This is a genomic window from Bryobacter aggregatus MPL3 (assembly GCF_000702445.1).
GTDB classification, from domain to species: Bacteria; Acidobacteriota; Terriglobia; order Bryobacterales; family Bryobacteraceae; genus Bryobacter; species Bryobacter aggregatus.
In genome coordinates this window covers 807,402-864,783 of the sequence record NZ_JNIF01000004.1, presented here as the reverse complement: position 1 = coordinate 864,783, position 57,382 = coordinate 807,402, and the positions used below count along the sequence as shown (strand labels likewise).

Below are 57,382 nucleotides of genomic sequence, written 5' to 3'. Positions count from 1 at the left end.
CAGCGAGGCGTAGTAACGTTGCTCGGCTTCCGCCGGGGGAATGTTGCCAATCGGCCCCATCAACCGGCGGTTGTTGAACCAGTCGACCCATCCAAGAGTAGCGAACTCCACTTCCTCGAAAGTTCGCCAGGACCGGCAATGAATTAACTCCGCCTTGTAGAGTCCGCTGATAGTCTCGGCCAAGGCGTTGTCGTAGGAATCTCCCACACTTCCCACCGATGGCTCGATACCAGCAACCGCCAGCCGTTCGGTGTACTTGATGGAGACGTATTGACTGCCACGGTCGGAGTGATGCACCAGCCCGGCACCCCCCATTGGCCGGCGATCGTACAAAGCTTGCTCTAAAGCATCCAGGACGAAGGCCGTGTGCGGCGTCCGGCTCGCCCTCCATCCCACGATCCTCCTGGCGAATGCGTCTATGACGAAGGCCACAGATACGAAGCCCGACCATGTGGAGACATAGGTGAAATCGGACAACCACAACCGGTTGGGCGCCGGTGCATGGAACTGGCGATTCAGGTGGTCCAGCGGACACGGCACTGACGTATCACCGATGGTGGTGCGCACCGTCCGCCCGCGAATTACGCCTTTTAGGCCCATTTTCCGCATCAACCGCTCCACCGTGCAGCGGGCGACGGCAATCTCTTCTCTAAGAAGTTGCCGCCATAGTTTGCGAACCCCATAGACCCCGAAGTTGGAATCGAAGACGAGCTTCAACTCCTCATCCCGCTACAACCGCTCCGGCTCACGGCGTTTGGCAGCGTGGTCATGATACGTCGATTGGGCGATCGGCAGCACCTTGCAGATCGGCTCGATCCCATGCTCTTCCCGATGATCGTCGATGAACGCAATCATGGTTTCGGTCGGCGGTCGAGCTCCGCCTGCGCGAAATGCGCCGAGGCCTTCCGCAGAATCTCGTTGGCCTGACGGAGTTCCCGGATCTCCCGCTCCATGGCTTTCATCTTCTCCGCCATGTCGGTGGGGACTCCGGCTCAGGTTCCTTGATCGATCTCCCGCCGTTTCACCCACTCATGCAGAGTGGCCGCGTTGCAGCCGATCTTAGCCGCGACCGAACTGCACGCTACCCACCTCGATGGGTATTCCCCTGCGTGTTCCAATACCATTCGCACGGCGCGCTCCCGTACCTCTGGCGAATACTTATTTATCTCTCGCTTCATGGCTCCACCTTCTCATTCGTTGGAGCCTCCGGTAAACCCGGGGCGGTTCAGCACCCGTTGCGGCAAGGGCACGAAGATCATCGCTTTCGCCGCCTTGTGACCCGCTGGAATATCGCGTCGAAAACTTCCTCGGCTTCGTTCGCCTCGGCTGCTTACAACTCTTACTCAGACATCCACGAGACGCTTCTAGGTCTGAGAACAGACCTCGTAACAACAGCGGCGCCAAGCACCTCCTCCGCGGAGCACGATCGAGTTCCGACCGGGGCCAACCGCCACCCAAGCCACCAACTGACAACGATCCTTATTGGCAACAGAAAGATCCGAGCGCGTATGCTAGCTTCACTGCTTCCAGCGCGACAGGTAAGAGTCCATCGCGAGGGAATCCAGTTCCTTTTGCAGTTCGCTTTCCCAGATTTTCTTCTGCTTCAGTTTCACTTTGTTGAGTACTTCGGCACCCTGATTCGCCCTGTTGTAAATCTCCCGCTGCTGGCGAAGCTCAACTTCTTTTTCCGCAATCCGGGTCCGCAAACGGATTCTCTCTGCCTCGACAAAACGCCGGTAGCGCCCTAGTTCCGCGCGGGACGGCGAATCGGGACTAGCACGAGCCACCTCCATCGCAAAGTCCACGTTGAGCCGCTCGAGATTCGCTCGGCGGGAGGCAACTTCGTTTTCGATCCTTTGGAGCCGCGCATGTTCCAGATCCGCCATCGCCCGGCGATAGGAGAGGATCCGTTCCAAACGAAAGGCAAAGCGCTTCATTTGCAGACCGGAGTATTCGTACTGATCCCAAGAATCGTCGACAGACTCTGGAGTTGATTCAGCGTATGGGACAGGGGGGAGGTTTCATCCGCATCCTGACGGAGAAAGCCATCAATCTGCGCCCGGTTTCGCAGAAACGAGTCGAGAAGAGGATTGGAGCCCTGGACATAAGCGCCAAGCTGAATCAAATCGGAGGCGCGCTCAAAGGCAGCCAGAGCCTCCCGGATATTCCTTGCCGCCTCCTTGTGATCCTTGCCTGCCAGTTTCGATTGGAGTCGGCTGACGCTCTCCAGAACGTTGATAGCAGGATAATGCCCCATCGCGCCCAACTGCCGCGAAAGGATAATGTGGCCATCGAGAATCGCCCGCACCGTGTCGCAAACCGGCTCATTGAAGTCGTCACCTTCCACGAGAACGGTGAAGAAACCAGTAATCGACCCTTGTGGGAAACGGCCGGCCCGCTCAAAGATCTTCGGAAGCAGTTGGAAGGCGCTCGGCGGATAGCCTTTCTGACCTGGAGGTTCCCCGGCAGCCAGCCCAATTTCCCGTTGCGCCATCGCCAGACGAGTGACCGAATCGATCACAAGCAGCACGTCCTTCCCTTGGTCGCGAAAGTACTCCGCAACGGCCAGAGCAACGAAACAGGCACGGAGCCGTAAGGGCGCCGGTTGGTCACTGGTCGCTGCAATCATGACGCTGCGTTCGCGGCCTTCTGGACCTAACTCATGCTCGAGAAAGCTCTTCACCTCGCGATTGCGCTCCCCGATCAGGGCGATCACGGCAACATCGGCTTGGTGGTGTTTGCACATTGAACCCAAAAGAGTACTCTTCCCAACGCCGGAGCCGCCAAACAGACCAATGCGCTGGCCCTTGCCGCAGGTGAGCAGGCTGTCGATCACACGAATGCCAGTAACCAGTGGCTCCGAGATGTTTTCACGCTGGAGCGGGCCTGGAGGAGGTGCATAGAGATCGTAAAGAGCCTGGGAGTCGATGGATGGGCCGCCATCCATCGGCTGCCCGAAGCCATCCAGAACACGGCCCAGCAATGACGGCCCGACGCGCACCTTAGCGGCTTCCGTACGGGCTAGAATCGTTGCCCCCTGGGCCAGCCCGCCCGTGTCCTCGAGTGGCATGGATAAGACCTTCCCATTGCGGAAACCGATCACCTGCGCCCGAATCCGCCGGGAACCAGGCAGCAGTACTTCACAGAAATCTCCGATTGCAGCCGCAGGTCCCTCACTTTCCAGGAGCATGCCCGCGACATCGGTCACGCGGCCCCGTCGCTGCACCAGATCCGCCTGTAAAAGGTACTTTTCAAATCGATGGATATCAAGAGCCTTCATGTCCTTCTCCCCATCAGATCGACGAAGCCACGCTCGACTTCGTCCAGTTGCGCCTGAATCGAGGCATCCAGAATGCCCGTGGTGCTTTCCAGTAAAAGGGCTCCACGGTCAAGGCCCGCATCCGAGACGATCTCGACACGGGGTGGCAAACCCAAGCGTTCGAGGAAAGGTTGGAGCGCGGCATGGTCTTTGGGATTCAAAAGAACGCGATTCAGCTCTCGCACCTCTAAACGTTGCATCGCGGCATGAATCAGACCAAGGAGCGCTTCGCAATCTACCTGGATTTCCCGATGAAGAATCCGGCGGGCAATCGCCACCGCCAGGCGGACTAATTGCTCTTCACTCTCCAGCCGATAGCGCTGCTTGACCGTAGCCAGATCTTCAATGGACTGCGCCATCCGCTTGAGCCAGGGTTCGATTTCGTGCTGGATCCGAGCCTGCGCCCGCGCCTCGCACTCCGTTCTGGTGCGATGGACAGCTTCTTCGAGTTCGTACCGGTGCGCATTTTGCAGCTCCACGATCTGCTGCTGCGTCGCATCGACCGCACTTGCTTCGACCATCAACGGCGCAGCCGTGATGAGCGGCTCCCGATCGAACTCTTCAATGGCCCAAGGTGCCAAGCCTATCCGCGCGGCTTCGCTCTCCTCAAGAATGCGCGACATGCTGCCGGCTGGAGCCGGGGTGCGATCCTCCGTACGGATTTCGGCAGGGCGGCTAGTTGACATACTGTTCGCCCACCGTCCCCTTCAGATTCACAACTCCTTCGTTCTCCAGTTGCCGCAGCGTAGTAATGATCTGCTGTTGCGCGCCCTCGACCTCGCGGATCTTGACCGGGCCAAGCGCATCCATGTCTTCGCGGAGCATCTCCGCACCTCGCTGTGACATCGCAGTGAGAAAATGATCCCGCAACTTGTCGCTAGTCCCCTTGAGCGCAACCGTCAGCAGTTTCCGGTCAATACGGGACAGCAGTTCCTTGATCCCAAGCTCGTCCACCATGAGCATATCCTCAAAGACAAACATCAATTGGCGGATCGTCTGGGTCAGTTGCGGATTCAGATCTTCCAGCGACTCCAGAATTTCCTTGCTTGTGCCAGAATCGAGGCGGTTGAACATTTCAGCAACCGCCTGAACCCCACCCGTCGATTCCCGGCTAAAATCTCCAATCTCTTTGAGCTTCAAGCCGATAATGCTGGCGATCTTGCCGATGATTTCTGGAGAAATCTGCTCCAGGCTCGCCATGCGATGCGCAACATCAGCACGAATCGGCCCCGGCAACGCGTAGAGAAGACCCGCGGCCTGGGAAGGGTTCAGATGCGAGAGAATCAGGGCAATCGTCTGGGGATGCTCATTGTGAATGAACTTTGCCAGCTGTGTCGGATCGGCCTTCTGCAGCGCATCAAAACTGAGACTCTCTCCGCCCAGTTGCTTCAGAAGGCGATCGAGGATCTTCTTTGCCTCTTCCGGCCCAAAAGCCTGAACCAGCACCTTCTTTGCATAATCGACACCACCTTTCAAGACATATTGGTGGGCGATTGACATCTGGTAGAACTCCTCGAGAATTGCCTCCGCCACTTCTGCGGTCACCGCCGTGGCACGAGCCAGTTCTTGTCCGATGCGGTGCACCTCCGCATCGTCCATCTGCTTGAGGACCTCCGAGGTGAGATCTTCGCCCAGAATGATGAGCAGGATCGCCGCCTTCTTCGCACCAGGAAGATTGACGCGAACCGTCGGATCGTCGGGGAGCACATCAGGAATCTTCGCCGGAGTGAGCGTTTCAGCCATCAGCTTCTAGCCTCCATGGAGCCAACTGCGCAGGATGAGCGCGATCATCATCGGGTCTTTCTTTGCCTCCTCGGTGATGTGCTGCTGGAGTATCTTGCCTTTTTGCGTCGTAACATGAGGCATCTTCAGCTTTTCCAGTTCTTTCTGTTCGAGACGCTTTTGCAAATCCTGCTGCTCGATCAGCCGCTCCTCAAAGCTGCGGTCATCGCTGGATACATCCTCATTCTCCAGTTCTGCCGTACTCGCCGCGCGACTCCGGATCGCGGCACTTCCGGTGGCAGTAACTTTCTTCTTTCTTTTGCGGAGGAACCAGAACACAGCCATGCCGAGAACCAGCAGCAGTACAACCGAGGCCACCAGCACCGCAAGCAGGACATTGGGATCTTTGAGCGGAGCCGGTAAGAAAGGTAGTATCGGGACCGGAATTTCTAACATCGGTTTGGGAGGAACAGGCGGGAGCGGTGCCAGTGGCGCCGCGACTTTTAACGTCGCATCAAAGGGCAGACTCTCCACGATGACGAGATCACCGCGCTCGGGAACAAGCCCGACTGCTGCCGATACCACCTCGCGGATCGCCTTGATCTTTTCAGGACTGGGCGGATCAAGCACTCGCTTCGCAGTCGAGCCAACGCCCTCCCATCGCAGATCCTGATCCAGCAACACCGACAAGGAGACACGCTTGATCGCCCCCTGAGGTGTCCGGGTGCGGCGGATGGAGCGGCTAGCCTGATAGTTCGTACTTTCAGTCTTTCGCTTGGTGCCTGTCTGTGCGGAAGCTGGGCGGGAAGTGGGACGCGGAAGATTGGAGGCTGTGCCGGGCACACCGCTTGCCAATGGAATCCCGCTCTCATCTTCGGATTTTTGTTCCGAGGTGACGACTGCTTTTTCCGGATCGTAGGATTCCTCACTCGCCTCCCCACTCGTCATGTCGCAATCGATGGTGACGCCGGCACGATACTTCTCTTCTCCCAGCAGAGGCGTCAGGGTCGCATTGAGTTTGGCGAGCAGGTCCTTTTCGAGCTTTTGACGGTACTCGAGCAGGATATCCGGATAGTCCTCCTCCGCTGCGCCGGCCTTGCGAGGACGGCTGAGCAGGATGCCGTTCTGGTCTATTAGCGAAACGTGTTCGGGCTGCAAGCCTTCGACCGCGCTGGACAAGAGAAACACAACCGACTGCACCGACGCTTGCGGCAAACGCGCCCCAGTCTTGAGTTTCAAAACGACACTGGCCTTGGCGGGCTGGCGGTTGTCTTGAAAGATGGATTGCTTCGCAAAGGTGAGATGAACGCGGGCATGGTCCACTTCGCGCAGACTGGATACGGTACGCTCGAGCTCTCCTTCCAGCGCACGCTGGTAATTCACTTGTTCGGCAAACTCAGTGAGCGCAAAGTTCGTCTTGTCGAAAATCTCGAATCCGATGCGGCCGCTTCTCGGCAATCCCTGAGCCGCCAACTCGAGGCGAAGTTCCGAAAGCCGGGCGCTCCGGACATAGACGCTCGCCCCGTCCTCTCCGATCTTGTACTCCACATTCTTCTCGCGCAGCCGGTTGGTGAGTTGCCCTGCATCCTCGGGGGCCAATTGGGTGAACAGCGGTTTGAAGTCCTTCTCCCGCTGGTAGGTGGTGAAGCCATACAGACCGGCGATTACCGCTAGAAAGGCAACCCCGATCGTGATCTTCTGACGAAGACTCAGGCTGTCGAATCGCTCGCGAATCTGGTTCAATCGGCGTCTTTCTTCATGGAACTAAGCATCGAAAGGCCGGTGCCTCAGATCTGCATCCTCATGACTTCCTGGTAGGCCTGCATCACCTTATTGCGAGCCTCCATGGCGATCTCAAAGGTGAGACCCGCCTTCTGCACGCTCATCGCAACCTGATGGACGTCGACATCTTCCCCGTTCATCCAGGCCGCCACCTGATTGCTCGACTCGGCCTGGGCGGACTTTACGTTTCCGATCAAACCACTGAATAGATTCTTGAAATCGTTGGTCCCGGGAGATAAGGGGTTCATCCCATCCGGCATCGCGATCGGATCGAGCGGCTTTACCAGTTCAATTGCTTTTGAGATTGAAAAGTCCATACGCACTTAGCCTCGGAGTAAATCGATGGATTTCGAGATCATATCTTTCACCGCATTCATGGCCGTTACATTCGCGCCGAAAGAGCGGCTGGCATTAGTCATGTCGACCATCTCTTCAATCGGATTGAAGTTCGGAAACGCAACATAGCCCTTCTGGTCGGCATCCGGATGACCGGGCATATAACGCAGAATCGGGTCCTTGTCGTCGATCTGAACCTCACTGATTGCAACGCCCGTATTGGGCGCATCAAGAGAGGACTGGAACGCAGAGCTGAAAGGGCTGCTGACCCCTGCCGACTGGAAGACTGCATCCTGACGGCGATAGGGACCACCCTCTTCGGTGCGAGTGGTTTCCGAATTGGCGATGTTCTGAGCGAGCAGTTCCGTTCTGAAACGTTGGGCCGACATGCCCGATGCACTCACACTTAAGCTTTGAAAGAGACTCATTAGCCGCGGGCATCCTTAATGGCCAGCCGGATGTCGCGGGCATCGCCCTTGACTAACTGGCTGACAAGATTGAAGCGCATGCTGTTCTCACTCAAGAGCCGCATCTCCCGGTCGACGTCCACATTATTGCCGTCGTTCTTTGTTTTCAGGCCTTCCGGCTCAATGACATGAGGCGCCGCACCATCGAGCAGTGATTGGAACTCAAAGTGAAAGTCGATGTCCTTGGTCTTGTAGCCGGGGGTATCGGCATTCGCGATATTGGCGGCCACCAGCTTCTGGCGGTCCGCCAGAAGGTCCAGATATTGCGCCATCCGTCCGGTGAGTGGATCGAACATACGCAAGGAATGATGCAAATGAGATACCAAATGGAAAAGAGGGAGGATTTCCGCCTGAAACCTCCCCCAAAGCGCCAATAAAATGGCAGGTTGCCCAGGAATTGCCAGCAGCAGTCTTGTTCCCTTTCGGGACGGATGCAATCCTGCTTTTATTCCCCATGTCTCAATTCGAACCCTATCTGCAGCGTTGGGAGCTAGTTCCCGATGGTCTGCCCATTCACACCTCGAGCAGTTCACTGCTGCCGGTGATCTATCGGGAGCTCCCAGCCATGCTGAAGCTTGCGGTGGTGGAGGAAGAAAAGCGCGCCGGGATCCTGATGGACTGGTGGGGTGGCGACGGGGCCGCGCTTGTATTGGAACAACACCAGGGGGTGCTATTACTCGAGCGCGCGATGGGAGAATCTTCTCTAAGCACGATGGCACGGGAAGGGCGTGACGACGAAGCGAGCCGGATTGCCTGCCTTGTTGCCGCAAAACTCCATACGCCGCGAGCGCAGCCCCCCGCGCACTTGGTGCCACTCGAGATCTGGTTTCAGGATCTGGGGCCCGCAGCGCTGCAGCATGGCGGTGTTCTGCAGTACTCCGCCGCGGCAGCCCGTGAGCTCCTGGCCAGCCCACAGGATATTGTTGGATTGCACGGCGATCTTCATCACGGAAACATCCTTGATTTCGGACCACGGGGCTGGCTCGCCATCGACCCCAAAGGCCTGATCGGCGAGCGCACTTTCGATTTTGCAAATCTGTTTTGCAATCCCGATCCGGAGACGGCGCTTCTACCGGGACGCCTGGTCCGGCAATTGGAGATCGTCACCACCTCGGCGGGCTTGGATCGAAAGAGACTCCTGCAGTGGATTCTCGCCTGGTCCGGATTGTCCGCAGTCTGGATGATGCAAGACGGGCTCAAGCCGGACTTGGAGATCTCGATTGCAGAGCTTGCCGTTTCGGAACTGGCTCGCGAGAGCTCGTCACTCTAAGCGTAGGTGTCGGGATACTTTTCGCGCATCTCTTGGGCGAGCTCGAGCGCCGTACCAATTTGCACCAGCTTGCCCTGCCCGATCCCCGGACACCACTCCGCAGTTTGCTTCCATTGCTGCCGGTTCTCGACCAGTTCGGGCCAGAAAGGAAAGAGACGGCATTGAACCGGCTTCACCGCGTGGATGCTGCATCCCTTTTCATCCAGGAAAGGACATTGCTTGCCGCCTCTCGGTTTGCGAATGCGGCGCATGTGCCGCGTGCGATAGAGAAAGCGGGCTTCAAAATCCGCCTGTGGCATCTTCAGATAACGCGCGGCGTTCGAGACATCTTCTTCCGTGAGATAGACATAGCCGCTAACCTCGCAACACTTGCGGCAGCCAGTCTGGCACTGGAATCGAATCTCGAAGCTCGACGCTTTAGGCACTTGTCACCAGCGTAACAATCTCAACCCCTTCTCCAGCAGTGGGGGCGCTAAAATGAGGACTCCGCATGTCCACCAACGCCAGCTCGCTTTCCCCCTGGGTAGAATCCAATCGCCAGCGATTGCTCGATGAACTCTTCGAGCTGATTCGCATCCCCAGCGTCTCCACCTTGCCGGAACACAAGGCCGATGTCCTGCGAGCCGCGGAGTTCACAGCCAGCAAACTGAAGGCCGCAGGTCTCGAGAATGTCGAGATCATTCCGACCGAAGGACACCCGCTTGTCTATGCCGACTGGCTCCATGCCGATGGCAAGCCAACGGTGCTTTGCTACGGCCACTACGATGTCCAGCCGCCCGACCCTCTCGATCTTTGGATCTCTCCTCCCTTTGAGCCAGAGTTGCGGAACGGCAACATCTACGCACGCGGCGCGGTGGACGACAAGGGCCAGTTCTATATGCACGTGAAGGCCATCGAAGGACTGATGGCGTTGCATGGAAAGCTGCCGGTGAATGTGAAGTTCCTGATCGAAGGCGAGGAGGAAATTGGCGGGAAATCCATCTCGAAATATGTGCCGGCAAACCGCGAAAAGCTGCAGGCCGATGTCGCATTGGTATCCGATACGGCGCTCTATGCCGAAGGCCTGCCGACGCTTTGTATTGGCTTGCGCGGGCTTGTCTATTTGGAGATCACCGCGCAAGGCGCGATGCGCGATCTGCACTCTGGCCTCTATGGCGGCGCTGCGCCGAATGCGGTGTTCGGATTGATCGAACTGCTTGCCAAGACCAAGAACAGCGAGGGCCAGATTCAGATTCCGGGAATCTATGACGATGTTGCCGAACCGGATGCGGCCGAGTTGCAGTCCTGGGAGAGCCTGCCGTTTTCAGAAGCGGCGATGCTGCGCGATGAGGTTGGTTCCACTCGCTTGACCGGTGAGCCTGGGCGCAGCGTACTCGAGCGGGTGTGGTCACGGCCCACCCTCGAGGTGCATGGCATCGCGGGCGGTTTCACCGGCGCCGGAGCGAAGACCGTGATCCCCGCCACAGCAACGGCTAAGGTATCGCTGCGGCTGGTGCCGAACCAGAATCCGGAGAAGGTGGTTGAGGCGGTGCGGAGTTTTGTCGCAACGCATGCGCCGGCCGGGATTGTCTGCAGCGTGAACGTGTTGTCCGATGGCCCCGGGCTGCTGGTGAATCCGAATCATCCTGCCATTGCTGTCGCCGCCCAGGCCTTTGAAGACATGATGGGCAAGCCGACGGTGTTTACGCGCAGCGGCGGTTCCATTCCCATCGTCGGTGAGTTTCACGAGTATCTTGGCATCCCGACGATCCTCATGGGCCTGGGCCTGCCCGACGATGGCCTCCATTCGCCGAATGAAAAGTTCAAACTGGAGAATTACTATTTGGGTATCGAGACAGTGGCGCACTTTCTTGAGAAGTATGGAGCGTAGCAGCTGCCCGAACCAGTAATTCAAGACCCGCCGAAGAATACGGCTGAGAGCGCGGCCAGCGTTTCGCATGGCGTTGTGCGCTCCGCATCGATCATGAGCTTTGCGGTGGCGATGTCACGCGTCTCGGGGCTGGTGCGCGAGATGGTGATGAGCCGTTTGTTTGGCGCCTCGATGCCCTACGATGCGTTTCGCATCGGTTTTCAGATTCCGAACCTCACCCGGGATCTGTTTGCCGAAGGAGCGCTGTCAGCGGCTTTTGTGCCAGCCTTCACAGACGCGCTGCACAATAAGGGACGCGAAGAAGCTTCGCGATTGGCGAATCTGGTGTCCACCACCCTGATTCTCGTGGTGGGCCTGATCTGCGCGATGGGCGCAGTCTTTAGTCCAACGCTCGTCCATCTGGCCGCCCCCGGTTTTGGCCAGACCCCGGGCAAGCTGGAACTCGCCGCTTCGCTCACCCGCATCATGTTCCCGTTTCTGTTGCTGGTGGCCTTGGCTGCACAGGCCATGGGCATCCTGAATGCGCTGAAGCAGTTCGCCGTGCCTGCGCTTTCTTCGACCTTTTTCAATATCGGAAGCGTGCTGACGGGGATCTTGCTCGGCGTTGTCCTCGGTCCGAAGCTTGGTATTTCGGCAATCGAAGGAATGGCCTGGGGAGTGCTGGTGGGCGGGGCGATGCAGCTCGGCTTCCAAATCCCTGCTCTCATCAAAGCGGGGTTCACATTCAAGCCAACGATCGATTTTAGTGATCCCGGATTACGGCAGATTCTCGCCATGATGGGCCCGGCAATTCTGGGGAATGCAGCAACGCAGATCAACGTATTGGTCAACTCAAACCTCGCCTCGGAGATCATCGATCCGGCGCGTGGCGCCAATGGACCGGTCGGCTGGCTGAACTACGCCTTCCGCTTTATGCAGTTGCCGCTCGGGCTATTTGGAGTGGCCATTGCCAGTGCCACGCTGCCCGCGATTTCAAGAAGCGCCGCGGCAGCCAATTGGGAGGAGTTCCGCCGCACGCTGTCGCGCTCCTTGGGCTTGGTGTTTCTTCTCACCATCCCCAGTTCCGTGGGGCTGGTTCTTGTCGGCAAGGCCATGATCGGAGCCGTTTACCAGGGCGGAAAGTTTGAGTATTACGACACCCAACAGACAGCCGTCGCGCTGTCCTGCTTCGCCATTGGCCTGGCAGGATATTCCGCGCTGAAGGTGTTGAGCCCAGCCTTCTACGCGCTGAAAGACTCCCGCACGCCAATGCTCGTCTCGCTGGGAAGTGTCGTTGTGAACTATGCACTGGCAAGGACGATGGTGGACGTATTTCACTTTGGCCATGCGGGGCTCGCCCTCTCCACCTCCGGCATCGCCCTGTTCAGTTCCATTACGCTGTTTCTGCTGATGCGGCAGCGGATCGGCGGCTTGTATGGACGCCTGCTTTGGACCAGCCTTTCGAAGGCTGCGGTATCGAGTCTGGCAATGGCTGCCGCCGTGGCAGGAATCCTGTATTTTGCAGGAAGTTGGGCCTTTGTTCTGCAGTTGGCGGTGGCAATTCCGGTGGGTGCCATTGTCTTCTATTTTGCCGCTCGCGCGTTGAGAGTGGAGGAGTTAGCCATGGCAACCGATGCGATGGCCGGGCCCCTGAAGCGCCGGATACCCTTCTTGCGTGGTACCTTGTAAACACTTCATGGCTCAGGATCTACAACTTGCTTTACAGATGCAGCGGATGGACCGCCAACTCGCACAACTGGAGGCCGAGATTCGCGGATTGCCCAAGCGAATCGCGGCTTTAGAAGCGAAACTGGACGCACACCAGAAGCGGCTGGTCGCCGACCAGGCAGCGCTTACCTGGAACCAGTTAGAGATCAAAAGACTCAGTGATGCAACGGTCGATGCAAAGGCGAAAATCGAACGTCTGAAGAAGCAAACTATGCAGTCGACGACCCAGGAACAGTTGACCGCCTTCCAACACGAAGTTGCCTTCGCCGAAGGCGAGATCGTGAAGAACGAAGCAGAGTCCTTCCGGTTGATCGAAGCAAGTGAAGCGCTCGCCGCGACCGTGCGCACCGCAGAGGCCGAATTGGCGGTGGAGCGCGAGAACGTCGAAAAAGAAAAAGTCGATGCCACCGCACGCAGCGAGGCAGATCGCAAAAAGGGCGTAAAACTCTATCGCGAGCGCATCCAGTTGGGTAAAGAAGTGCCACCTGCCCTGTTGAAAGACTATGAACGTCTGCGCAAGAAGCACAAGGATGGCATCGTAGTCGCCGAATGTACCGAAGGGCTTTGCACCTCCTGCCAGATGAACATTCGCCCTGCCTTACTCCAGCAAATCCGGCAGTATCCCGAAACCATCTTCCACTGTGAAAGCTGCCTGCGGATGCTCTTTTATAACCCACCGATCTCCGTAGATGGCATTCCCTCCAGCACACAACTCCCGACTTAATGTTCCGTTCGCTCCGCAGCCAACTTGCTGACAATCCCTCGCAATTGTATGGCGGCATCGGCATTACGGATCTCGATGGCGACGGTCACTTGGAGTGCTTTGTCGCCTCCTGGGGGGGTAAGAACCTGGTATTGAAATGGGGCGGCGACGCCTATTTCGATATTGCCGATGAAGTGCTGTCAGACTATGGCTCCGAGGGTATGGGAGTCGCGGCGGGTGACTTTGACGGCGATGGCCGTGAGGAGATCTTTGTCTCGACATCGGAAGCGAGCGAGGATTGCCTCTTCGCCTGGCGCCGCGGGCGGTGGCAGAACCTCCTTCACACCTTCGACCAACGGCCCATTGCCAGCCAATCCGTCCTGACCCTGGATCGCTTTGGCATGGGGCGATTTGGGTTTCTGGTGGCACAGGAAGGTGGCCCTTTTCGCCTCATCGAGATGATGGGGGGCGAACGCATCGCCGACAACGCCGCCACACTGGGCTTAGCCCGCATTGCCGGGGGACGGAGTCTGATCGCCGGACCTATCCTCGGTTCCGGACTGGATCTCTACGCCGGCAATGAAGGCATCGTGAATATGCTCTTCCGGGCTCGTACCGATGGGCGCTATGAGGAGATCGCCCTCCCATTGGGACTTGGCGACTCTAGCGGCTTTGCCCGAGGATTGGGTTTACTCGATGCCAATGGGGATGGCCGGCTGGAACTCTTCTGCGCCAACCGGCAAGGCCCCCATCGATTGTTCTTCCAAGGTTCCAGCGGCAGCTTTGCCGACGGTGGATTGGGCTGGGAATCCAATGCACGTGCGGTGGTGATCGCCGATTTCGATAACGATGGCTACGAGGAGATCTTCATCCACAATCAGGAGCAAGCAAACTTGCTGCTCGCTTGGCGCGAGGGAAGTTGGCGAGCGGTGGATTGTGGCGAAGCCGTGGAGCCACAGGGCTTTGGCGTTGCCGCCATCGCAGCCGATCTCGATGGCGACGGACGGCTCGAACTCTTGCTTGGCCATGGAGAGAGTGCGCCCCAACCTTTGTCGCTTTATGCCTGTCCAGAGAATCGGAATCACTGGTGCCGGGTGATGCCACTCACCGCATCGGGCGCGCCCGCGCGTGGAGCACTGGTTTGGCTGTGGGCAGACGGCAGGCAACAGACACGCGTGATCGATTGTGGCAGTGGCTATCTCAGCCAGACCGAACCCGTGGCCCATTTCGGGTTGGGAAGAGCGGACTTGGTCGAGCGAGTTGAGATCCGCTGGGTGGATGGAGTCACGATCGAACTGATCGACGTCGTGGTAGATCGTCTTCACCGGGTCCCATACCCGAACGGCGAGCTACACTAGTCCGGATGCAGCTACGCTTCGATGGGTTGAAGGCACTGGTGACAGGCGGCGCGAATGGGATTGGGCTCGCAACCGTGCGCGTGCTCCGGGATGCCGGTGCGGATGTTCTGGTGCTCGATCGGGAGACTTGCGCTGAAGATGGAGTGCGCTCTGAGGTGGTGGATCTGACGGCCTGGGATGGAAATGCGGCAGTGGATGTCGCGGTTCTGAATGCCGGGATGTGCTGGCCCGCCGGACTGTTCGAGACGACACGCGCCAACTGGGAGGCGACTATCGGATTGAATCTCAGCGCCGTGTTCTTTCAACTGCAAGCGATCGCTCGCGGGATGCGGGACCGGCGTCGCGGCAGCATTGTCATCACGGCCTCGACAAACTCCTTTGATGGCGAAGCGAACCTGATTGCCTACAACGCCAGCAAGGCGGCGCTGCTGGGACTCGTGCACACGGCTGCGAATGAGCTGGGACCTTATGGGGTTCGGGTGAATGCGGTGTGTCCGGGATTCATTCGGACGCGCCTGACGGCATCAGCCTTTGAGGATGAGAGTGTCGCGAAGCCGTACTTCTCAGCCTTGCCGCTCGGACGTGGGGGGAGACCGGAGGAGGTCGCAAACGCTGTCGCCTTTCTGGCATCCGCACAGGCCAGTTTTATCACCGGGACCACGCTGGTGGTGGATGGGGGCCAGATGGCTGCAAAATTCGGGACGTGGAATGGATTGGATGCGGAGTTTGGGGAGGAGCGCTGGCAGCTGAAGCCCTAGGACCCGAGATGACGGGAGCCTCCTTTTATCATCCAGATGCTTTTCGCATCGCTGCTGCAGGTCTCCTTCGACGCTGAATCTCAGGCGCAATTTCGGATGGCCTCTCCCGGCATGCGTAAGCGATACCCGACCGATGGGAGCGACGAAGTGTGGGCGTTTGCAGCGCCTGACATTGATGAATCAATAAGCTCCGGTAGCTCGATTTTGCGCGACGGGAGGCATTTAACGGATTGTGCTCTCTGGCCAGGTGCGGAACGCTTTGGCAGCCGATGCCGCATGATCTTCGCGAAGTGTTGCGCCTCCGGGAGCGCCGGAAGGCTCACCCCACAGCAGCTATTCTGGATAGCCGGACCCTGTAATCGACTCCCGAGCACCAGTCGTAGTGTAGTGCTTCACACAGAGCGACGGTTAAGAGCGGCCTGAGCGCGGACCACCTTGGCGAGGATGTCGGAGGCCTTGGCGGTCCAGATGAAAGGTTTGGGGTTCTCGTTGTGGGCATCGACAAAGGCGTCCAGCGCTTCGATGAGTTCGACGATGCTGCCGAAGACGCCGCGGCGCAGGCGGTTGACGGTCAGGTCGCCGAAGAAGCGCTCCACCATGTTGAGCCACGACGAACTCGTCGGGGTGAAGTGCACGTGGAAGCGGGGGTGGCGCTTGAGCCAGCGCTGCACCTTCTCATGCTTGTGCGTGGCGTAGTTGTCGCAGATCAGATGGAGTTCCTTGCCTGCGGGAGTGGCCTCGTCGATCAGCCGCAAGAACTTGATCCATTCCTGATGCCGGTGCCGCTGTTGGCAGAGACTAATGACCTTGCCGCTGGCAACATTCAGGGCCGCAAACAGGGTCGTGGTTCCATGACGCTTGTAGTCGTGCGTCATCGTGCCGGCGCGGCCCGGCTTGAGCGGCAATCCGGGTTGCGTGCGATCCAGGGCTTGCACTTGGCTCTTCTCATCGACGCTCAGCACGATGGCGTGTTCCGGAGAGCTGAGCTAAAGCCCGACGATGGCCTCCAGTTTCTCGCCGAACTCGGGGTCGTTGCTGATCTTGAAGGTCTCGACGAGATGCGGCTTCAGGCCATGCGCATGCCAGATCCGCAGCACGCTGGAGTCGCTGATCCCCAAGGCCGCGGCCATGCTGCGGGTGCTCCACTGCGTGGCCTGGGCGGGTTTCACCTCGGTCGTGAGGCGAATCACCTCGGCGATCAATTCCCGGCTGATCGTTGGCGTGCGTCCTGGCCGCGGAGCGTCCTCCTCCAGACCCGCTACGCCCAATTCCAGAAAGCGGGAGCGCCACCGGCTGGCCTTCTTCTGCGTGATGCCGAGTTCGGCGGCGATCTCCCGATCCTGCCTGCCTTGCCCGGCAAGGAGGACGATCCGGGCCCGCTCTGCCAGACGCACTGGAATCTTCCGGCCCTGGGCCCACTTCTCCAACTCACGCTTCGTTTCATCGCTCAACTCGACTCGCGGGGCTACTCGCATTTCTCGCTCCTCGAGTATAGGGACGCCCGCGGGGTCATAATGGTTACTAATTGTGAAGCACTGCAGTAGGTTGGGGCATCGTTAGTGCGGCACGTAACCTCAGCCGATAAACAAGATCGTGCTCAGAAGCAGCCACCGGCGAGAGTGTCAGCCGCCAGCAACACGACATACACCTGGAAGTCGTCAAACTTAGCAACGGTAGCCCGGATCCGGACTATCCGGCCGTCGCACTGTTCGGGATTCCCAGCAATTGCGTACAGGGTTGTTACAACGGGCTCGGTCGCCACAGACTGTAGCACTGCAACCTCAAAAGATCTTGTTTTACCGCATCCTAGTCGCCGAAAATGGAAAAGCCCCGCGCGATGCAGGGCTTTTCATGGGGTGACCAAATTTATGGTGGGCCTGTGCAGACTCGAACTGCAGACCCCTACCGTGTCAAGGTAGTACTCTAACCAACTGAGCTACAGGCCCCAAAACTTTTCGAAACTGGATAAAATCGGCAGCCGAAAAGTCAAAGTCTAATAATATAAATAACTTACCGCGCTCTGCCTACCGTGTCAAGGTCGCAATTTAGCCAGCGGAACTACAGCTCGCTATCGGGTGGCGAAACTTCTATTCTAGCATGTTGTTTCGGGATTGCCAGCTTTTCATAAAAGTTGCTCCAACAATTAATCCTCCCCCGGCCAGTGCCATTGAAGAAGGTAGCTCATCGTGAAGAAGCCAGGTCCACAGCGGGTTCAGTGCAGGCTCGAGCATGATCAATAGTGAGGCCTCAAGTGCAGAAAGACGCTGGATTGCTTTCGTGAGCAACCAATAGGCGACGCCGATCTGGATCGTACCCAAATAGAAAATTGCCAGGACGTCAGCCACCGGAAATGCTTGGACGGGAAAGAGCATCGGCGCGCAGAGGGCGAAGGCGATCAGATTCCCGGCGAGGACAGGGGACATCGGGTCCGTTTCCCTGCCCGCCCCGCCACTCCTGCCGAGCCAGCGCAGGCCGCAGACAGTCGCCGCCCAGGCCACGCCACTGAATGCGCCGTAGAAATTGCCAAGCGCCGGATCTGGCGCCAGCCGTTGGGAGGCTGAACTCTGCCAGAAGATCCCCGCCATCCCAACGAGGATCAGTGCCAGCGTTGCCCAGTCTGCAGAGCGATTTTTCTCCCCCAACAACCATGGCCCGAGAATGACCAAATAAATGGGCGCAGTGCCCTGGAGGAAGATGGCATTCGCTGAGGTGGTGTTCTTCGTTGCGAGGACAAAGGAGACAAGACACAACCCGTAGAAAAGCCCCACGAGCAGTGTTCGCCACGTCCAGTTCCGTCGCGAACCCGGAAGGATCACTGCAATCGTCAAAGCGGCAACCAGGCTGCGGAATCCACCGACTTGCCAACTGGTGAGAGTCGTCGCCTTAATCGCAGCTCCGCCTGTGGAGAAAAGCAGTGCGCTCGTCAACGTCAAGAGACGCGGATTCACAGGGAAATCTCAAAATTTAAGGACTCTTCACCCACAGTCTCCCAGTCTATGAAAGAATCGTCGATTGTCTATGAAGAATCGTCATTGGGTCTTGGTGCTGTTGTTTTTCCTATCGGTGATCACCTATATCGATCGGGTATGTATCTCGGTAGCGGGTCCGACGATGCAGGACGAGTTGCATCTATCCCAGACACAGTGGGGCTGGGTGGTGGGAGCATTTACGCTTTCCTACGCGCTTTTCGAGATCCCAACCGGCGCCATGGGAGATCGATTGGGGTCCCGGATCACTTTGAGCCGGATCGTGCTGTGGTGGAGCGGTTTTACAGCGCTCACCGGCGCCGTGTCGAACTTCTATTTATTGCTGCTCACCCGCTTTCTATTCGGTATCGGCGAGGCGGGAGCTTATCCGAACGCAGCTTCCACGATTTCGCGATGGTTTCCGAAGTCCCAGCGTGCACGGGCTGCCAGCGTGGTTTGGGCCGCCAGCCGTTTGGGCGGAGCGGTGAGTCCCTTTTTGGTGATTCCCATCCAGCAGGCATATGGCTGGCGCGCCTCTTTCTATATTTTTGGCTCCATCGGGTTGGTTTGGGTGGCGATTTGGTACTTCTGGTTCCGGGATACACCAGCCACGAAACCTGGCACTTCAACTGAGGAGATCGCGGAAATCGCGGCTGACAGCAGTCCTGGTGACGCAGCACATACCTCCATGCCGTGGAAGAAAGCTCTCAAGAATTCCAACTATTGGATGATCTTGCTGATGTATCACACCTACTGTTGGGGCAGCTTCTTTTATCTCTCCTGGCTGCACACCTTCCTGGTGAAGGGCCGTGGCATGAGCCAAGGGGAAATGAAGTCTTTTTCAGCACTCCCTTTTATCGTGGGTTTTGGCGGGAACCTCTTGGGCGGTTTTCTGAGCGACTTCCTGAGCAAAAAATTTGGCCTGAAAATTGGCCGCAGGACTGTGGGAGCCGCTGGGCTCGCATTGAGCGGACTCTGCATGCTGGCAACCGCATATACGCCAGATCGTTTTATGGCCGTTGGCTTCCTCGCCTTGGGATACGGCTTCATGGATTGCATGCTGCCTGTTTCCTGGGCCATTTGCCTTGATGTGGGCAAGCGCTATGCGGGCGCGTTGTCGGGTTCGATGAACATGGCGGGCCAATTGGGTTCGTTTGGTTCGAGCGTCGCGTTTGGTTATCTTGTCGACTATTTCCAGAGCTATGACGTGCCGCTGAAGATATTTTCCGTGTTCTTGCTCCTCAGTGCTTTCCTGTTCACTCGCATCGATCCCACCAGGGAACTTTCGTTGTCGGAATCGGAAGAAGCCGTACCAGCCACACTCTGAACAGTGGCGCGCCGCTGTTCAATCGGCCTGAGTTGGAATGCCGCGATCAGAAAGATCCACCATATCGCGTTGACTCGCACCTCTTTGAAAACAAAGAGGTCAAATGCTAGCGAGCCCATCGAGATCACAATGGCCCACGAAAAAGCGCGCCAGGCCGTGTCCGCCCCTGGGGCAAACGGCAAACGAGCGATCCGGCCACCGACATAAAACAACCAAAGAATCCCAATACAGCCGAATTCCACCATCAACTCCAGGAAGGTGGAGTGACAGTGGTAGAGGCTGCTTCCATACCCGGTGAGGATCGTATTATCGCCAATGGCCACAAGATCACCACGGAGGATGTCACGGCGATACCAAGCCCAGATCGAACCGTAGCCCTGCCCACCGAGGAGAGATGGAATATCTGCATTCGCAAGGATGTTCCAGGCGGTTTCATGAGTGGTCTTTCGATAGCTGTCCTCGAAGCTCTGCAGCCGCTGGGTATCAGCTCGCCCGTAAATCAGCACGCCAGCACCAATACTCAGAACCGCAAGCAGCAGCGCGGTGAGGATCTTTCGCTTCAGTTGCTTCATCAGGAGAGCCAGACTGATGATGTAGCAGGCGAGCAGAATCAGCGCAGCCCGGCTGCCTAAGCCAAGCAGCGCCATCAGAAGCGTGACAGTGGCACAGAATGCCAGGAAACGCTTGTGCTTCCCTGCAAAAAAAGACTGTAAGCCCCAGCCGATCGCTGGAATCAAGAGAAGGTAGCCGGTACTGGGACCAAAGAGCGGCCCACGAACCCGCTGGATGCCGAAATCAACACCGAGGTTCCGCCCTTCCTCACTCCGCAGCCCAAGACTGAAGACGCTCTCTGCCGTGTAGATCAGGCAAATGATGGTGAGATACAGGAGCAACCGATTGAGAAAGGCCCGCGTCTGCGTCGCATCATAAATCGAAAGGAGTCCTGCCGCCTGAACTGGCGCGGCTGCGGCCAGGAGTAAGGTAAAGGCCATGGCGAGCTGATCCTCTCCCTCAAGAGCACCTGTTAAGACTCTCACAAGGCCGTAGGCGAGGAGGCAGAGGGTACTGCTCAGAACGCCCTTCGAGAAATTCCGGCGGCGGTAAATCAGATACTGTAAGATCGCCGCGGCGCCATAGATACCGGCGCTCAAGAGGATCAACAGGTCAGAGTACTTCATGGGCACGCCGAACCACTCCTGGCGAGTGACCCAAGTCGCCGGGACCAGCGAGCCGTAGAGAAGAGTTAGCCAGAACGGAAGTTCCCAAAGGAAGATCCGGCTGGAAGGGATTTTTCGGGTTTTGAAAATCGGATGCGGTACCAGCATCGCTCGAAGCAATCGAGAATCGGGTGCGATTGTGGTCAAGATTTTGCCTCAAGCACAGGATGGGGTCCGGATTGGCCTGGGGTGAGCAACTCCGTATAGAGAGCCGCGACATCAGCAACGAGGCGCGTCTCAGAAAAAACCGATTGCGCGAAGCTTCGCGAGGCGGCGCTCATCGCTTCAAGTTGTCGCCTGTTGCAGAGCAAGCGTTCGATCACAGGAAGGAATGCGGCAATCTCCGGAGAGACCAGCACAGCATTCTCATACCACCAGGATTTCGTTTCAAGACGGCCAACGCCTACTGCCAAATCGACGGTTCCTCCAGCCGCCGTGGAGAGGAAGGGGCGCCCAGCCGCCATTCCCTGAATAAGCGAGAGCGGAGTGCCTTCGCGATGAGAAGTCAGAATGAGCAGGTGCGCCCGTTCGAGAACCGGCCCGACATCTTCTTGCCAAGGCAGCAGTTGGACATTTTTGAGCGCTAAACTACGGATCTGTTCCTCAAAGTCTTTCCGCTCTGGTCCGTCGCCTGCAATGAGGAAATCGATGGGAAGCTTCCGCTCCTGGCAGGCGGCGGCCACGCCAGACAGGAGGCCCAAGTTCTTAATCGGAACAAAGCGCCCCAACCAGGCAAGGGTCAGTCTCTCAGAGTGAAAGTCTGGACTTGGAATTGCCAGATAGGGTTCAAGCGTGAGGCCAAGGGGAACGACATGGAACTTCTCCTCTGGAGCAATTTCAAATCGACCAGATAACTCTGCCGCCTGCTGCTGGCTGACCGTGCATAAGGCGGTGGAAACGCGTCCCAGCCAACGTTCCGCACACCGGATGAGCCGATTTGCCCAAGGAGCGAAGTAGCCGTCTAGTACATGCCCGTGATAGGTATGAATGACACAAGGAATGCCGGCCAGTAAGGCAGCGATGCGGCCCAAAAAACCCGCTTTTGCCGTATGGGTATGGACAATGGAAGGCCGATAACGCCGAAAGAGGAGCCACAAGCGGTAGACCGCAAGCAAGTCGCGTACTGGAGAGGGCCGAGCGCCCAATACGTCAACACGCTCGACACGATCGCCTTTCTCAATGAGATATTCCATGTTTTGCTCTTTTGCCCCACAGGTGCCGAAAACAAGCACGGAATCAAACCCATGCTGATCCATTTGCCGATTGAGCAATGTCGCATGGACCGGAGGGCCACCACCCGCCAAGCGAGTGATGATCCGCATCACCAACGGGCGTTGCGTGGGCATCAGGCAACCTCCATCAGTTTAGGGTGAAGGTCCGGGTTGAAGGAAAGTTTGGAGCGTACCGCCTGGAATTTGCCGTTAGCGCCTCGCGGGATTGCGCTAACCTCTTCAAAACAAAGCGGCATCTTAGAGCCCAAGCGCCCCTTGAGATTCTCTTCCAGACGGCTTCTCTCAATTGCTCCAAAACCAGGAAGTGGTACATAGAGAACACGCAAAGTGCCGTTCTCCTCCTGTAGGAACTGGCATTCGAGCAATCCGTCGACGCCTTTAAGTGCCGGATCCATGCGTCCCACCCAACCGCGTTCGGGACTGTATACGTAGTCTTCCCGGCGGCCTTCAATCTGCTGGATCATCGGCATCGAGCGCCCACAAGGACAGCGGTCCTCATCGGACCAGGCTGCACGGTCACCCACCCGGTAGCGGATGAGTGGCATCGCATAGTTGATCAGGCCGGTGAGAACAACGTCTCCGATCTCACCCGGCTGGCAGGCTTCTCCATTCGGACGTAAAATTTCCGTCAACCCGAAAAGTGGATGAGTATGCATCCGGCGATAGCGGCACTCAAACCAAAAACTCTGCATCTCCGTCTGGCCGTACTGGTCATAGACCTTGGCGCCAAAGGCAGCTTCCATCACGTCCCGTTGCTCATCAAGAAGAGTTTCGGCGCTCGTGAGAATGGCCTGAATCTTCAGTCCGCCCATCCGGCTCCGCAGAGCTTGGCGGGCAAGCAGAGAGATTGCGGAAGGATAGCCACATAAATAAGTGGGCTGGAAAGAGCGGAGAGCCGAAAGATAAGCGGGAATTGTATCCTTCGTCAGATGTACGGTGGAGAGCAAGAGCGCCCGATTGGCCCAGTCATACCTCCAGTAACGACTGGACTTCTCAGAAGCTACGATCAGTTTTCCAGTAAATTGCGCGCGCCGCTCCCGGCGGCTGACTCCAGCTTGTTCACGATAACGCTCGACGTAAGCATACTGCCTTGCGACCGCTTTGCGCTCATAGTACAAAGTCATCGGAGAACCTGTGGTGCCCGACGTATGCCAGGGAATCCAAGTCTGGTCACGCCCTCCGTTCATGCAGAACTGTTGTGGAGACAGGCGAAGCTCTGCTTTTTCAGTCACAGGGATCTCGCGGAACGCCGCAAGATCGCCAGCACGTAACGACTCATGGTGGGACCGTGCAATTCGCGTCCGATAAAAGGGCACCGTACCTGCAGCATGAGCCAGGATTCGCTTGAGTCTTGCGGTTTGCAGTAGCTCCAACTGGAGGGAGGTAGCCAACTCCGTCCCTTTCAAAAGCCCATACTCTTCCCGAAATGCCGAGCCATAACGCTGCCGATGGTAGAGCGCTCCCTGTGCGGTGACCGCGGCATCCTGGAACCAGACCGGGAGTCGTGCGTAGATGGATTCAAGCTGCGTCATGTCGAGCCTCCTGCATGAGAAGAGTGGTGGCCCAGGAAAGCGGGGGCCGCAGTTGGAGTTCGGTAGCAGGAACAGCCAAGGACGGATGAAAACGTGTGATCGACGAGGCTTCGGGATCGGCAAGCCGTGCCAGAAGAGGAATCCTCTTCCAGTCGAAACCAGAGAGCGCACAAGCATGGATGTCAATTTGACCGGGATCGGTGCCAAAGAGCAGACACCGCATCGGACGGGTTTCCGGACGGAGTGGACCATCTCCGTCTCCGGCAACGATTGCATCCAGCAAGGTGAGGATGGGGCGAGGAGAGGAGAGTTTCGCACCACCCTGACCGAGCCAGCGGGCAATGAACACCATGTCATGGACAGTACGCCACAAGGTGTCGTTGCCAGGCCAAGCCCCGCCGAATACGAGCGGGGAGCCAGAACGTTGTGCCGAAGCCAGCAAAGACTTGCGTGCACGCCGGAGCAAACCCTTGGGAACCACACGCTCCACCCAAGGCCGCAAGCGAACCAGATACTCTCCCGTGAAAGAATCCGGGTATTCATCCCCTCCTTTTCGGGGGGATCCGACGCGAAAGTGGGGTAGATAGGCTTTATCGCAGTTCACTCCGATAAAGTTCTTCAGCGCACCCGTGATTCCGGTCTTCACATGGGTTTTCCATTTCGGCAAATTGATGACGACGTCTGCCTCAAGCAGCGAATTCGCAATCCGGTAGCGGTGAGTCCCTGGCGTGTGGTGCTGGGTCGTCGTCTCGCAATCGTAATTCGACACACCGACCCGGTTGCCGTCATGCAGCAGAGCGTCCAAACGGCTTTCCTGCTTCAGGTCAACCAGCGAGTCGCCCCGAGGATCTCCTGCCGCATCAGAAGTCTTCCGCACCACTCCTGTACTCTCATCCGTGTCTGCGATCACACGTCGAAGATCGGCGAGAGATACCGGCAAGCCCATGGAGCGCCAATGAGAGTACAGCGGCAGAATCGAAAGCTGCTCAAGCAGCAACTCGAAGTTTGCGCTCTGGAGCGGCGCATCCGCAAGAATGATCTCTCCCTCATAAGCTCCACTCCGGTTTTGCAAGGCGGCAGCAACGAACTCCACCACGGGGCGGACGATCGAGGTATGCGTTGTCAGCGCCTCCAGCAAGGCCCACTCATCGTTCGCATGCCGGACCCAGTTCGGCTTAATGAGAACCCGCATCCCAGGACGAATCCACGGGGCAAAGGGATTTCTGGCATCGAGGCCGGCAGTCTCCAAGAGAGAGGCGACACCAGGATGACCCGGCAGGAGCCGGTCGTTTTCTGCCGTCGGATAAGCCAACTGGCGACGGACTAAGACAGGAGAATCGAGATCAAGCGGCATCGGAAACCTGATGTCCGAGCGCGTCCTGAGAAGCCAAACCCTGCCGCAAAATTGCGCGATAGAACTCAAGGCGCAACGGTTCGAGTAAGTCGCGATCAAAATTGCGGGCCACTGTTTGGTTGCGGTGCCCAATGGAGGACCATTGCTTGCGAAGTGCGGCAAATTGCATCAGTTTTTCCTGTAACGCCTCCACAGAACCGGGAGGAATGATCCACTGTGGATCAAGAAGATCTGGGATCGCGCCCACATGGGTGGCAATCGCCGGCAAGCTCGCGGCCATGGCTTCGAGAAGTGCCCGGGGAATACCCTCCGCCCGTGAAGGCAGCGTGAAAAGATGGGCGCGCTGGAGATATTCGCGTACAGCGGCCGTGCCCCCTAAGGCCCCTGTGATCGAGACTCGATCCCCGATCCCGCAGGAGCGCGCTAGCTCCAGCAAAGCGGCCTTTCGCTTGCCCTCTCCCACAAAGGTGAGCCGGAAATCCAGCCCCATCGCATGGCAACGCGAGAGGGCACGAATCAGAATATCCTGACCTTTATAGAGCAGATCGAGAAAACCCACCGTCACGATCTCGATTGGTCCGGTAGCCGGGAACTCCGCCGGGCCGACAAAAGCTTCCGCACTCAAGTCGACGTCGGAAACACTCCCCGCCCACTCCGCATTGGGTGCTGGATTGGCCCGGCGCGTCGCAGAACCGGTGATATAGTTTGCGGCGACAGCCCGCGCACAGAGTTCCCGGGAGCGACGGCAAAAATAAGGCCGGAAGCAGCGTGCAAGACCACTCGGTGCCACGCCTGGAGCAAAGAAATCAAAGGGATCAGTCAGCATTTCGGTCGCGTAGGGTCTTCCTGCAGCATCAAGCAACTCCGCCAGTTCGAAGGCCGTCTTTGAAGGAATTCGCAGGAGAAAGGGGCCATCGAGTAATGAGATGGCCTTGAGGGAATCGCGGACTTCTCCGCGCCGGCAGAAGTATTGCAGCGGTCCCATGAAATTCGGAATCGGAAGAACTCGGAGATGGGGACCATTGACAAGACGGGCCTGGTGAGGAATTTCGAAGACTTCGATCGTGCGAGCGATGACACGCACACGATCAAACACCCGCAAGGCTGGTTCAAAAAACTCATAGGACGGCGGAGTATGAGTCCAGACCCGGCCGTCTGGCGTCCGTTTGAGGCGCTGGTCGATGACGACATTCAAGGAGGATGGAATCGATTTAGCTGGCATAGATTCTGCGAAGGGCGTGCACATTGGCATGGATCGAGAACTCGGATTGTGAGAGCTTCGACAAGCGGCAGGAATCCTCGATCCGTTTGAGTTCTCGGCTATTCAGAATGGAACGCACCCACTGTTCCAGAGGCACATCAAGGGCCAAACGCTGGCACAGTTGCGGAAAGACATCGAGTTCCGCAGGGAGGTGGGAGGCAAGCACAACAGGAAGACCGGCAGCCTGGGCCTCGATGGCAGCAAGCCCCAATCCTTCGGAAAAGCTTGGAAAAACAAATACATCCGCGGCCTTGAGCAGGTCGGCCACCTCACCGCGTGAACCCCAGAAGTGGATTCGATTCGCGATCCCCAGACGGCTGGCCTGCTCTTCGAGAGAACTTCGCAAGGGCCCATCGCCGACTAACCAGAGTTGGGTTTCGGGCTCTTTCGCAACGAGTGCAGCCGTCAGATCGAGGAGAAAGGAATGGTTCTTTTCGGGAACGAAACGTCCGACGTGTATCAAAGTGAAACGGGAAGAGTCGGGCTGTGCCGTGGAATCAAAGTAAGGTTGAAAATCAATTCCACAAGGGAGTCGTTCGGCTTGGGTGGCAGCAGCGCCGAACAAATCGGCAGCCGCGCCTGCACTCACCGCAAGCTTCCCATTCGCAATGGCCCGCAGCGCGATACGAGCAGCTTGCAGGTAACAGCGGCGGGCGATCGAATCACCCGCCTGGCGCGACCGGAAATCCGCGTGTGCTTGCGAGATGCGGAGAGGCACTCCCATCTGAGCCGCCAATCCAAGATTGAATACGCTGGCATGATGATTGTGGCAATGCATCACAGAGAATGGACCGTGATCGGCCAATAGCCCCATGAGGGAAGACGCAGCACGAGCAGCCTGGCGAGGCGGAGGGCAATAGTGGAGGGTGGCACCAAGCGCCTGAAGCCGCGGCGCCAGAGACCCGAAATCCTGTTCCTCCAGCGCGAGATGAAAAGCAGGCCGGTGCTCTCGTGGCCAAGCGGCCAGGAGGCGTTCGAGCCAGCATTCGATTCCACCGCGGTTCAATTGCCGGAGAACGTGGAGAACTTTCATTGCACTGCTCCCCTTGGACTCCTCGCCAGTAGAACAAAGGACAGCAGCAGCATCGTTGCCGCAGTCAAACCCATGACGAAAGCTGCGCCGGCCGGACCGAAACGGGGAATGAGCAGTAGACTTCCCATTCCAGAAACACCATTCAACGCGATCGAGAGGTAGATCTGTTGGCGGTAGAGACGGCGAGCAGTGAGTGCGTAGCCAATCATCGCCGCTGGCCAAACGCTAATTTGTGCAACGCCAAGAGCGAGAAGCGCGCCATGCGCATTCGGCTGTCCTTGCAGCCCCAACAGGGAAAGCGGGAAATCCCCGAGAGCCGTCAGGATCCCGAGAGTCAGCAGTCCGGCAAGAGCGGGTAGGGCAGCCAAGCCCAGGACTCGTGTCAGAGATGCGGTCATCAATGTTGGGACCAAACCCTGACCAAAGCTGGAGGAAATCAGATTGCCGGTCTGCATGAGAACCGAGAGTGTCGCGAAGATCCCGAGCGATGCTTCGTCGCCGAAATGATCCAAGGCAAGCCGAGGGATGTTCGCGTGGGCCGACTGCAGAAACAGCACACCACCCAACAAAACTCCACGCAGCAGGAAGCTTCTCAGGACTTGCGATTCAAACTCGACCTCAAAACGAACTGCATCCATGTCCAAGAAAACCAGAAGGGTGAAGCTCAGCAATAAGTACAGCGCGATCGCTTCTTCCACGCTGGGGGCACATAGAATCGATGCGAGCAACAGCATCGAACGCAAGATGCTACTCAAGGCAACGCGCCAACTGCGCTGCCTCCGCTGCTGGTCTGTCTGATAAAGCTCCGCCCAGGATTCCACCAGACGCGCTGCCAATAGAATGCCCGCTAAGGGCGTCGCCAGTAGGAGCAACCCAAAGACAACAGCAACTCCCAGAACACTGGAAAAGCTACGGATTCCGGCAGCAGCCGCTGTAGAAAACTCTGTCGCACTATGGGTTAAGAGAAGGGCCTTTAGTTGAAAGCTCAGCAGAAGATAGAGCGGTGTGGTGAGTGCCAGCGCATAGGCAAATCTCCCCGCCGCATCCAAGCCATGGAGATGAGAGATTGCCAGCAGGCTGACAAAAGGTCCCGCAGCCTGGGAGAGATTGGCAGCGACGACCCAGGCCGCTTCGGTGCTCCAATGTTTCGTTGCGGAAGCCGCCGGGGCCGGCGCCATGGTGGTCATGGCGCCAGCGCTGCTCAGCAGATGCGACATTTGAACTACCCACGTTCTTTCGCGGCGTAGTATTTGCCGTAATAGCCGTAGTAAGAATAGCTCTCACCCATCGATTTGTTCACTTGATTGAGCACCACTCCGAGGACATTGGCGCGCAAGCGAGTGAGCATCTCGAGAACACTGCCCACTTGCTTGCGAGACGTAGAACCAGCGCGCGTGACAACAATCACGCCATCGACGCTGGTAGCCATTTCCAATGGTTCCGCGAATCCGAGCAATGGGGGTGCGTCAAGGATCACCAGTTGGTAGTCCGCAAGCAGATTCTCGACAATGGAATCCATGCGCCCCCGCAGCCAGTCATCCGGACGGCGATTGGGACTGCCTGCCGTAAGGATATGGAGATTCTCCGAGGCCTCCGACTTCTGGATCAGTTCCTCAAGACTTCCCTTCCCCTGAAGATATCCGCAGAGGCCGAGATTGTTCTCAATTGCAAAGCGGCGGTGGACACTTGGGCGGCGCATATCGCCATCGATCAGCAGGGTTTTTGCCCCTTGCATGGCATGCGTCAATGCAAGATGTGCCGCAACAGTCGACTTCCCTTCTCCTGGCTGGGCACTGGTGACCAGCAAAGAACGTAAGTTCCGGTCGAAGTTTGTGAGTAAGATGGCATTGCGGAGCGTGCGAATCGACTCTTCGTATCCGCTCATTGCCGAGTATCCATCTTTGGCAGCACGAACCAATGCCCCTCCGGCATCCATGTTGTTCGCAAGCCCAATCCGGTGTCTCCAGGTCTTCACTTCGGGTAAGGTACCCAGTAACTCAGAACCCAGACCCAACTTGATCTGCTCCGGATCGCGAATGGTATTGTCGAGAGCATCCATGAGAAGCACACCACCAACAGCCAGGAGCAGCGAGAGCAAAAAGGCCAGCCCCGTGTTGAGAATGAGATTTGGCGATACGGGTTCGAGAGGAGTACGAGCCAGATCGGCAATCCGGATCGCACTATTTTGAAAGCTTGCGTTGATGCCCGCCTCCCGGATCTTGCGGACCAGTTCTTCATAGAGCTTCTTGTCGGCGTCTGCCTCCCGCCGCAGATTTTGGTATTCAAAGCTTCGGGAGTTCAGAAGATCCAGTTCCCGCTTGGCCGCACGGACCTGCAACTCCAACATGTTCTCGCGGCTGGAAGCTTCTAAGAATTCCACATTGACACGCTGCTGGATATTCGTCTTGAGAGCAACCAGTTGCTTTTCCAACTCGAGGACTTGAGCGGTTGCTTTGCGATTCTCCGGATGATTCGCCCCAAAGTGCACTTGCACCTCAGACAATTTCTGGCGCGCCTCACTGAGGCGCTCATCCAGTTTCCGCATCGTCTCGCCCTGTGTCGACACCTGGGCCGCCGCGACGGAACCTCCTTCAATGCTGCGCCAAGCAGATTCTTTCTTGACTCGATCGGCCTGCGCCGAGGTGTATTCCTGATTCAGTTGCAGCAGGCGGGCTGAAATGATATTGGTCTTCTCTTCGGGAGAAATCACATTCAGATCACGTTCAAATTGCAGGAGAGCTGCCGAGGAATGTTCCATCTTCGCGTGGAGTTCGTCCAGTTGCTTTTCCATGAAGTGAGAAAGCCCGACCGAGGACTGATATCGAATGTTATAGCTGTGATCGAGATAGGAATTCGCGATGGCATTCACGGTATCCGCGGCCAACTTAGGGTCGGCAGATCGATAGCTGACTAACATCAAATAGGTATTGGGGGGCCGTGAAACTTTCAATCCATCGAGCATCACCGGCGCATCTTTCTGCTGTTGCTCGGTATAGGGTGCAACAAGCCGGAATCGCGAGGGCTTGCGCAGCGGAAGCTTATAGCGATCGACCACCGGACGTAAGACAGAATCCGACTGCAACATTTTGACCTGTGTCGCCAGATACTGATCCGCATCATTGCTCATCGAGCGATTGGAATCCTGGCCGATGACTCCGGTCGGAGTCTGGCGGTCGACATCGATCGTCACTGTCGCTTCATAGATCGGAACCATCTGCATCGAAAGGGCAAGAGCCAGCAGCGTTGCCGCCAGGACAAAAAAGCCAATCCGCCAGGCATTGCGGCGGAAGAGCCAATAATAGTGGGAGAGCGGAACCGTCGCTTCCAAACCAGACGGCGGCGCCTCTTGGGCTGGAAATGAGGGAACGCGGACCGGGTCGATCGTAAGATCGAGGCTGCGCGATTTTTCGAGGCTCCGTGCGAGCGGGATGAGCCCTTCTTCTGGAGTATCAACCATGAGCGGACACCAGTTCTTTCTCCATCAGGCGGCCAAGCTGATCTTCGAGCTTGCGAACTGAGATCTCCAACTCCTGCCAACGGTTCTCATGAGACGGTTCCACAGCGCCGGCCAGCACGGCAGCGCGCGCATAGTCAGAAACACTCCGGGCTCCAGAACGAAAACAGGTATCTTTGAGCCGCTCATACTCGTCTTCACTGAGACGAAAATTCACCAGACGCGTGCGGGGGCGATAGACAGGCAAGAGAGGAACTCCTTTGGCAACGGACAAAATACGCGTCCGGCGCAAGTGCTCTGGCCATCGATGGATACGAACGGCAAGAGGAAATACGCCGTCGCACTACTTTGATCGGACAATTGCAGATCTCAAATAGTCAGCCATCACACTTTCCGGAGGTACTCCCGAAAGGCTGTGGGGCAGGGCTGTAGCAAGGAATTCCGCGGGATCGAGAGGCTGGAATGCATCTGAAGCTGGGGTCACAGGGAGGGCCAACCGGTATCCCTGGGCATCCACTGTCATCTCTTGGCTCCGGCATCGACTACAGGGTGCGGCGATCGAGAATCGTAACAATCGGCCGCGTTTTGCGCCCTGTCGTCACTTGGAGTCACTCCCGCAGGTCGTGAACCATGCAGGCGAAAGCCTCCGCGATGTGACGCACTCACAGAGCAGAATCCCCTGCTGTGGGTTTTGCCATCAATCTCAGGTAGCCGTCAGAAAGGCTCATTCTGCACCGCTGACGAGCATCGCTTTCGGACTGCGGATCCCCTAAGCTGCTCAAAAGTGACTTACGGCCTCTAATCAAGACGGGAGTGTGCGTTTGAGGAAGAGGCCAGCAAAGGCAATGAAGTCCATGCCGGCAATAATTTTGGGAAGGTGTTCGAGGTGACGGGATCGTATCGCCCATTCAAACGTTCTCTCGACGCCCCTTCGTCGAGAAAGCAGGACAAGACCGTTCTTCGCCGATCCCTACGCGACCTCTTATATCTGTTCAGCCAGAATCTGGACCTTGCTGCCTTTCATCGTTTCGCACCGTCGTAGCCGGCTCGGAGGTTCCGGTGTCGACTGCAATGTACTGTTGTCTAGAATGGCCGCGCTCGGTGCGCAGTACCTCTCGAAGGTCATGAACCGTGGCATCAAAGTACTTGCGCTCGCATCCAGCGTTGTGTCTGTGGATCGACCACGTACCAAGGCGCTCTGCACTTCATCAGATACTGCAAGCCGTTGGACAACTCCCGCAGCGCAAAATCGTGCTCCGGGGCTTCTTCATCCATCAACATCAGGTAGGGCACTGCAACTCCCGCTCTTCGCCGCTCACGTCAACCTGTTATCGCTTTCGGATATCAGGAGACGCCCTCCGAAAGCAGCTCTCATGGGAATTACAGTCTCTGGTGCCTGTAATTCACTTTGATTCAATGCAGGGATGCCAGCGACGATTTTGGGAAGGCGTTCAAATTCTCGAATGAGTCAGCGGAATCGTGTAGCCCACCCAAATGTTCCCTCGACGACCCATACAAGACAAAGCCCTTCTCGGCCGTCGACAGCTTGACTACATCCAATTGGATTTCGTGTTGGCTGGTGGTAGCAGCAGCCGTCGATCCGGTGTCACCCTGGTCCACCCGTGCCAATGCAACACTGGCTCCGGTGACCTCTTGCATCTGTTCAGCGAGAATATGGATGAACCTGTGCGCGATCCTCTTCCTCGGCGGGAATGACGTGAAGCGCCAACAGATGCCCCAAGGGAGCAACGGCAATATGGACCTTGCTTCCTTTTCGTCGTTTTGCTCCGTCATAGCCGGCTCGGGCTCCGCTTTCCGGTGTCGATTGCAAGGTATGGCTATCGAGAATCGCCGCACTCGGTTGCGCCTGCCGTCCTTCCCGCAAACTCCGTACCTCTCGAAGGTCATGAACCATGGCATCAAAGCACTTGCGCTCGCATCCAGCGTTGTGTCTGTGGATCGACCACGTACCAAGGCGCTCTGCACTTCACCAGATACCGCAAACCTCCCGCAGTGCAGAATCACGCTCCGGGGGCTTCTTCATCCATCAACATCAGGTAGGGCACTGCAACTCCCGCTCTTCGCCGCACATGTCGGTCTGGTATCGCTTTCGGATACTCGAGAAAACCATCCGAAAGCGGCTCCAATGGGAAGACAGTCTCTAGATGCTTTGGGAAGCCGGTGTTTCCTGATCTTTGTACTGCAGCTCGTACAGCCGCCAATAGATTCCGCGCAGACGCAGAAGCTCCTGGTGCGTTCCGCTTTCCCGGAGATGGCCCTTGTGCATCACCAGAATCCGATTCGCCTTCTGGATCGTGCTGAGACGGTGAGCGATGACAATCGCAGTGCGGCCCTGGAGCATCACGTCGAGAGCACGCTGGATCAGTTGTTCGGTTTCTGTGTCGACGCTCGAGGTGGCCTCATCAAGAATGAGGAAGCGAGGCTCGCGGACCAAGGCTCGCGCAAAACTGACCAGTTGTTTCTGCCCGGTGGACAGCCCGGTGCCACGCTCCTGGACTTCCATATCGAGACCGGCGGCGCGGGAGGCAATGAAGCCCCAGAGATTCACCCGGCGGCAGGCATCCTCGATGCGCGCATCGTCAATCGATTCGTCGCCCAGGCGAATGTTATCCCGGAGCGTGCCAGTAAAAAGAAAGGGATCCTGCAGGACGACACCGAACTGGGAGCGAAGCTCCGACGGAACCAGCGAACGTACGTCGAGACCACCCACCTTCACCCGGCCACGTTGTACGTCATAGAAACGCAGCATCAGATTGGTAATAGAAGTCTTGCCAGCGCCGGTGTGCCCGACAATAGCGACGGTCTCTCCAGGAGCAACACGGAAGCTCAGATCGTTGAGAATCCAGTCTTCGCCTTTGTAGGCAAAGCCGACATTCTCGAATTCGATGCTGGCCTCGCCGCTGGGAGATTGCGGGTCCACAGGAGCCGTGATGTGCAGAGGCTCGTCAAGCATGCCGAATACCCGCTCACTAGCGGCCATTGAACTCTGCACCGTGTTGTATTTTTCACTGAGGTCCTGGATGGGACCAAAGAAGCGCATCGCGAATTGGAAGAAGGCGACCAGAACTCCAACCGTCAGTTCCCCATCGCGGACCTGAAAGCCGCCCCAGGCCAAAACAGCGCCCATGGCAATCATGCCTTCAAATTCGACCACCGGGTAGAACCAACCGTAAGCGACAATCGAACTCTTCCAGGCATCCATGTTCTCCCGGTTGATGGCTTCAAAATCAGCCTTCGCGCGCTCTTCCCGATTGAAGAGCTGCAACACGCTCATGCCACTGGTGTGTTCCTGGAGAAAGGAGTTCAGCTTGGCCATTGCGACGCGCTGGCGGCGGTAATCGGTACTCACCTGCTTGCGGAAAACCATCGTGGTGAGGACGACAAAGGGCAGGATGCCGAGCATGATCAGAGTCATCTGCCAGCTCATGCGGAACATCGCCAGCAGAACAAAACCAATCATCATCAGGTCGCCGAGAATCGTGATCAGCGCGGCGGAAAAGAACTCGTTCAACTGATCGACGTCGCTGGTCACCCGGGTGACAATGCGGCCAACCGGATTGCGATCGAAAAACTGGACATCAAGGCGCTGGAGATGGGCGTAGAGCTTCCGGCGGATGTCGAACATGATGCGCTGGCCGGTGTACTGCATTGCGAGTTGCTGGCCATACTCGAGGACCAGGCGGAGCAACAACAGGCCGGCGAACAAGGCGCTGATGAAGGCGAGTCCATTCCAGACATCGGCCGGGAGCCATTGGTTGAGAAAACTCAGCGGTCCTTCAAAGCCGACGGACTTCTTGACGATGTAATAATCGATCGCAACTTTCGTCAGAAGCGGCGTGCCCACCTGAGCAAGGGTCTGGCCGGTCAACAGGATGAGGCTGAGCAGCACGGCCCCGCGATAGGGCCATGCATAAGGCAGCAAGCGCCGCAGTTGGCGCGTATCGTAAATCTTGCCCTGAACCTTTTCTTCCACTTAATTCCTATTCTCAGGCAGACGCAGTTTGCCTCTCCAGTTGGCCCAGGCCCAAACGATGCCCGTCGTTCCGCTCAGCACCCCGGCCACGGCCGCGATGGTGCGCGGATTGACGCTCTCCGTCGCAATCCCAGCAACAAAGAGACTCACCATCATGGTGGACCAGGTCATGGTCTCCATGGTGGCAAAAACACGGCCTCGATATTGATCGCTGGCATATTGGAGGATCTTTGCATAGTTGACCACGCTCGACATTGCCCCAGCAGCGCGCGACATTCCAATAAAGAGAAGGGCCAGCGCAAAATTGCTCTCCAGTGCAAACGCGACGTAAAGTGCGCCATGGAAGATATAAGCGATACTGACGGTCCGTTTATAGCCTTCAAACTGGAGACGCTTGTTGAGCCAATTGGCGAGAATCCCGCCAACCACCAGACCACAACCAGCCGCCCCCCAGATGATGCCGATGCCCGCTGCGCCGCGATGGAAAACACGCTCGCCAAAGACGCTGAACAGGATTTGTGCCGCTCCGCCGCCAGTCGCCCAGCCCACGCCAATCAGGGCGATGGCCAGCAACAGGGGCTCGCTCCGCATATAGCGGAGACCTTCCAGAAATTCGCGATGTGGATGGAAGTCCCGCTTAGTGTGCGCCAAGGGGGGTAGGAACTCGCCGGGCCGGGTACGGAAGGCCATCAGGCAGGCGGCACTCCCCAGAAAGCTGATCGCATTCAAGATAAATGCCCATTCGTAGCCCAGAGCGGCGACGGAAGTTCCTCCCAGGAAAGCTCCCACGCCAGTAGTCGCCCAAGCAGTCGTCTGAGTGAGAGCGTTTGCCGCTTGCAGCTCCTGGCCGCCTGCAACCACAGGAAGGATCGAATTGCGGCCACTCGTAAAGAAAGGGCTCGCGAACATCAGGATCGCACTCAGGATAAACAATGGGGTGTTTGAGCCCTGGGCCAGAGCAAAAATGAAACCAAGCGAGACAACCGCCCGCACCAGGTCGCTCATGATCATGACTTTCCGTCGATCGTAGCGATCCAGCGTCACACCGGCCAAGGGGCCTGCCACGAGCATCGGAATGGCTCGCGCGATCAGAATGCCACCGACAAGAAGCCCGCCGTGCTCCTGACGGATTGCCAGCGCAAAGACGGCGATGTTGTTGAAGTGATCCCCGATATCGCTGACAATCTGGCCCGCCCAAAGGAGACGATAATTCCGATTGCGCGCCAGCAATTGCGGGATGGTGACCGCCATCAAAAGCGCTCCGTCAGAAAGACGCCCAGCAGGATCATCAGGCCGCCCCCAAGTAGAGCGGGACTCAGCGATTCCCCGAGGAGTGGGATGGCCATGGCAGAGGCCAGGACAGGTTGCAAATAGGTAAAGGTGGTGAGCTGGGTGGCGGGCAACTGCTTCAGCACACGGTAATACAGCAGGAAGCAGAATACGCTCGGGACTGCCGCCATAAAGAGCAGACAAGCCCAACTAATGGGCAGGAGCCGATGGAAGGGGAAATCCACCGCAAGCGAAAGAGTGGCGGGGAAAAGGAAAATTCCGGCGCCGAGATAGTTGAGGGTCACCGTCCCGATCGGGGAGAGACGGCCGCTCAAGGGCTTTGCAAAAACAGTGAAGACAGTGAAGCAGACGCAGCCGAGAAAGACTAACGCGTCACCAATAAGCGAGGCATCGCCGCCGCTCTTGGTCTGCAGCAGGCCGATGCCAGACAAAGCAATGGTCATGCCAATCAACTTCCGCGGACGGAAGCTTTCCTGCCCGATGGCAGTGGACAGTGCGTATGTGAGCAACGGCGTCAGCCCGACGATCAAAGCGCCGTGCGCAACGCTGGTCTGGCGGACACCCATTGCAAAAAAGAGTTGGTTTGCGGCCATACCCAGCGTGCCCAAACCGAGAAAGCGCCAGAACATCGGCCAGGTCCACTGGTGTGGCCGCTCGCGCAGATAGAGCGGGATGCAGATGCAGAGCGCGAGCAGAGTTCGACATCCGGTGAGGAGTACAGGGTTCCACTGGCGCATCGCCACTTTGCTTGTGATGAAGTTGAAACTCCAAAGCAAAGTGATCAGAAACATCAGGGCATATAAGGTTCGTCTACTACTTCCGTCGTTCAAGGCTTGTTGATCGTCTCCCGCCGGATGCTAATGCTGTCGAGAAATGCAAGGTCGATTCCGTAGCCGAAGCCAATGCCTTCGCTCACCGTGATGGTGCCGTGCGCGGAGACCTCCACTGGCGTGGTGATCACTTCCTGCTTCCAGTAGCGCTTTGAGGCGCTCACGTCACCAGGCAGAATGAAGTTCGGCAGAGTGGACAATGCGATGTTGTGTGCACGGCCGATTCCCGACTCAAGCATGCCGCCACACCACACCGGAATACCGTGCGCGCGGCAGACATCATGAACCTTGATCGCTTCAGTAAAGCCACCGACGCGGCCCAGCTTAATATTAATGATCTTGCCGGCGCCTAAGCGAATCGCCTGCTCCGCTTGATGTGCGGAGCGGATGCATTCGTCGAGGCAGATGGGCGTCTTCAGCTTGGCCTGGAGTTCGGCGTGGTCGATGATCTCGTCGTGCGCCAGTGGCTGTTCGATCATCATCAGATCAAACTCGTCGAGCGCAGCCAGAAGCTCCCAGTCCGCCAGAGTGTAGGCGGAATTCGCATCTGCCGTTAGAAGAACTTTGGGGAAGCGTGCACGAACGGCACGGATCACTTCCACATCCCAACCGGGCGCGATCTTCATCTTGATGCGACGGTAACCGGCGTTCAGCTCTGTTTCAATCTTGCCGAGCAATTGGTCCACGCTGTCCTGGATGCCGATGGAGACGCCACAGGCAATCTCTTTGATTGCTCCGCCGCCGATGGCCTTGTACAACGGGATGCCTTTCAGGCGAGCTTCAAGATCCCAGCAGGCAGCCTCCAACCCTCCACGCGCCATCAGGTGGCCACGGATGTGGGCGGAACGGGCCGCCACTTCAGACGCCGCCTGGAACTCCTGGCCGATCACGCGAGGAGCCACATAATCGCGCAGCAGCGGCCAAACCGAGCCGGTCCACTCTTCGTTGTAGAACGGATTCTCACCGGCAGTGACTTCGCCCCAGCCACTGACGCCGCCCGAGATCACCTCGACAAGAACAATGTCGCGCGCGTAAGTGCGGCCAAAGCTGGTTTGGAAAAAGTGCACCAGCGGCATCTGGATATGCCGCAACTTGATTTGATCAATTACGAATGCCATTTGCCTAAGATGTAAGTCCCTTGTGTCTCACTGCGCTCAAAACCAAATACAGCGAGCCCAGCGCGAAAATGCTCCTGGAACTGATCGCTGATGGCAGCCTGCGCCTGGCGAGCGCGCGCCGGGTCAGACTTCTTCCAATCCTGAATCGCCATAGGAACCACGATGCGCGCGGCCTCCGCAGGACGTTCGATCTTTTCGGCCAGATACCATTCGGCGACGCACCGGTCTGTGGGAAGCCCACCGTGCAGATCGCTGGTGGTGGTGCCGTACTGGTTGAGAACGTAGCGGCGCACCACGGCGCCCAGCCGCTCAATATTGAAGAAGGCGTTCTTCACCTCGAGCGGATCGAAGGTCCATTCAATGAGAGTGATGCCCCGGGAGAGCGCCTCTTCCTTTTGTTTCAACTTCAACAGGCGGCCGATTCCGGCGTTGCGGTATTCGCTCAACACCCCCATCATGTGGCTGTGCAGATAATAGCCGCCTCCGGACTTGAGCCCGGGAATGGCGAGTAAAAACGCGACCATACGGCCCTGATCGAAGGCTCCAAAGATTTGCCCGCCCACTTTGCTGGCCACCACAAAGAGACGCACCGGCAGCAGTTCGAGGTCTGCAAAACCCCAGATTGTGCGCTGTAGATCGACCGCCTCCGTGAAGTCAGCCAGAGAGCTCAGCGGGCGGACTTCAATCATGATTGCTTGGCCTCTTGCCAGAAAGCTTCCATCTCTTCGAGAGAGGCGGTCTCAATGGGTTTCTCCTGTTCCCGCAATCGAGCTTCTACATGGCCAAAACGTTTGCGGAACTTCGTGTTGGTATGACGCAGCGCCTGTTCCGGATCCACTTTTGCCCAGCGGGCCAGATTGACCACAGTGAACAGGAGGTCGCCGATCTCGCCTTCGATGTCCGCAGCATTGCCGCTTTGCCGGGCCTCGGCGAGTTCGTCCAACTCCTCGCGGAGTTTGGCGAGAACATCGTCGTAGTTCTCCCATTCAAAGCCCGCCTTCGCAGCTTTCTTTGAGATCTCGATCGACTCCATCAGCGCCGGCTGCGCGCGATTCACACTGTCGAGAAGGCCGCTGTCGCGAGTTCCCTTCTCTGCCGCTTTGATCTCATCCCATTTTGTTTTGACGTCCTCGGCAGTGTCCGCCTGCCCGTCGCCAAAGATGTGCGGATGACGGCGAATCAGCTTCTCATTGATGCTCCGCAGCGTATCGTCAATGTTGAAATGCCCTGCCTCGGCGGCCATTTGCGCATAAAAGACCGGCTGCAAAATCAAATCCCCTAACTCTTCACAAAGGTTGGGAAAGTCCTTGCGCTCGATCGCATCGATCACTTCGTAAGTCTCTTCGATCGTATGACGCTTAATACTGTCGAAGTCCTGCTCACGGTCCCACGGACAACCATCAGGCGCACGAAGACGCGCCATAATATCAACTAATTGTTGGAAGGAAGTGCCAGCCTCTGAACCCACGTAATTTCCAGTTTATCATCCGTCCCGCCCAATTCCCTGCCGACCTCGCGCGGGTGCGACAGCTTTTTCGTGACTATCAGGCTGACATCGCTGCCGATCTCAGCTTCCAACATTTTGACGCCGAATTGGCCACATTCCCGGAACCTTATGAAGCGATTCTGATCGCCGAAGAACAGGGAATCGCCTGCGGATGTGTTGGATTCGCCCCTTTGCCGATGGAATTGCCGAATTGAAGAGGCTCTTTGTGTCGCCCACGGTGCGCGGCTCCGGATTGAGTCGAAGATTGCTGCTCCAAGCGGTTGAGGAGGCCCGGCGCCGGAGCTATCGCGATACGATCGTCATGAAAATGCCCAGCGCTATGGCTCTTTACCGAGCGCTGGGCTTCGAAGAGGTCGCAACCGTCGGAGGGAAAACTCGGCCGGATCTCGTCGATATGGAACTCGATTTATGGGCGTTCCCTCCGGTTGACGGCAAGGCCGATTAGCCCAACGGCACAGAGCAAGTAGGTGGAGGGTTCGGGAAGTTCACCGGAGGGGGGAGGGTCGACCGGGCCATTGTTTCCACCCGTAGCGGCGATTTGGCCGTAGGCAAAGTTGTCGAGCAGAATCAGGTTGTAATCGTAACCGGGAGGAGCATTGATCAGCAGCCGGACGCCGCTGACATTTGCCGTGGTGGTGAAGCCGTAGAAATTCGTACCGGGCGAGCCGGGAGCCACGGGCAGCGATCGCGTTGCTACCGGGCTACTGGAACCTGTTTCATACAGCAGGAAGGTGAGGATGATGGGCGTCGGATTTGTCGAGTAAACAGCTGCCGCCCCCGAACTTTGTAAAAATCGCAGCGCAGAGTAGTCAAAACTGACGCTTCTGATGCCGCTCACCGCACTGACGTCAATGTACAGCCCATTCCCACTTACGTTTGTAGCGCCATCCACTCCCCCCATTAGAATTCCTCCATCACCCATGGCATAGCCTGCATCTGGAGTCCAGCGGTAGGTGTAATAGCGCTTGTCCACTGTGTCGTTGTAATAACCGGTGTAGTTCACCGCCCCCAGCGTGACGCCAGCCGCCGTAGCACTGTAATTTGTGCCGGGCTGATTGAAGTTCTCTGTGACCGTACCTGTCGTAACAGCTGCCCAGGAGGCCTTGTTGGTGTATTCATTCAAGATTGTCGCGCTGGCGGGACGAGCAAGACACAAGGCGGATATCACCGCAAGAGCAAGTGGGGAGGTTCTACATTGCATGATCACGGGGATAGTGCCAGCAACAGACGGCTTGTCTCCCGCTTTAATAAACGGGGTACACCTGGAGTCGAGGGAATATTCCCTCTATTTTTTTAGGGATAGAGAAATCTGCTGCCGGTAGCTGCGCGCCTTGGCTAGAATTTCCGCAGACCGCAGCGTCAGGGACTTCCCCTCTCGTACGATCGGCTGTCCATTCACAAAGACATCGCTCACGTCAGCAGCCTTTGAGGCGTAGACCAGAGTGGAATAGGGATCGAAACTGGGAACGGCATTCGGAACATCAGTACGGACGAAGACCGCGTCGGCCAGACGGCCGGCTTCAAGTGCGCCCAGCTGGTCTCCCATGCCGATCACCTGGGCGCCATGGAGTGTCGCCATCTCCAGTGCGGTGGTGGCAGGAAGCGCAACAGGATCCATAAGATGGACCTTTGCCAGCTTTGCAGCCAGATCCATCTCCTCCATCAGATTGAAATCGTTGTTGGAGCCGGCAGGTCCGTCGGTACCAAGGCCAACGTGAATTCCTGCGGCAAGTTGCGGCACTACTGGCGCAAAGCCACTGGCGAGCTTCATATTCGACGACGGGCAGTGTGCGATCCCCACTCGCTTGGCGGCGAGGGTCGCAATGTCTGACTCGTCCGTCCAGACGCAATGCGCCGCGACCGTGGTGCCATCGAAGATACCCCATTCGGCGAGAGTCTGAGTCGGACTCTTCGAATGCTGCTTCCTCATGTCGTCGTTCTCACGTTTGGTTTCTGAGACGTGGATGAGCAGAGGACGCTTGTACTGATTGGCAAGCTTGCGGCAAGCCTGCAGCGTTTCGCGCGTGTTCGTGTAGAGCGCGTGTGGAGCGATCGCCGGAATGATCAGAGGATCCTTCTCACAGCGCTTGAAGAAGGCTTCGGCCTGCGCGAGCGCATCGGCAGGCGTTTTGGCATCCGCCACCGGGAAGCCAATCACCGTTTGGCCGAGCACACCGCGCATGCCTGCCTGGCGCGTCGCCCGGGCCACATCGTCCTCAAAGTAGTACATGTCGGTGAAGGTGGTGGTGCCACCAAGCGACATTTCAAGACAGGCAAGCAAGGTGCCCCAATAGCAGAAGTCCGCGGAGACGTTCTTTGCTTCCGCAGGGAAGATATAGCTCTCCAGCCAGTCCTGCAGGCGCTTGTCGTCGGCAATGCCGCGCAACAGCGACATGGCCGCATGCGTGTGCGTATTGATCAGGCCAGGGATCAGAATGGAGTTCGGCCGGGCAACGCGCCTGGCGCCACGAAAGCGCTGTTCGATTTCCGCGCGAGGCCCGACCTCCACAATCTTGTTGCCTTCAATCGCGACGGCGCCGTCAGAAAGCACACGCCGCGCCTTGTCCATGGTCAGGACGGTGCCAGCACTCAGGATCCAGCGGGTGGGCGCAGCCGCCACCAGCGGCGCCGCCAGGGCGAGGCTAAAGGAGCGACGACTGATTGAATGGAAAGGGGAGGAGTTCACCAAAGCTATGACTGCTTTCAATTTCGTTGGCACCACAGAGGATCACTTCGACATCAGGATCGCAGAATTCAGCCATCACCTGACGGCACTGGCCGCAAGGGGGGGCCGGATTCGGAGCATCGGTCGCCACTGCAATGCGGCGGAACTTACGATGGCCATCTGAAACCGCCTTGGTTATCGCCACCCGCTCAGCGCACAAGGTTGCACCATAGCTGGCGTTCTCCACATTGCAACCCGTGTAGATTTCGCCATCAGCCGTCTCCACCGCACATCCCACCTTGAAGTGGGAGTAAGGTGCATAGGCGGCGCGCTGCGCCTGACGGGCCTGTTGCTGCAGAGTCATAGGCTGGGGATGATCGATTGCAGCAAGCGGATAAACTGCCCACGCACCTGATTGCCGGTCTCGATGACCTCTTCGTGATTGATCTTTTCCTTGGTGACACCAGCCGCCATGTTTGTGACACAAGAGATCCCAAGAACTTCGGCGCCCATGTGGTTGAGCGCGATCACCTCAGGTACCGTGGACATGCCCACCAGATCTGCGCCAATGATCCGCAGATAGCGGATCTCAGCGGGAGTCTCATAGCTGGGTCCAGCTAGTGCCGCATAGACGCCCTGGTGCAACGGAATCCCCAGGCGCTTTGCGTGCTCAAGAGCAAGAGCCCGAAACCGGGGCGCATAAGCGAAAGTCATGTCCGGGAAACGTGGCCCCAGCGAATCGTCATTTGGCCCACTCAGAGGATTGGCTCCCTGGAGATTGATGTGGTCCGTCATCAGAACCAGCGCGCCCCGGGAGAAGGATAGATTGATGCCACCCGCCGCGTTTGTCAGGATCACCTTGCGCGCACCCAATTGTGCAAGAACGCGCACCCCAAGAACTACTTTCTCGATCGGATGCCCTTCATAAAGATGAGCTCTCCCCGACATCACCGCAACTCTACGGCCTGCGACGGTTCCAAAAACCAATTTTCCCGCATGGCCCACAGCCGTCGATCGAGGCCAGCCGGGAATTTCTTCGTAGGGAATGACAACGGCATCTTCGACTTCCTCGGCAAACGGACCCAGTCCGGAGCCCAGGACGATTGCGACTTCCGGCAACGCAGAGAGCCGCGATTTCAGAGCAGCAATGGTTTCGGTCATAACAAGATTCCAGCAATGCAGGCGGACATGAAATTGGCCAGAGTCCCGGCCATCACCGCCTTGAGACCAAGACGGGCAATGTCTGAACTTCGTTTCGGCATCAGGGCTCCCATCCCTCCCACCTGGATGGCAATGGAGCTGAGATTCGCAAAACCACAGAGCGCAAAAGTGGCGATCGTGAAGGAGCGTGGATCGAGTTGATCCTTCACTTTGCCAAGTTCGATAAAGGCAACGAATTCGTTCAACACCAGACGCGTGCCGAGGAACTGCCCAATCGTCTGGCAATCATTCCAGGCCACGCCCAACAGCCAGGCAACCGGCGCAAAGACATATCCAAGCAGTTGTTGGAGTGTCGGCAAGCCAACCGCCCCCAGGCAGCCATTCACCAGCGCGATCAGGCTGAGAAAGGCGATGAGCATCGCCCCGATATTGAGCGCCAGCCTGAGGCCATCGCCCGCGCCGCGCGCTGCAGCATCGATGACATTGATGCCCGGCTTCTCCACTTCCAATTTGACATTGCCAGCCGTCTCGGGAGTGCCCGTCTCGGGAACGATCATTTTCGCCAACATGATCGTGGCAGGGGCGGTCATGATGACGGCGGTCAGCAGATGTTCGATCGAGACCCCGGCAAACTTCACATAAGCCGCCATCACTGCGCCAGAGACATGGGCCATACCGCTGGTCATGATCGTGAAAAGTTCGCTCTCGGTCAAATTCGGCAAAAAGGGTTTGATCGTAAGCGGAGCTTCCGTTTGCCCCATAAAAATTGAGGCCGCGACGTTCGTGGATTCAGCGCCAGAGCCGCCCATGGTGCGGCGCATCACCTGAGCCATGATGCGAATCACCACTTGCATCACACCGGCATAGTAAAGCACCGAGAAGAGGCTCGCAATAAAGATGACAATCGGCAAGACCTGAAAGGCAAAGATCACACCGAATTCAGGGCTCGCCTTTCCGAGCTTGTCGCCAAAAAGGAAGGCTGCTCCTTCCTCCGAATACTTCAGCAGCGCGTTCACGGCACCGGACGCAGCTTGGAACGCATGTCCCACTGGGGTTTTCAACACCAAAATGGCGAATCCAAATTGCAAACCGAGGCCCCAAAAGAGGAGCCTCGGTTTGATTGCGTCGCGTTTGGACGACACGAGATAGCAGAGAGCCAGGATGAGAACCAGGCCGAGCAGGCCAATCATAGGTTTTAGCCTACTACTTCAAGGAGGATCTCACGCTGCTCTGGAGGATTGGAAGAAATGCGGAAGCTGTCTTCCACGATTTCCGCCGCTTCTTCCAGGTTGTTTTCGCTGGTGTGATAGAGGCGGCAAAGAACGGCGCCTGCATCCACCTTCTGACCGACCTTCACCTCAAGGATGATGCCGACGGCATGATCGATGGTGTCGGTGATCTTGCTGCGGCCACCGCCGATGAGAACCACGGCCTTGCCGACGCCTTCGGCATCGATCGCACTGACATAGCCGGCGCGGGGGGTTACGATTTCGCGCATTCCGGTCGCATTCGGCAGCAGGTCGAAGCGATCAAGAACGGCCGGGTTTCCACCCTGGGCAATGATCACTTCCTTGAACTTCTTATAACCGGATCCATCGAGAAGCTTGGACTGCGCCAGCTCACGAGCGGCTTCAAGAGTCGGCGTGATCTTCGCGAGGAAGATCATGCGTGCGGCCAACTCCAGGCTCAGACGGGTGAGATCGATCGGACCGGAATTCTGCAGGGTCTGCGAGACTTCCATCACTTCGAGCGCGTTGCCGACCGCAAAGCCGAGAGGCTGATTCATGTCGGTGATCAGCGCCTGCACCTTCTTGTCCATCCGGCGTCCGATGCCAACCATGAGCTGAGCCAGACGACGAGCGTCGATCTGCTTCTTCATGAAGGCGCCAGCGCCTACTTTGACATCGAGAACCAGCGCATCGAGGCCGACGGCTAGCTTCTTCGACATGATCGAACTGGCAATCAACGGCACCGACTCGACAGTCGCCGTGACGTCGCGCAAGCTGTACAACTTGCCGTCCACCGGAGCGATTTCGTCGGTCTGGCCAATGAAGGCCAGCTTATGCTCAGTCAACTGGTTCTTGAACTGTTCGATGGTGAGATTGACGTTAAAGCCCGGGATGGACTCCAACTTGTCAAGCGTCCCGCCGGTATGCCCAAGCGAACGTCCACTGATCATCGGAACGACAACACCAGCCGCGGCTGCAATGGGCGCCGCAATCAGACTGGTTTTATCGCCGACACCACCCGTGGAGTGTTTGTCGACCTTGATTCCGGGGATGCTCGAGAGATCGAGCGTCTGACCGGAGGCCATCATGATCGCAGTGAGATGATCTGTTTCGGGCTCGGTAAGTCCTTTGAAATAGACGGCCATCAAAAAAGCGGCCATTTGGTAATCGGGAATTTCACCCCGGTTGTAGCCTTCGACGAAAAAGGCCAGCTCTTCTTGGCTTAGTTCTTCGCCGTCGCGCTTACGCTGTATAAGTTCGGGGACACGCATGACAATTTGCTAGATTAGCACAAATAGGCCACGCAAAGTAAAGGAAATAAAGGAATTCAGGCTTAGCCCGGAGAATCGCCGTGACAGAGCCGATCAAGGTGTGGTGGAATGAGTACGGCTTCATGGTGCAAGACAGAGTGGGAACGATGGACGAGGTCATACTTTCAGTACTGGCCCCGGCTGAGGTGGTTGCAGGAATCGCATGGCAGGGTTTGGAACCCGTCTTCGCAGATCTGGACCCGGAAACAATGAGTTTGACGACGCGGACGGTCACCAATCAGGTCACCGTCTACACAAAGGCGGTGCTCGTCACACCGAATGTGGGTGTATTGGGGAACTGGGAAACGCTCGGCGCGGTTACAGAGCCGCGCGGCATTTCGCTTCAAGTGGAAGGCGAAGGCATTCAGGGTAAGTGGGAACGCATTGCGCCCGGCGTCGAAGGCATGGGCGATGGCCTGCTTCGCATTGACCGGCAATTGATCTACGGCGGCGCCGAGGCTTTTGCAGAACTGCTTGGCGACTATCTGATCGATGCCAAGGCGCTTCCGGAATGGCGCGGCAAGGATCGGGACTACCCCGGCATGGCCAGTTTGAAATCAACCGCACTACGCGTTGCCGATTGGCGCACGCATCTGCAAACGATCAAGAAATGCGCAGTCTCTGGCGCGCGCCAGCAAAGCTTCCAATTCGATCTGTTGCCCAAGCCGGCAACCTCGGCACGCCCCGCAAAGCGCCGTGCCGTACGCGCCAGTCTCGCCGGTTAGGACGAGGCGCTGGCAACCGCGGCGGGTTCGAGCAGACGTACTTCCAGGCTCGCCCCGCCACAGGCACGATTGGCGGCAGAAATGGTGCCGCCATGCTGGTGAATGATTCCTTCAGAGACTGTAAGCCCTAAGCCGGTCCCTTTGGAATCAAGCCGCGTGGACACAAAGGCATCGAAGATCTCGGGCAAAACTTCCGGCGGAATTCCGGGGCCATTGTCTTCCACTTTGATCGAAAGAAAAGCGCTGCCCTCCCGCTTGAGATGCGCTGTCACAATCCGGATTTCCCCGCCCTGTTCCGGTACGGCCTGGAGCGCATTCCGAATGAGATTCAGGAAAACCTGGAGCAGCCGGTCCGCATTGCCCACCACGTAGTCTTCCAACTTTGTCTCGTTGTCGAAACGCACCCGGCTTGCTTTTTCTTCGATCGAAGCCATATGCCAGGCTTCCTCGATCAACTCCCTTAGGGCAATCGGTTCAGACTGCTCGCGGCGGACTCTCGAGAAGCCAACCAACGATTCTGAAATGCGCCGGAGACGCTGCGTCATCTTCAGCATCCGGGCCAGCCGCTCAGAGGCCTGAGCAGACTTACTCTCTTCCGCAAACTTCTCGATATAGCCCTGCAAGACCGCCAGCGGCGTATTCAACTCATGCGCGACCGAGGCCGAAAGTAAACCGAGGGAGGCAAGACGATCCTGCTCGAGCAGCTTGCGGCGAGCTGCATCAAGCTCCCCGTTCTGCTGCCGCAAACGAGTCACAATTTCATTGCGGGAGGACATGATCTGGCCGATCTCATCTTCCAGAATCTCCCGCACCGGAATCAGTTCCCGCTCCCGATTCTCATGGCGCGCCGCGGCATCCGCATCGAGAAAGAGTTGGATGGGCCGGTAAACATAAGCCGGCATAATGAGGAATTCCAAGACAAAGATCGCGGCCAGATACAAAACCCCCAGCACAAGCAAAAGCGTATACTTCGCTCGCGTCACCAGGCCGTCGTAGTAAAGCTCGGGAATGGTGATGGCACGAAACAGACCAGCAATCTTCGAGCGTTTGTAAATGGTGTCAGAAATACCGGGACTCACCCAGACGCGTGTCGGGTTCTCATCGAGAAACTCGATTGCCGCCTGCGGCATCGCCAAAGTGGCCGCATCGCCATGGCGATAGTTATAGGAACCCATCTGTTGCAAAGCCGGGATGCCCGCATCGTCATTGAAGAGCTGGGCCAGCAGCGTAAACTCGCGCTGTTTTGCACTCGCCACACGCTTCTCAAAAACAGGAATCACACTCAAATAGACAGCAACCGTCAGGATGAGAAAGAAAAGGTTGTGGAGGATCAGCAGCTTTGGACGAATCTTGAGATTGCCAAAGATCCGGAAGGCTTGACGGCCAAGCTGGCGCGGTGTTTCCTTAAAAGTGGCCATTCTGTTCGCGTCTCCTTCATTCTACTGAAACACCCAGGCGGCACTTGAGATCCACTACGATGGCCCCGCCGTTCCTCGTGGAATCAACGCCAAATCACTCAAAATCATCACAATATCGACATCCAAACACTTCATCGCCTCGTAGTCAAAGGCAAGTCCGGATCGAGCTGAGAAAGGAGGAACACCTTTCGACACTCCCTGGACCGCTGAATTCAGGAGCCAAAGAAGTGTATGAAGTATCTCAATCCCATTGTCTTGCTTTCTCTCAGTTCGGGCTTATTGCCTGCACAATCGACAACGCCAGCAGTTACCACCACCTCAGTTGCGAATTATCGAATGATCGTCGCCCCAGACTCCGTGGCAGCAGCCTGGGGCAGTAATTTCTCCACCGCCACTACGGCCGCCAGTGGTTCTGATCTGGGTTCAAGCGGATCTCTGCCTACCACCCTCGGAGGCGTCAGACTCAACTTCACGGACAGTGCAAGCATCACCACCAACCCTGCTCTCTACTTAGTCTCACCGGGACAGATCAACTTTCTGGTGCCCGCCTCCTCTGCACTGGGCCGGGCAACAGTGAGCGTACTGAACGCGTCCAACCCTTCCGGTCCAGTGCTGGTTTCCAATGTCGCACCCGCCATCTTTACGGCTGATCTTTCCGGCACAGGTGTACCTGCGGCCCAGATTCTCCGGGTCACCGCCGCCGGGCAGGTGTCCTATGAGTCCCCCTTGCAAGGCGGTACCTCTGCCTCCTTGCCACGCAGTATTGACCTCTCGGCCAGGCCTTCGGACAAAGTCTACGTCATCCTTTACGGCACTGGCATTCGCCGACGTTCCCTCAACCCAGTGATTGCCACGACCAGCGAGATCGCCTTGCCGGTCCTCTTTGCCGGTTCGCAGCCCCAGTATCCTGGCCTCGATCAGATCAATCTTGGACCGCTCCCCCAATCCTTGGCGAGCTTAGGAACGGCAGACATCACCGTCACCGTGGATGGCGTTCCGGCTAACACTGTGCGGCTTGCCTTCCGCTAATTCATTGTCCAGGGCGCAATTCCAGCTGTTCCGATTCGCCTCAGCATCCACCCTTGATTTTGAACAGAATTCGTGACCAGGTCACGCAGGAAAATATCATGAATACCTCTCAGAAAGTCATTGTCGAGTCCATTCGCGAGAAGATCTCGGGACGCCGTTCTTTTGTGCGCCAGATGGGAATGGCCAGCGCCGGTTTGGGCGCTTTTCTCGCCACGGTAGAAACAGCCGATGCGCAAGTCACCGACGTCGATATTCTGCAGTTCGCCTTGAACCTCGAGTACCTCGAGGCCGAGTTCTACACCGTGGCGCGCACCGGCAAGACCATTGACCAGATGGGCGTCGGCATCACGGGCAGCGGCACGACCGGCGCCACCACCGGCGGCAAGCAGGTAACCTTCATCGAAGGCTCGACTCTCGCCAAGAGCGCCGATGAAATTGGCGCCGACGAGCGCGCCCACGTCACACTACTGCGCACGGCGCTGAGCGGCGCGGGGGTGATGCCGGTGGCCAAGCCAGCGATCAATCTGAACGCGCTCGGGGCAGGCTTTGGCAGCCAGGAAGAGTTCATTCTTCTGGCCCGCGCTTTTGAAGACGTTGGCGTATCGGCCTATGGCGCCGCGGCCCCGCTCATCAGCAGCAAAGCCTATCTGGGCGTCGCCGCCCGCATCCTGGCCGCCGAAGCCGAACACACCGGCAATCTGCGGCTGCACGCCACCCTGTATAACGTGAAGACGACGGCGCTCGATCCAGTGGACATTCTGCCTCCTCCTTCCGGCACACGTTTCATGTCGCTCGATGCCCAAGGACTCTCGGCAGTCCGGACTCCAGGCCAGGTGCTCTACATTGTCTATGGCGGCCAGCCCGGCGCCAAGACTGGAGCATTTTTCCCCGGCGGCATGAACGGCAATCTCAATACAGCGGACGCCACACCGGCCAAGCCTTAGTGGTTCTCTGATTGAGACAAGGAAACGCCGGTCTTCTGGAGGGCCGGCGTTTCTTTTAGTCCACCATCACTGCATCCACATAGCACCAGTACCAGCCATCTTCCACAGCACGCACGACGGGATGGCTTGTCGCGCGGAAGTGCTTGGTGGCATGTTGATTCTTCGAGCTGTCGCAACACCCGATGTGGCCACAGGCGGCACACTTGCGCAAGTGAATCCAAGTGTCACCGAGTGCGATACAACTCGCACAAGCCGCGTGATCCGGAATTTCAACTTCGGGCGTAGAGCGGAGATGAGCGCAAGGAGTAGGCATCTGTGCCCATCGTAGCGCTCTAGTGCGTGAGTTTCTTCCAGTCCTCTTCGTAGTAACGGACCAGCGACTGGTCGTTGAGGCGATTTGGCTCGGCGGGAATCGATTGCATATCGAGCGGGAAGTCGAACAGCGTGGACAGATTGGTCAGGGAAAGAAAGCGAAGCCCCGCCGGGAGTACAGAGGGAAACTCGTAGGCATGACGTCCGGCAATCACAAACCCCCATTCACCAAAGCTCGGGACATAGACATGATAAGGCTTGATCTGGTACTTGGCAGCCTTGAGCGTCTCGGCAATGCACCAGAACGATTGGCGCGCAAATAAGGGGCTGGTGCTCTGCACAACAAAAAATCCGGAGTCTGCAATGTGTTTGCCAAGCAGGCGATAAAAAGCTGTTGTGTAGAGCTTGCCGAGCGAAAAATTCGTAGGATCGGGAAAGTCGATGATAGCCGCATCGAAGACTTCTTTCGACTGGTCGAGCCACACGAAAGCATCCGCATTGATGACGCGCATGCGCTTGTCGGTCAAGGAACCGCCATTGAGCTGCTTCAAATAACTATGCGTCGCAAAAAGCTGGGTCATCTCGGGATCGAGATCGACGAGAGTCACTTGTTCAATGTTGGGGTACTTCAGAATCTCGCGCGCAGCCAGACCATCCCCACCGCCCAAAACCAGCACGCGCTTTGCGCCGGGCAGTGCCGCCAGGACAGGATGAACCAGACCTTCGTGATAGCGATACTCATCGTGCGAGGCGAACTGCAGATGCGAACTTAAAAATAGCCGCACGTCGTCCTTCCAGCGCGTGAGCACAATGCGCTGGTAACGGGTTTGTTTGCTCAGAATGATCTCGTCCGCATAGAGATTGTCATCTGCGGCGGCCATGACGCGGTCCGCAACAAAGAGCCCACCGGTTAAGGCAGCCAGAACAACCAACGCCGCGGCGCGCAGACCATTGTGACGTGGCAACTGTTCCCGGAAGAGCCAGGTGCTCCACAAGGCGACCGCGGCATTGACCATCCCGAAGAGAATCGCTCCCCGTACCAGACCGAGTTTCGGCACCAGCACCAGCGGGAATAACAATGACGCGCCAAGAGCGCCCAGATAGTCGAAGGTGAGGACATGCGACACCAGATCGCTAAACTGAAATCGCCCTTCGAGGATGCGCATCAGCAGCGGAATCTCGAGCCCGACCAGAATGCCCACCAGCACAACAAGGAGATAGAGGATGAGCTGAAACGCCTGCGTATAGGCGAAGGCGAGGAACAAAATCGAACTCGAGAAGCCTCCGATCAGGCCCACCATCAACTCGATCGTGATGAAGCGGGTGACCAGGCCTTTTCGAATGAAGCGGCTGAGCCAGCTCCCGATGCCCATCGCGAACAAGTAGCTGCCAATAACGGTCGAGAACTGCAGGATGCTGTCCCCCAGCAGATAGCTGGCAAGGGTACCGGCGATCAGTTCATAGATCAGCCCGCAGGCGGCAATCAGCAGTACAGAAAGAAAAAGCGCAAGAGCCATCAGGAACTGGCTTTAGTGAACCGCGGCAGCAATGATGATGCTCATGCCGAGGCTCATAAAGCCGACCATGACCGCAAGGGCAAGATTTTTGCCTTCGATGATTTCTTTCCACAGGTCGTATGGGGTGATCTTGTCCCAGATCATGAAGCTGGCTGTAAAGATAAAGATGCCAAACATCGCGTAGATGAAGGCGTTGACAAACGCTTCGATATGAAAGCCGCTCATGGAATTATTTTCCTCCGGTGTAGCGATGGTAGTTGGAATAGATCGAGCGATAGGAGCCCGGATTGTCGCGCACACTCCGCGGCACATTTCGAACCTCATCGCCCTGATTGAACACGTAGCCCTTGAATCCCAGATAAGTGGAAAACAGGGTCAACAAGAGGCCATAGCCTCCGTAAAACTTACTCATCATCATCCTCCCCGGCGGCCGCTGAACCCGTCGGATCTGCTTCGGCCCAACGCTTGGATTCAAACTGCGCGCGGCGAATTAAGGCATAGACCGGCGGAATCAACAAGAAGGGCCATGCGACGAAGAATGGCCAAAGAACAGGAACATCACGGAGCACTGTCAACTGGTAGTTCATCCGTTTCCCACCAAATACGGACGAGACAGCGGACTTCTCCATCTCCGGTTCCACGCGCAGATAGTAGCGGCCGCCCGGCACACCACCAATCCGCACCGAATCCTTGCGGTCCCCCTCCGACCAGCTTCCGTCGGAATCGGAACCGTGATAATAACTGACTTCCTTACCAAAATCATAGGCAGTGCCCGTCTCATCATTGATCAGCGCGAGCCCAAAGAAGGCCCAGTCATTCTCAAGATCAGTACGAATGTCGACTTCAACATTCTTGTTCCCGCCCGCCAACTGGAAGGTTTCGGTGACAAAGCTCGGCTCTCCACTGCCTGCCACGAAAGTATATTTTGACTCGAAAACTTTTTTATCCCCTGCCAGCACGTAGGTCACAATCATTGCGACCAAAAGCAAGGCGCTGAAGACAAACATCATCTTCCACATGCCGGCTGTAGAGCCGCTGGGATTCGGCTGATTCGAGTACACGCCCTTCACGGGAGGTGGCGTGGTCTTGAGCTGGAAGGCCTGCCAGATCTCACTCGCATTCACATAGCGGGACTGGCTCCAGGTGTATTCTCCCACCGTCCCTTCGCGAGATACGGAGCCCGGCGGGTCGATATAATCCGCAACCGCAACCGAATCGCCCACCTTCACCCGCCAAGGGAATTCCCCCAGCACGCCGACCGTCTTGGCATCGGCAGACTGGAAGAGCCGGTACTTGCGCCCATCGAGCCGCACTGCCGATTGCCCCATCGCAGAATCGGGCTGAGGCAAGCGCGATAGCGGCAAAATATCGTTCCAATGCCCGTCGTATTCCGAAAGATAGCGGAAGCCATAGAAGGGATTGTAGAGAACATACTCGTCCCAGGTGTAGCGTTGCCCATCGGCAAGAATCGCCCGCGTCTGGAAGCCAATCACTTCATAGAGTTTGCCCTCCAGCTTGCCACGAGAGCCAAGCGGGATCTTGGGCTGGAAGCGCTCGATGTTCTTCTGGAAGGTCTGGGCAATCTGGATCGCCGGATGCGACACGTCGAGTACAGCCATGCAATGCGTGCAGGTCGCATGCAAACTGGACCCCATCCCTCGCAACTCAACCGCGCCCCCGCAGTTCGGGCATTCAATCGCACGGATTTTGGGCTGTGGCCGTTCGGCGGGCATCTATTGCCAACCTTCGAAATGGCGCAAATTCTTGAGCTTCAACGCATCGAAGCTGAACGTGCGTCCCGCAAATAATACCGGCGGATTTTCGGTATAGTCGATAGTCAGAAACTTGTCGTCATAGCTACGCAAGTCGATAAAACGGCAGACGGTCTTGTCCCAGAATTGAAAGGGGAGTTCGCCTTCCACCGCCCGGTAGTTTGCACTGGTGATGGTCGCGACCGTATAGTAAGCGCCGCCAACATCAACCATCACACCGGGATCTAATTTTTGGCCATTGAGTGCCGGAACCCAAGGAATCTGCTTCGTCACCGCATACTCGAGTTGTGCGTCCGAAAGCCAGGCATTCTCTCCTGTATTGAAGACGATATGCCACTCATTCCAGCCGCCCTCGCTGTACTCGTAACAAATGCGGCCAATCACAACGAAAGGCTTATTCTCAACCACACCTTCTGAGCCGATCTGGATCGGACTGGGGTCCAGCGGGTAGTCCGAGACCTGCCCAACTTTGGTCAGATCGACATCCGTCCGCACCAGAATACTGCTGCAATAAGGACAGGTGGTCTGCACGGATTGCGACCAGCGGAAAACAACCGGCCCACCACATTGCGGGCAGTTCTGTGTCACCTGACTCATTCGCTGTAGGGTCTTTCGAGTTTGCGCACGCTGATTCTCGTCGCGCCCAGAATCGAATGCAGGGCCGCTTTGAAATCATACTCCGCTCTGGGCTTACAGCAAAATACATTCAAGCAGAGCGAGGAAAATTCCGGAAAAGTGTGACAGGCAAGATGGCTCTCGCTCAGCAGAAGCAATCCGGTCACCCCACCGCCACCCGCCGGAGAGCCCGGAAATTGATGCCACAACGCAGGCTGGACGGGATGGAGATCCATCCCGTCCACAAGCGCGGTGAAGAGCCGGTTTAAGGTTTCCGGATGAGCGAGACCGGCCGGGTTGCACCCGTGGGCCTCAATCACCCATTCGCAACCTGTCATTTAAGCTTCGGGCTGCTTGGTTCCACATTCGCCACAGAACTTTGCAGCGCGTGGAATCTTCGATCCACAGTTCATACAAAACTTCGTGTCCCCACCAACGGCGGCTGCAATACCGGCAGCAGCGGCAACAACCGGAGCGGCAGGAGGAGGAGGCGCTTGCGGAGGCGGAGCCTGCGGCTGCATCGCCTGATTGAAGGCGCCGGCCATTTGGCTGGCCATGCCCATTCCCGCCGTGAGACTCGCGCCGATGCCGGCAAGACCACCTTCGTTGGCGGCTGCAATCGGAATCGACTGCGCCGTCTTGTATTGCGTGTACTGGCCCATGTTGCCGATCATGTTCATACCGATGCGCTCGTCGAGCAGCTTCTGCAGTTCTTCCGGCAGGCTCAGGTTCTCAACAATCAAGGTGTCGAGCGTCAGGCCCAGAGCGGCAAACTCCGGCTGTAGCGTGGCCGCCATCGCCTTGCCCACTTCAATCTGGTTGGCGGCCATATCGAGAAATGGCACACCAGAGGAAGCAAAGGCGTTGGAGATATTCGCAATGATGTTGTTGCGAAGCTGGCCTTCAATCTCCGCCAGACGGTAGATGTCGCGGGTGCCGGACACCTTGCTATGAAAGGTCCGCGGATCGGAAACATGCCAGGAATAAATCCCGAAAGCACGCAACCGCACCATCCCGAAGTCCTTGTCACGAATCGTGACCGGTTGCGAAGTGCCCCAGCGCTGATTCGGCTGGGTCCGCGTGGAGAAGAAGTACACATCGCTCTTGAACGGCGAGGCGAACATCTTGTCCCAGTTCTTGAGGTTGGTCAGGATCGGGATCGTCTGGGTATTGAGAGTGTAGAGCCCAGGGCCAAAGATGTCGGCAACCTGCCCCTCGTTGACGAAGGCAGCCATCTGGCTTTCGCGAACTGTGAGCTTCGCGCCAGTCTGGATCTCCATATCCTGCATCGGGTAGCGATAGCTCAGGATGCCGTCTTCCGGCTCGACGTACTGTATGACGTCAATGAACTGCTTAACAGCAAAATTCTTTAGGTTATCGAGGATACTCATCACACCTCCAGCGGCTTCCCTGATCATAACGAAAACAATTGCCAATTGTTCCCGAAATCATTGCCCTACCGCGGCTTCTGTCCGGCATCGACAACGCAACGGAAGCCGATGTCCGGCGCGCGGAAGGCAGCGGGAGCACTTGCCACTTCGATACTCGCGTTATTCTCGAGCGGCCGCAGGAAACTGCCACCTCGAATCTGCGCCCACGCGTCGCCGGCAAGCGGTGGCGGCTTCATGACGGAAGCAAAAAATTGAATGGCCTTCGCGCTCGGTGTCACTTTTTCGTCCACCCACTCAAATACGTTGCCCGCTAAGTCAAACGCGCCATAGCTGCTTTGCGAATCAGGCCAGGAGCCCACTTCCCGCGGTTTCTTCAGACTGGCGAGCTTGGGGTTATTCTGCACAACGGCCAGATCGGGCAGATGATCGAAACCCCACGGATAAGGACGCCCCGTGGCCCCGCGTGCCGCCTTCTCCCATCGCATCGCATTCGGAATCTGCTTCTGCGCCCAGGCCGCAAACTCTTTTGCATCGGCAAGGTTGACGTTGACCACCGGTAGTTTCTTTGACGCCTCGTCTGTTGGAAAACCAGGAGGCAACGGCTTCCCCTGCGCTGTCGCAAACTGCTGGTAGAACTCGTTGCTGACTTCATTCGTATCGATATAGTAGGCCTTGAGGAAACGCTTCTCGTTGGCCTCACCGAAGACGAAATCGCCTTCCCGCACCAGCACCATCTCTCCGGTGGCGGTCTGCAACTTCGCCGGCAGCTCCACAGGAGCCTGCACCTCTTCCTTCTTCTGCAACTTACTCAGCCCGCTATTGGACGGCACCATGTTCATCACCAGCAGCCCCACAATCAGCAGGGCGGCAATGCCGCCGCCGATCCAAACAAACTTGGACATCTGCGCAGCCGGTTGCGAAAGCTGGGTGATCCTTTTCTCGTCACCGGTTTCGAGAGTGCGCAGCACCGCCTCGATCTCGCCAATGATGACGTCAAAGTCCGCCGGACGCTTTGCCGGGTCTTTCTCGCAGCAGCGCTTCGTCAGTTCCACGATGCTGGTGGGGACCTTCAAGTCAATCAGCGGCTGCGCATCGAGCGGCTCATTCAGAATCTTGAAAAAGACTTCGTGGACATTCTCCGCCTTGAAAGGCTTGGTGCCGGTAAACAGCTCGAACATCAGGATGCCGTAGGCGTAGATGTCCGCCTTGTCGGTGACATCCTTTGAGGTCACCTGCTCCGGCGCCATGTAATAAGGCGTGCCGAGCGTATAGCCTGTTCGCGTGATCGACAGATCTTTGGTCTTTGCAATGCCAAAATCCATCAGCTTCACCTGGCCGGTGTCGCTCATGAAGACGTTGTCGGGCTTGAGATCGCGATGGACGATGCCCAACCCATGGATGTGCTTCATCCCGCGCGCCAACTGCACGAGTACCTTCAGCTTTTCGACAACCGTCGTCAGTTGCCCCTGCTGGATGGAAGCGCGCAGATCATGGCCCTGCAGATACTCCATCACCATATAGGGACGGCCTTCGTGTTCACCGAAATCATAAACACGAATGATGTTCTCGTGCGAGATTGCCCCCGCCGTCTGCGCCTCGCGAAGAAAACGCTTCTTGGTATCGTCGTCGTGCATCCCGCTGTCGGTCAGAATTTTGACCACAACGATCCGGTTGATCAGCGTGTCGCGCGCCTTATAAACATGCGACATGCCGCCACCGAGAAACTGCTCGAACTTGTACTTGCCAAGTTGCTGCTGTTGCATCAGTTGCCAGAGCGGGCGACGTTGCTGGTACACTGCAACCCCGCCAGATAACCTTTCCGGAATAACGGGATGGGCATCTCGAGATCGAGGATCATCGAGAGTGGCTTGCCTTGGTCATCCGTCA

At 57.3% G+C, this 57,382-nt stretch carries 53 protein-coding genes, 1 tRNA gene, 4 pseudogenes and 1 other annotated feature (2 of these 59 only partly in view); of the genes and pseudogenes, 12 read left to right on the top strand and 46 right to left on the bottom strand.

Annotated elements, in window-relative coordinates; translation table 11 throughout:
• From M017_RS27075 to M017_RS0123345, 9 genes and pseudogenes are all read right to left on the bottom strand, one after another.
• Positions 1–1,178 (bottom strand): annotated as a pseudogene (locus M017_RS27075) (IS3 family transposase); it reaches 24 nt to the left of the window's first position.
• Positions 782–897, bottom strand: a sequence feature (AL1L pseudoknot). Its footprint overlaps the pseudogene before it by 116 nt.
• A gap of 339 nt (positions 1,179–1,517) precedes the next feature.
• A complete protein-coding gene (locus M017_RS0123380; RefSeq protein ID WP_031500657.1) occupies positions 1,518–1,937 on the bottom strand; it encodes a hypothetical protein in 420 nt (139 codons plus the stop codon).
• Complete coding sequence (locus M017_RS0123375; protein WP_031500656.1) at positions 1,934–3,280, bottom strand: FliI/YscN family ATPase; 1,347 nt, start codon at positions 3,278–3,280, stop codon at positions 1,934–1,936. The genes M017_RS0123380 and M017_RS0123375 overlap by 4 nt, the downstream gene beginning before the upstream one ends.
• Positions 3,277–4,005 carry a FliH/SctL family protein gene (locus tag M017_RS0123370; protein WP_031500655.1) on the bottom strand — a complete coding sequence of 243 codons (729 nt, stop codon included), beginning with the start codon at positions 4,003–4,005 and terminating at the stop codon, positions 3,277–3,279. The genes M017_RS0123375 and M017_RS0123370 overlap by 4 nt, the downstream gene beginning before the upstream one ends.
• A complete protein-coding gene (gene fliG / locus M017_RS0123365; RefSeq protein WP_080508117.1) occupies positions 3,995–5,062 on the bottom strand; it encodes a flagellar motor switch protein FliG in 1,068 nt (355 codons plus the stop codon). The genes M017_RS0123370 and fliG overlap by 11 nt, the downstream gene beginning before the upstream one ends.
• Before the next feature lie 6 nt (positions 5,063–5,068).
• Positions 5,069–6,784 carry a flagellar basal-body MS-ring/collar protein FliF gene (fliF, locus tag M017_RS0123360; protein ID WP_051670779.1) on the bottom strand — a complete coding sequence of 572 codons (1,716 nt, stop codon included), beginning with the start codon at positions 6,782–6,784 and terminating at the stop codon, positions 5,069–5,071.
• Between the two features lie 44 nt (positions 6,785–6,828).
• Positions 6,829–7,140, bottom strand: a complete 312-nt coding sequence (fliE, locus tag M017_RS28235) for a flagellar hook-basal body complex protein FliE (RefSeq protein WP_051670778.1) — start codon at positions 7,138–7,140, stop codon at positions 6,829–6,831.
• A 6-nt stretch (positions 7,141–7,146) separates the two neighbouring features.
• Positions 7,147–7,587, bottom strand: a complete 441-nt coding sequence (gene flgC, locus M017_RS0123350) for a flagellar basal body rod protein FlgC (RefSeq protein ID WP_031500651.1) — start codon at positions 7,585–7,587, stop codon at positions 7,147–7,149.
• Entirely contained in the window at positions 7,587–7,922 is a 336-nt protein-coding gene (locus M017_RS0123345) for a flagellar basal body rod protein FlgB (protein ID WP_238326024.1), read from the bottom strand. Before M017_RS0123345 ends, flgC begins: the two co-directional genes overlap by 1 nt.
• Positions 7,923–8,080: 158 nt before the next feature.
• On the opposite strand from M017_RS0123345, the gene M017_RS0123340 reads away from it, so the two are divergent.
• On the top strand, positions 8,081–8,896 hold the full coding sequence (locus tag M017_RS0123340) for an aminoglycoside phosphotransferase family protein (protein ID WP_031500649.1): 816 nt from the start codon (positions 8,081–8,083) through the stop codon (positions 8,894–8,896).
• On the opposite strand, the gene M017_RS0123335 is transcribed toward M017_RS0123340, so the two are convergent.
• Entirely contained in the window at positions 8,893–9,321 is a 429-nt protein-coding gene (locus M017_RS0123335; protein ID WP_051670777.1) for a YkgJ family cysteine cluster protein, read from the bottom strand. The two genes, M017_RS0123340 and M017_RS0123335, sit on opposite strands and share 4 nt — an antisense overlap.
• Positions 9,322–9,386: 65 nt before the next feature.
• Here M017_RS0123335 and M017_RS0123330 point away from each other — a divergent pair, with 65 nt between their 5' ends.
• The 5 genes from M017_RS0123330 to M017_RS0123310 all read left to right on the top strand — a co-directional run bounded on the left by M017_RS0123330 (position 9,387) and on the right by M017_RS0123310 (position 15,292).
• A complete protein-coding gene (locus M017_RS0123330) occupies positions 9,387–10,766 on the top strand; it encodes a dipeptidase (protein ID WP_031500647.1) in 1,380 nt (459 codons plus the stop codon).
• Positions 10,767–10,841: 75 nt separating this feature from the next.
• The gene (gene murJ / locus M017_RS0123325) at positions 10,842–12,434 is read left to right on the top strand and encodes a murein biosynthesis integral membrane protein MurJ (RefSeq protein WP_051670776.1); all 1,593 of its coding nucleotides are present in this window, start codon (positions 10,842–10,844) and stop codon (positions 12,432–12,434) included.
• 7 nt (positions 12,435–12,441) lie between these two features.
• Positions 12,442–13,197: a zinc ribbon domain-containing protein gene (locus M017_RS0123320; protein ID WP_031500645.1), complete on the top strand. Its 756-nt coding sequence runs from the start codon at positions 12,442–12,444 to the stop codon at positions 13,195–13,197.
• On the top strand, positions 13,197–14,534 hold the full coding sequence (locus tag M017_RS0123315; protein ID WP_031500644.1) for a CRTAC1 family protein: 1,338 nt from the start codon (positions 13,197–13,199) through the stop codon (positions 14,532–14,534). The genes M017_RS0123320 and M017_RS0123315 overlap by 1 nt, the downstream gene beginning before the upstream one ends.
• A gap of 5 nt (positions 14,535–14,539) precedes the next feature.
• The gene (locus M017_RS0123310; protein WP_051670775.1) at positions 14,540–15,292 is read left to right on the top strand and encodes an SDR family NAD(P)-dependent oxidoreductase; all 753 of its coding nucleotides are present in this window, start codon (positions 14,540–14,542) and stop codon (positions 15,290–15,292) included.
• Between the two features lie 392 nt (positions 15,293–15,684).
• Here the strand turns inward: M017_RS0123310 and M017_RS27060 are convergent.
• From M017_RS27060 to M017_RS0123290, 3 genes and pseudogenes are all read right to left on the bottom strand, one after another.
• A pseudogene (locus tag M017_RS27060) lies at positions 15,685–16,767 on the bottom strand (IS630 family transposase).
• Positions 16,768–17,161: 394 nt separating this feature from the next.
• A tRNA-Val gene (locus tag M017_RS0123295) sits at positions 17,162–17,238 on the bottom strand.
• 141 nt (positions 17,239–17,379) lie between these two features.
• Positions 17,380–18,240: a DMT family transporter gene (locus M017_RS0123290; RefSeq protein WP_031500642.1), complete on the bottom strand. Its 861-nt coding sequence runs from the start codon at positions 18,238–18,240 to the stop codon at positions 17,380–17,382.
• 70 nt (positions 18,241–18,310) lie between these two features.
• Here M017_RS0123290 and M017_RS28930 point away from each other — a divergent pair, with 70 nt between their 5' ends.
• The gene (locus tag M017_RS28930) at positions 18,311–19,585 is read left to right on the top strand and encodes an MFS transporter (protein WP_202901714.1); all 1,275 of its coding nucleotides are present in this window, start codon (positions 18,311–18,313) and stop codon (positions 19,583–19,585) included.
• 1,360 nt (positions 19,586–20,945) lie between these two features.
• Here the strand turns inward: M017_RS28930 and M017_RS0123270 are convergent.
• The 12 genes from M017_RS0123270 to M017_RS0123215 form a co-directional block, all read right to left on the bottom strand.
• Entirely contained in the window at positions 20,946–22,148 is a 1,203-nt protein-coding gene (locus tag M017_RS0123270; protein WP_031500639.1) for a glycosyltransferase, read from the bottom strand.
• Complete coding sequence (locus M017_RS0123265) at positions 22,148–23,566, bottom strand: phenylacetate--CoA ligase family protein (RefSeq protein ID WP_031500638.1); 1,419 nt, start codon at positions 23,564–23,566, stop codon at positions 22,148–22,150. The genes M017_RS0123270 and M017_RS0123265 overlap by 1 nt, the downstream gene beginning before the upstream one ends.
• Entirely contained in the window at positions 23,553–24,920 is a 1,368-nt protein-coding gene (locus M017_RS0123260) for a DUF362 domain-containing protein (protein WP_031500637.1), read from the bottom strand. Before M017_RS0123260 ends, M017_RS0123265 begins: the two co-directional genes overlap by 14 nt.
• Positions 24,910–26,142, bottom strand: coding sequence for a glycosyltransferase family 4 protein (locus M017_RS0123255; protein ID WP_162180028.1), 1,233 nt, complete (start codon positions 26,140–26,142; stop codon positions 24,910–24,912). The genes M017_RS0123260 and M017_RS0123255 overlap by 11 nt, the downstream gene beginning before the upstream one ends.
• On the bottom strand, positions 26,132–27,214 hold the full coding sequence (locus tag M017_RS0123250; RefSeq protein WP_031500635.1) for a glycosyltransferase: 1,083 nt from the start codon (positions 27,212–27,214) through the stop codon (positions 26,132–26,134). Before M017_RS0123250 ends, M017_RS0123255 begins: the two co-directional genes overlap by 11 nt.
• The gene (locus M017_RS0123245) at positions 27,211–28,431 is read right to left on the bottom strand and encodes a lipopolysaccharide biosynthesis protein (RefSeq protein ID WP_031500634.1); all 1,221 of its coding nucleotides are present in this window, start codon (positions 28,429–28,431) and stop codon (positions 27,211–27,213) included. The genes M017_RS0123250 and M017_RS0123245 overlap by 4 nt, the downstream gene beginning before the upstream one ends.
• A gap of 5 nt (positions 28,432–28,436) precedes the next feature.
• Positions 28,437–30,671, bottom strand: a complete 2,235-nt coding sequence (locus M017_RS0123240; protein ID WP_031500633.1) for a GumC family protein — start codon at positions 30,669–30,671, stop codon at positions 28,437–28,439.
• Positions 30,664–30,915: a plasmid mobilization protein gene (locus M017_RS0123235; RefSeq protein WP_155121587.1), complete on the bottom strand. Its 252-nt coding sequence runs from the start codon at positions 30,913–30,915 to the stop codon at positions 30,664–30,666. The genes M017_RS0123240 and M017_RS0123235 overlap by 8 nt, the downstream gene beginning before the upstream one ends.
• 890 nt (positions 30,916–31,805) lie before the next feature.
• Positions 31,806–31,961 (bottom strand): hypothetical protein, encoded by a 156-nt coding sequence (locus M017_RS30000; protein WP_202901713.1) that lies wholly within the window; start codon positions 31,959–31,961, stop codon positions 31,806–31,808.
• Between the two features lie 370 nt (positions 31,962–32,331).
• Positions 32,332–32,583, bottom strand: a complete 252-nt coding sequence (locus tag M017_RS29530; RefSeq protein WP_155121586.1) for a transposase — start codon at positions 32,581–32,583, stop codon at positions 32,332–32,334.
• Positions 32,584–32,829: 246 nt separating this feature from the next.
• Complete coding sequence (locus tag M017_RS0123220) at positions 32,830–34,662, bottom strand: ABC transporter ATP-binding protein (protein WP_035958798.1); 1,833 nt, start codon at positions 34,660–34,662, stop codon at positions 32,830–32,832.
• Positions 34,663–35,913 (bottom strand): MFS transporter, encoded by a 1,251-nt coding sequence (locus M017_RS0123215; RefSeq protein ID WP_031500630.1) that lies wholly within the window; start codon positions 35,911–35,913, stop codon positions 34,663–34,665.
• On the opposite strand from M017_RS0123215, the pseudogene M017_RS30825 reads away from it, so the two are divergent.
• Positions 35,893–35,958: pseudogene (locus M017_RS30825) on the top strand (hypothetical protein); the annotation flags it as partial. The gene M017_RS0123215 and the pseudogene M017_RS30825 sit on opposite strands and share 21 nt — an antisense overlap.
• Before the next feature lie 26 nt (positions 35,959–35,984).
• On the opposite strand, the pseudogene M017_RS0123210 reads toward M017_RS30825, so the two are convergent.
• From M017_RS0123210 to mazG, 4 genes and pseudogenes are all read right to left on the bottom strand, one after another.
• A pseudogene (locus tag M017_RS0123210) lies at positions 35,985–36,743 on the bottom strand (DMT family transporter); the annotation flags it as partial.
• A 35-nt stretch (positions 36,744–36,778) separates the two neighbouring features.
• Positions 36,779–37,900 (bottom strand): o-succinylbenzoate synthase, encoded by a 1,122-nt coding sequence (gene menC, locus M017_RS0123205; protein ID WP_031500628.1) that lies wholly within the window; start codon positions 37,898–37,900, stop codon positions 36,779–36,781.
• Positions 37,888–38,589: a GNAT family N-acetyltransferase gene (locus M017_RS0123200; protein WP_031500627.1), complete on the bottom strand. Its 702-nt coding sequence runs from the start codon at positions 38,587–38,589 to the stop codon at positions 37,888–37,890. The genes menC and M017_RS0123200 overlap by 13 nt, the downstream gene beginning before the upstream one ends.
• The gene (gene mazG, locus M017_RS0123195; protein WP_031500626.1) at positions 38,586–39,368 is read right to left on the bottom strand and encodes a nucleoside triphosphate pyrophosphohydrolase; all 783 of its coding nucleotides are present in this window, start codon (positions 39,366–39,368) and stop codon (positions 38,586–38,588) included. Before mazG ends, M017_RS0123200 begins: the two co-directional genes overlap by 4 nt.
• 190 nt (positions 39,369–39,558) lie before the next feature.
• Here mazG and M017_RS28225 point away from each other — a divergent pair, with 190 nt between their 5' ends.
• The gene (locus M017_RS28225; protein WP_051670771.1) at positions 39,559–39,852 is read left to right on the top strand and encodes a GNAT family N-acetyltransferase; all 294 of its coding nucleotides are present in this window, start codon (positions 39,559–39,561) and stop codon (positions 39,850–39,852) included.
• Here M017_RS28225 and M017_RS0123180 read toward each other — a convergent pair.
• From M017_RS0123180 to M017_RS0123155, 6 genes are all read right to left on the bottom strand, one after another.
• Entirely contained in the window at positions 39,814–40,608 is a 795-nt protein-coding gene (locus M017_RS0123180) for a PEP-CTERM sorting domain-containing protein (protein WP_162180027.1), read from the bottom strand. The two genes, M017_RS28225 and M017_RS0123180, sit on opposite strands and share 39 nt — an antisense overlap.
• A gap of 84 nt (positions 40,609–40,692) precedes the next feature.
• Positions 40,693–42,093 (bottom strand): amidohydrolase family protein, encoded by a 1,401-nt coding sequence (locus M017_RS0123175; RefSeq protein WP_238326023.1) that lies wholly within the window; start codon positions 42,091–42,093, stop codon positions 40,693–40,695.
• A complete protein-coding gene (cdd, locus tag M017_RS0123170; RefSeq protein WP_031500621.1) occupies positions 42,050–42,436 on the bottom strand; it encodes a cytidine deaminase in 387 nt (128 codons plus the stop codon). Before cdd ends, M017_RS0123175 begins: the two co-directional genes overlap by 44 nt.
• Positions 42,433–43,233: a purine-nucleoside phosphorylase gene (locus M017_RS0123165; RefSeq protein WP_031500620.1), complete on the bottom strand. Its 801-nt coding sequence runs from the start codon at positions 43,231–43,233 to the stop codon at positions 42,433–42,435. Before M017_RS0123165 ends, cdd begins: the two co-directional genes overlap by 4 nt.
• Positions 43,230–44,423: a NupC/NupG family nucleoside CNT transporter gene (locus M017_RS0123160; RefSeq protein ID WP_031500619.1), complete on the bottom strand. Its 1,194-nt coding sequence runs from the start codon at positions 44,421–44,423 to the stop codon at positions 43,230–43,232. Before M017_RS0123160 ends, M017_RS0123165 begins: the two co-directional genes overlap by 4 nt.
• Before the next feature lie 5 nt (positions 44,424–44,428).
• The gene (locus M017_RS0123155) at positions 44,429–45,733 is read right to left on the bottom strand and encodes a thymidine phosphorylase (RefSeq protein ID WP_031500618.1); all 1,305 of its coding nucleotides are present in this window, start codon (positions 45,731–45,733) and stop codon (positions 44,429–44,431) included.
• Positions 45,734–45,813: 80 nt separating this feature from the next.
• Between M017_RS0123155 and M017_RS0123150 the strand changes: the two genes are divergently transcribed.
• Positions 45,814–46,497 carry a DegT/DnrJ/EryC1/StrS family aminotransferase gene (locus M017_RS0123150; RefSeq protein ID WP_031500617.1) on the top strand — a complete coding sequence of 228 codons (684 nt, stop codon included), beginning with the start codon at positions 45,814–45,816 and terminating at the stop codon, positions 46,495–46,497.
• On the opposite strand, the gene M017_RS0123145 is transcribed toward M017_RS0123150, so the two are convergent.
• Positions 46,494–47,915 (bottom strand): sensor histidine kinase, encoded by a 1,422-nt coding sequence (locus tag M017_RS0123145; protein ID WP_031500616.1) that lies wholly within the window; start codon positions 47,913–47,915, stop codon positions 46,494–46,496. The genes M017_RS0123150 and M017_RS0123145 overlap by 4 nt on opposite strands.
• A 231-nt stretch (positions 47,916–48,146) precedes the next feature.
• On the opposite strand from M017_RS0123145, the gene M017_RS0123140 reads away from it, so the two are divergent.
• Entirely contained in the window at positions 48,147–48,944 is a 798-nt protein-coding gene (locus tag M017_RS0123140; protein WP_031500615.1) for a hypothetical protein, read from the top strand.
• Positions 48,945–49,042: 98 nt separating this feature from the next.
• Positions 49,043–49,888 carry a ferritin-like domain-containing protein gene (locus tag M017_RS0123135; protein WP_035958796.1) on the top strand — a complete coding sequence of 282 codons (846 nt, stop codon included), beginning with the start codon at positions 49,043–49,045 and terminating at the stop codon, positions 49,886–49,888.
• A 55-nt stretch (positions 49,889–49,943) separates the two neighbouring features.
• Here M017_RS0123135 and M017_RS0123130 read toward each other — a convergent pair whose 3' ends face one another.
• The 10 genes from M017_RS0123130 to M017_RS0123085 form a co-directional block, all read right to left on the bottom strand.
• Positions 49,944–50,201, bottom strand: a complete 258-nt coding sequence (locus M017_RS0123130; RefSeq protein ID WP_031500613.1) for a UBP-type zinc finger domain-containing protein — start codon at positions 50,199–50,201, stop codon at positions 49,944–49,946.
• Positions 50,202–50,220: 19 nt separating this feature from the next.
• A complete protein-coding gene (locus tag M017_RS0123125; protein WP_031500612.1) occupies positions 50,221–51,717 on the bottom strand; it encodes a polyamine aminopropyltransferase in 1,497 nt (498 codons plus the stop codon).
• Positions 51,718–51,729: 12 nt separating this feature from the next.
• The gene (locus M017_RS0123120) at positions 51,730–51,942 is read right to left on the bottom strand and encodes a DUF350 domain-containing protein (protein WP_031500611.1); all 213 of its coding nucleotides are present in this window, start codon (positions 51,940–51,942) and stop codon (positions 51,730–51,732) included.
• A gap of 4 nt (positions 51,943–51,946) precedes the next feature.
• Entirely contained in the window at positions 51,947–52,129 is a 183-nt protein-coding gene (locus tag M017_RS0123115) for a hypothetical protein (protein WP_155121584.1), read from the bottom strand.
• Positions 52,122–53,450 (bottom strand): DUF4178 domain-containing protein, encoded by a 1,329-nt coding sequence (locus M017_RS0123110; protein ID WP_031500609.1) that lies wholly within the window; start codon positions 53,448–53,450, stop codon positions 52,122–52,124. The genes M017_RS0123115 and M017_RS0123110 overlap by 8 nt, the downstream gene beginning before the upstream one ends.
• On the bottom strand, positions 53,451–54,086 hold the full coding sequence (locus tag M017_RS0123105) for a DUF4178 domain-containing protein (RefSeq protein WP_031500608.1): 636 nt from the start codon (positions 54,084–54,086) through the stop codon (positions 53,451–53,453). It lies immediately after the preceding gene.
• Positions 54,083–54,442 (bottom strand): S-adenosylmethionine decarboxylase, encoded by a 360-nt coding sequence (locus M017_RS0123100; protein WP_031500607.1) that lies wholly within the window; start codon positions 54,440–54,442, stop codon positions 54,083–54,085. Before M017_RS0123100 ends, M017_RS0123105 begins: the two co-directional genes overlap by 4 nt.
• Complete coding sequence (locus M017_RS0123095) at positions 54,443–55,495, bottom strand: SPFH domain-containing protein (RefSeq protein ID WP_035958965.1); 1,053 nt, start codon at positions 55,493–55,495, stop codon at positions 54,443–54,445.
• 65 nt (positions 55,496–55,560) lie between these two features.
• A complete protein-coding gene (locus M017_RS28220; protein ID WP_162180025.1) occupies positions 55,561–57,291 on the bottom strand; it encodes a bifunctional serine/threonine-protein kinase/formylglycine-generating enzyme family protein in 1,731 nt (576 codons plus the stop codon).
• Positions 57,258–57,382 carry the final stretch of an ImcF-related family protein gene (locus M017_RS0123085; RefSeq protein WP_031500604.1) on the bottom strand. The gene runs 3,211 nt beyond the window's last position, so 125 of the gene's 3,336 nt are visible here — the last part of the coding sequence; the start codon falls outside the window, past its right edge; the stop codon is at positions 57,258–57,260. The genes M017_RS28220 and M017_RS0123085 overlap by 34 nt, the downstream gene beginning before the upstream one ends.

Bases quoted from the DNA above. Each gene is read 5' to 3' on its own strand.
- M017_RS0123180 (WP_162180027.1), bottom strand. From the start codon at position 40,608: ATGCAATGTAGAACCTCCCCACTTGCTCTTGCGGTGATATCCGCCTTG.
- M017_RS0123370 (WP_031500655.1), bottom strand. From the start codon at position 4,005: ATGTCAACTAGCCGCCCTGCCGAAATCCGTACGGAGGATCGCACCCCG.
- M017_RS0123095 (WP_035958965.1), bottom strand. From the start codon at position 55,495: ATGAGTATCCTCGATAACCTAAAGAATTTTGCTGTTAAGCAGTTCATT.
- M017_RS0123270 (WP_031500639.1), bottom strand. From the start codon at position 22,148: ATGCCCACGCAACGCCCGTTGGTGATGCGGATCATCACTCGCTTGGCG.
- M017_RS28930 (WP_202901714.1), top strand. From the start codon at position 18,311: ATGAAGAATCGTCATTGGGTCTTGGTGCTGTTGTTTTTCCTATCGGTG.
- M017_RS0123130 (WP_031500613.1), bottom strand. From the start codon at position 50,201: ATGCCTACTCCTTGCGCTCATCTCCGCTCTACGCCCGAAGTTGAAATT.
- M017_RS0123310 (WP_051670775.1), top strand. From the start codon at position 14,540: ATGCAGCTACGCTTCGATGGGTTGAAGGCACTGGTGACAGGCGGCGCG.
- M017_RS28225 (WP_051670771.1), top strand. From the start codon at position 39,559: ATGTGTTGGATTCGCCCCTTTGCCGATGGAATTGCCGAATTGAAGAGG.
- M017_RS0123200 (WP_031500627.1), bottom strand. From the start codon at position 38,589: ATGATTGAAGTCCGCCCGCTGAGCTCTCTGGCTGACTTCACGGAGGCG.
- M017_RS0123245 (WP_031500634.1), bottom strand. From the start codon at position 28,431: ATGTCGCATCTGCTGAGCAGCGCTGGCGCCATGACCACCATGGCGCCG.
- M017_RS0123105 (WP_031500608.1), bottom strand. From the start codon at position 54,086: ATGAGTCAGGTGACACAGAACTGCCCGCAATGTGGTGGGCCGGTTGTT.
- M017_RS0123340 (WP_031500649.1), top strand. From the start codon at position 8,081: ATGTCTCAATTCGAACCCTATCTGCAGCGTTGGGAGCTAGTTCCCGAT.
- M017_RS0123115 (WP_155121584.1), bottom strand. From the start codon at position 52,129: ATGAGTAAGTTTTACGGAGGCTATGGCCTCTTGTTGACCCTGTTTTCC.
- menC (WP_031500628.1), bottom strand. From the start codon at position 37,900: ATGGCATTCGTAATTGATCAAATCAAGTTGCGGCATATCCAGATGCCG.
- flgC (WP_031500651.1), bottom strand. From the start codon at position 7,587: ATGAGTCTCTTTCAAAGCTTAAGTGTGAGTGCATCGGGCATGTCGGCC.
- M017_RS0123375 (WP_031500656.1), bottom strand. From the start codon at position 3,280: ATGAAGGCTCTTGATATCCATCGATTTGAAAAGTACCTTTTACAGGCG.
- M017_RS0123345 (WP_238326024.1), bottom strand. From the start codon at position 7,922: ATGTTCGATCCACTCACCGGACGGATGGCGCAATATCTGGACCTTCTG.
- fliG (WP_080508117.1), bottom strand. From the start codon at position 5,062: ATGGCTGAAACGCTCACTCCGGCGAAGATTCCTGATGTGCTCCCCGAC.
- M017_RS0123135 (WP_035958796.1), top strand. From the start codon at position 49,043: ATGAATACCTCTCAGAAAGTCATTGTCGAGTCCATTCGCGAGAAGATC.
- M017_RS0123240 (WP_031500633.1), bottom strand. From the start codon at position 30,671: ATGGTTGATACTCCAGAAGAAGGGCTCATCCCGCTCGCACGGAGCCTC.
- M017_RS0123155 (WP_031500618.1), bottom strand. From the start codon at position 45,733: ATGCGTGTCCCCGAACTTATACAGCGTAAGCGCGACGGCGAAGAACTA.
- M017_RS0123215 (WP_031500630.1), bottom strand. From the start codon at position 35,913: ATGGCGGTCACCATCCCGCAATTGCTGGCGCGCAATCGGAATTATCGT.
- M017_RS0123140 (WP_031500615.1), top strand. From the start codon at position 48,147: ATGAAGTATCTCAATCCCATTGTCTTGCTTTCTCTCAGTTCGGGCTTA.
- M017_RS0123330 (WP_031500647.1), top strand. From the start codon at position 9,387: ATGTCCACCAACGCCAGCTCGCTTTCCCCCTGGGTAGAATCCAATCGC.
- M017_RS0123165 (WP_031500620.1), bottom strand. From the start codon at position 43,233: ATGACCGAAACCATTGCTGCTCTGAAATCGCGGCTCTCTGCGTTGCCG.
- M017_RS0123320 (WP_031500645.1), top strand. From the start codon at position 12,442: ATGGCTCAGGATCTACAACTTGCTTTACAGATGCAGCGGATGGACCGC.
- M017_RS0123255 (WP_162180028.1), bottom strand. From the start codon at position 26,142: ATGCCAGCTAAATCGATTCCATCCTCCTTGAATGTCGTCATCGACCAG.
- M017_RS0123380 (WP_031500657.1), bottom strand. From the start codon at position 1,937: ATGAAGCGCTTTGCCTTTCGTTTGGAACGGATCCTCTCCTATCGCCGG.
- M017_RS0123250 (WP_031500635.1), bottom strand. From the start codon at position 27,214: ATGAAAGTTCTCCACGTTCTCCGGCAATTGAACCGCGGTGGAATCGAA.
- M017_RS0123125 (WP_031500612.1), bottom strand. From the start codon at position 51,717: ATGGCTCTTGCGCTTTTTCTTTCTGTACTGCTGATTGCCGCCTGCGGG.
- M017_RS29530 (WP_155121586.1), bottom strand. From the start codon at position 32,583: ATGGTTCATGACCTTCGAGAGGTACGGAGTTTGCGGGAAGGACGGCAG.
- M017_RS0123100 (WP_031500607.1), bottom strand. From the start codon at position 54,442: ATGACAGGTTGCGAATGGGTGATTGAGGCCCACGGGTGCAACCCGGCC.
- M017_RS0123160 (WP_031500619.1), bottom strand. From the start codon at position 44,423: ATGATTGGCCTGCTCGGCCTGGTTCTCATCCTGGCTCTCTGCTATCTC.
- fliE (WP_051670778.1), bottom strand. From the start codon at position 7,140: ATGGACTTTTCAATCTCAAAAGCAATTGAACTGGTAAAGCCGCTCGAT.
- M017_RS0123265 (WP_031500638.1), bottom strand. From the start codon at position 23,566: ATGACGCAGCTTGAATCCATCTACGCACGACTCCCGGTCTGGTTCCAG.
- M017_RS0123145 (WP_031500616.1), bottom strand. From the start codon at position 47,915: ATGGCCACTTTTAAGGAAACACCGCGCCAGCTTGGCCGTCAAGCCTTC.
- M017_RS0123110 (WP_031500609.1), bottom strand. From the start codon at position 53,450: ATGCCCGCCGAACGGCCACAGCCCAAAATCCGTGCGATTGAATGCCCG.
- cdd (WP_031500621.1), bottom strand. From the start codon at position 42,436: ATGACTCTGCAGCAACAGGCCCGTCAGGCGCAGCGCGCCGCCTATGCA.
- M017_RS0123120 (WP_031500611.1), bottom strand. From the start codon at position 51,942: ATGAGCGGCTTTCATATCGAAGCGTTTGTCAACGCCTTCATCTACGCG.
- M017_RS0123260 (WP_031500637.1), bottom strand. From the start codon at position 24,920: ATGCCGCTTGATCTCGATTCTCCTGTCTTAGTCCGTCGCCAGTTGGCT.
- M017_RS0123315 (WP_031500644.1), top strand. From the start codon at position 13,197: ATGTTCCGTTCGCTCCGCAGCCAACTTGCTGACAATCCCTCGCAATTG.